Below are 57,671 nucleotides of genomic sequence, written 5' to 3'. Positions count from 1 at the left end.
TTGGCTACTTTCATTGTTAATACCAAACAGATTCACCCCATCAAGCGCACTCAAGCGCTGCAAGAAATGCGCACTTAATTGCTGCTCATGCTGATTATACAAAGCATAACTTTGCTCTAGACGCTGACGAAGTGATGCACCTTCATCACCAAATTGCGCTAGGTATTCGATAGCAGCAGTCACGCCAGCTAAACCTTCGAAGCTCTGCGTGCCCGTTTCAAAACGTCCTGGCCCAATATTGGTTGCAGGCTCAACTTTATAAGGCTTGATTGCGTGCAACCATTGATCGGCGATGTAAGCGATGCCGACATGGGGCCCAAAGAACTTATAAGCAGAACAAGCAAGGAAATCACATCCTAATGCTTGCACATCGACTAGATGGTGCGGCGCATAATGCACGGCATCCACATAAACTTGAGCGCCGATACTGTGTGCCATTTTGACCACTTGGTGCATATCAACAATCGAGCCGGTGGTGTTCGATGCGTAAGTCACCGCCACTAAACGCGTTTTCTCATTCAACAAGCTCTGAAGATGCGCAAGATCTAGCGTGCAATCTTCTTCATTAATTCTGACTTGGTGAACCACCACGCCTTTGTCTTCAGCCGCTTGCTGCCAACTCGACACGTTAGAGTAATGGTCGAGAGCTGAAACAATGATCTCATCGCTCTCTTTCCAATCTCGACTAATAGCGCGACTTAGCTGGAATGTCAGCGAGGTCATATTCGCGCCAAACACGATATTGCCAGAGGACGGTGCGTTTAGCAGAGCTTGTGCCGATTCGCGAGCCGATTGCATTACATCAACCGTCGCTTGGCTTGAGAAATAGTGCCCACCAAGGTTCGAATTGAATCGTCCAAGGTAGCTCATCATGCTGTCTAGTACCGACTGCGGCACTTGTGAACCACCGGGTCCATCAAAAAAGGTCACTGGGCGGTCATTGTGGTATTGCGCCAGTGCGGGAAATTGTTCTCGGATCTGATTAAGATTGAAGTTCATTTCGTTTGTCCGTCGCTGTCAGTACAAATACATCCATATGACCTTCTTGGTCATTAATCACTGAGCGAATTGGCACCGCGTTGTGCCACAGTTTGCTGTCTGCCAGCATTGCTACTTCCCCATTCTCCAGCACTTTACGGAAGAAAGGCGCTTGGTTGTGGCTGCTATAAAGCATAATGTCACCACCCATAATGTTGTGACGCCCTACACCAACTAATGCGATGTGATCAAAACCATCTTGGTGCACCCCTTCCGGAGCAACTTGTGTTTCATCGTAGATTGCAGTGATTCGAATTTGGTGGATTTCGATTTCCTGGCCGTTTGGTAAGTGGTTTGCGTTAACAAACAGCTCACACATTTCTCGGAAACCTTCACTGGAAAGAATTCCTTTTTCAATCGGCTCAAACTGACGAATGACATCACCTTGGAAACGGTTGATATCAGAAGATTGTACAAAGCTGTTTTTGTTTAAATCGACTACCTGACCATTTTCGAACCCCACCACCGAGTAACGGCGAAGACGATATTGGCCGTCAGCGTGTTCAGTACGAGGTAAACCTTCGAAGGAAGGAGAAAGTTGCTCAATCGCTGCCATGCTGAGCTGAGTTAAATGTAGGGTGTTCTCTCGTGAATGTAACATCATTGGCTCCTTTAATGAGGCACATTTAGCTTGTTTGAATTAACATTTAATTTACATCTTAGGATACGCAAATATTCTGCAATTACCAGAATTTGACGTTGATAGCTTCAACAAAAAAGAAAAAACGACACTTAGCACTACAATTAACATCAACAGCAGTTTAAACATTCAGAACGGAGCTTGCGCAGCATTTGAAACTAGAACTCTCTACTATAAACAGAATTTTATTCTAGTCTGAAACGCCTCTCCATAAACATCAGCAAGTTCTAACCTATAACCAATAATTCGATCCGCTCCTTTCGTTTATGCTTTTAAAGCACTAAGAATTTCCATACAATCGGGAGAAATGTTCAGCCCTCTATGGAGCCATAATGAGCGACGTAAAACACTGTAAATTATTAATTCTTGGTTCTGGTCCAGCAGGTTACACCGCAGCAGTATACGCAGCGCGTGCTAACTTAAACCCTGTGCTAGTAACGGGAATGCAGCAAGGTGGTCAGCTAACGACCACAACTGAAGTAGAAAACTGGCCTGGTGATGCAGAAGGTCTTACTGGCCCAGGTTTGATGGAACGCATGAAAGAGCACGCAGAACGATTCGAAACAGAAATCGTGTTCGATCACATCAACGAAGTGGATCTGTCTCAACGTCCATTCCGTCTGAAAGGTGACTCTGGTGAATACACTTGTGATGCGTTGATCATCTCTACTGGCGCATCAGCAAAATACCTAGGTCTTGAATCTGAAGAAGCATTTAAAGGTCGCGGCGTTTCAGCTTGTGCAACTTGTGATGGTTTCTTCTACCGCAACCAAAAAGTGGCGGTTGTGGGCGGTGGTAACACGGCAGTTGAAGAAGCGCTTTACCTATCAAACATTGCATCAGAAGTTCATCTGATCCACCGTCGTGATTCATTCCGCGCAGAGAAGATCCTTGTAAAACGTCTGATGGATAAGGTTGAAAGCGGCAATATCGTTCTTCACACAGACCGCACACTAGATGAAGTTCTAGGCGACGACATGGGCGTAACAGGTGTTCGCATCAAAGATGTTAACAGCGGTGCGACTGAGGATCTGGCAGTAATGGGGGCATTCATCGCGATCGGCCACCAGCCAAACACGCAAATCTTCGAAGGCCAAGTAGACATGAAAGATGGTTACATCATCGTTCAATCCGGCCTTGAAGGTAATGCAACACAAACTAGCATCGAAGGTGTGTTTGCTGCAGGTGACGTAATGGACCATAACTACCGCCAAGCGATTACTTCTGCTGGTACAGGTTGTATGGCAGCATTGGATGCAGAACGCTTCCTAGACGCGCTTACTGACAAATAACTTTTCACATTTGTGTCATATCCTTAAAGCCCAGCGGTATTCCCGCTGGGTTTTCTTTTGTATACTACCGCCTCATTAAAACAATTATCATTAAGCCTTCACAATGGATAAGAAAAAGCAAAGCAGCTTGAATAAGTGGCTTAAGCAACAGAGTAAGTTGGCCAAGCGCTGGCTGATGGTTGCGATAGGCCTAGGCGTACTATCAAGCGTGTTTTTATTGGCTCAAGCAGCCCTGCTCGCCTCCATTCTTCACCAATTAATTATCGAGCATGTCGACAAGAGTGAACTTGTTTGGCACTTCGTCGGGTTGGGTGTCACCGTTGTCGGTCGCGCGGCCTGTACTTGGGGGCGCGAAATTGCCGGTTACCGTTGCGGCGAACAGATCCGCGTTTACATTCGCCAACTGATTCTCGATAAAGTCCACCAACTTGGTCCCGCTTACATCAAAGGCAAGCCTGCCGGTAGTTGGGCAACGTTGATTTTGGAACAAGTAGAAGACATGCAAGATTTCTTCTCTCGCTACCTTCCACAAATGTCGTTGTCTGTATTGGTGCCTTTCATCATTCTGGTAGTGGTCTTCCCTATTAACTGGGCAGCGGGTTTAATTTTCCTAGTAACTGCGCCATTGGTCCCAATGTTTATGGCCTTGGTGGGTATGAAAGCCGCTGACGCAAACCGCAAGAACTTCAAAGCGCTACAACGTCTTTCTGGGCATTTCTACGACCGCTTACAAGCGATGACAACGATTCGTTTGTTCGATCGCACTAAGTCAGAAACCGAAACATTAAAAGGGGCATCAGAAGTCTTCCGTACACGTACGATGGATGTCTTGAAGATTGCCTTTCTATCTTCTGCCGTGCTTGAGTTCTTCACTTCGATTTCAATTGCGATTACTGCGGTATACTTCGGTTTCAGCTACATCGGTGAACTTAACTTCGGCTATTACGGCGCTGGCGTAACCCTCTTCGCCGGTTTGTTTATTCTGATCCTTGCGCCTGAGTTCTATCAGCCGTTGCGTGACCTTGGTACCTTCTACCATGCGAAGCAACAAGCAGTTGGCGCAGCAGAAAGCATTGTTGAATTTCTAGAGCTAGATGTAGACCAAGTAAAAGACGGCAACAAGGCTGTAGAACAAAACGCAGCGATTCATATCGAAGCTCAAGACCTTGTTATCTTCAGCTCTGAAGGTAAGCAACTTGCTGGTCCCCTATCCTTCTCGCTAGAAGCGAACCAAAGCACCGCATTAGTTGGTCCCAGTGGTGCAGGTAAAACCAGCTTAGTAAATACCATTCTTGGTTTTATGCCATACAAAGGCAGCTTAAAGATTAACGGCTGTGAACTTTCCGAGTTGGATTTGGCGACATGGCGCGAAACCATCAGTTGGATTGGTCAAAACCCAATGCTTTTGCACGGGAGCATTCGTGACAACGTCACTCTAGGTAAACAAGATATTCAAGACCAACAAGTCCATTCAGTACTCAACGACTCCCACGCCGCAGAGTTTGTTGAAATGCATGGCTTGGATTACCAAATTTCTGACCGCTCCGGTGGTTTATCTGTTGGTCAGGCACAACGTCTTGCACTTGCTCGTGCGATGCTACAAAACGGTCGTTTTTGGTTGCTTGATGAACCAACTGCCAGCTTGGATGCTCGAAGTGAGAAATTGGTTATGGAAGGCATCGGTAAATACACCGAGTCCACCACTAACTTGATGATCACTCACCAACTTGCGCCGCTGCAGAATGTTTCCCAGATTCTGGTTATGCAAGAGGGTCAAATCGTTCAACGTGGCGATTACGCAACGTTGGCTTCACAAGATGGTTTATTTAAAGAAATGTTGGCTGCCAACCTAGCTCAACGTGAATCAGACAAGGGGAACTTAGATGCGTGATTTACTCCCTTATCTAAAACTGTATAAAAAGCACTGGTTTGGTTTGTCACTCGGTATGCTTCTGGCGTTTCTAACGCTGGCCGCTTCTATTGGCCTACTCACCTTATCCGGTTGGTTTATCTCTGCGGCGGCTGTAGCGGGTTTGACCATTGCTCGTGAAACCTTTAACTACATGCTGCCTGGCGCAGGTGTTCGTGGTGCTGCGATGGCGCGTACTGCTGGCCGCTGGGGCGAACGTGTTGTTAGCCACAATGCAACCTTCAAGCTACTGACTGATCTACGCATCTTCTTCTTCAAGAAGCTTGCGCCGCTGATCCCTGGCCGCGTTTCTACCATGCGTGATGCGGATCTACTGAACCGCCTAGTGGCAGACGTAGATGCAATGGACCATGTGTACTTGCGTCTTATCAGTCCTGTGATTGTTGGCGTATTCGGTATCTTATCGCTAACCGCAGTACTTGCTTTCTTTGACTGGCATCTTGCCCTATTGCTTGGCGGTATCCTGACTGTGATGCTGTTGGTATGGCCGGTACTGTTCTACAAACTGGGCAAACATAACGGCGAACATCTAACACAAAATAAAGCGCAGCTGCGAGTGGCGACACTGGACTGGCTTCAAGGTTACAGCGAACTGAGCCTATTCGGTGCAGAAGAGCGTTACCGTAACGTAATTCTAGAGAAGCAAAAACAACTGTTATCCAACCAGTTCGTCAACGCTAACCTAACGGGTATGGCTTCTGGTCTGCTGATGCTAGCGAATGGTTTAACGCTCGTTGCTATGCTGTGGTTTGCTGCGGATGGCGTTGGTGGTCGTGCGCCAGATCCTTGGATTGCGCTGTTCGCATTTGCCACCATGGCGAGCTTTGAAATTCTGATGCCAATTGCTGGTGCTTTCCAATACCTAGGTCAAACACTGACTTCAGCACGTCGATTGAACGAAATCACCTTAGCGGAACCAGACGTTATCTTCCCAGAACCTTCTAAACGCGAAGATAAGCCGTTAGATATTGAGTTCAGCAAGGTAGATTTCACCTACCCTGATGGTCAGCAAAAAGTACTAAAAGATCTCACGCTATCACTGCCACTGGGCTCAAAAACGGCGATTGTTGGTCAAACTGGTTCAGGTAAATCAACGCTTATTCAATTGCTTTGTCGCTACTGGGATGTAAACCAAGGTCAAGTGAGCATCGGTGGTGCGCCTTTGCAAGATTGGAGCGAATCCGATCTCCGCGCTGCAATCACAGTAGTTAGCCAACGTGTGGATGTGCTTAATGGCACACTGCGTGACAACCTATTGCTTGCAGCTCCAGAAGCAACGGATGAACAGCTGGCTGATATTCTGACTAAAGTGGACTTGGCGAATCTGTTAGACGAACCAGGACTGGATGCTTGGCTAGGTGACGGCGGTCGTCAACTGTCTGGTGGTGAGAAGCGTCGTATTGGTATTGCTCGCGCTCTATTGCGTGACGCTCCTATCCTACTGCTTGATGAACCAACAGAAGGTCTAGACAAACGTACTGAGCAAACAGTGATGGAATTGTTCAAGCAACACTTCACCAATAGAACGGTCGTATTCATTACTCACCGTTTGATTGAGCTGGAAAGCATGGACAACATCTGTTTGATGGAACAAGGCGAGATCATCGAACAAGGTAGCCACCAAGCGCTGCTTGCAGAAAAAGGTCGTTACCACCAGCTATTACAATCTCTGTAATACTGGGATTCAAATAGACAAAGGGCTCATCAATTGATGAGCCCTTTTCTTTTGCTCTCGCTGTTCCCATAACAAGTGCAAAATTCGTTAACGACCTGACTTGGCCAGATAAGCCGACATTTCCTCTTCCGGTACCATGCCGCCACCGGTCGCCCAAACTAGGTGAATAGCGTTCTTCATCTTATCTTCACTAAATTGCATTCGAGCTTGGTAAGCTTGGTCTTGTGAAACGTGCACTGCCCCCATCATGCCCGCTAGTGCAGAAGGCTCTAAACGAATGTCTTCTTGTTCACTTAGCTCACCTAGATGATGATACATGCGCTCATCCGTCATGGTGTAGTAACCATCAAGAAGTCTTTCCATTGCTCGTCCTACAAAACCAGACGCACGCCCTACCGCTAGACCATCAGCGGCAGTAATGTTGTCGATACCAAGATCTTGCACTGCAATACCATCATGCAAGCCCGTATGCACACCAAGCAGCATACACGGAGAGTGTGTCGGCTCCGCAAAGATACAATGAACGTGGTCACCAAAAGCCATCTTCAAGCCAAACGCTACACCACCAGGACCTCCGCCTACCCCACATGGTAGGTAAACAAACAACGGGTGGTTCGAATCAACGACAATGCCCATCTCATCAAACTGCTGCTTTAAGCGTTCGCCAGCAACGGAATAACCCAAGAACAAGGTTTGAGAGTTTTCATCATCAATAAAGAAACAAGTTGGGTCTTTTTCCGCTTCTTTGCGCCCTTGTTCAACAGCAACACCGTAGTCTTGCTCATATTCCACTACATTCACGCCGTGAGAACGCAGTTTGTTCTTCTTCCACTCTCTTGCATCTGCCGACATATGAACCGACACAGAGAAACCGAGTTTTGCACTCATGATGCCGATAGACATGCCCAGATTCCCTGTCGAACCTACGGCAATACTGTATTGCTGAAAGAACTGATGAAACTCTTCACTCACCAATTTGCTGTAATCATCACTTTCACTTAGAAGCCCAGCTTCAATCGCCAACTTCTCTGCATGTGTCAACACTTCATAAATACCGCCACGCGCCTTTATTGAACCTGAGATAGGCAAATGGCTGTCTTTTTTAAGCATCAAACGCCCAAGAATTTGAGTATCGTATTGCGCCTCCAAGCATGCCCTCATTTTGTCGATGTCGACCACGCTCGATTCAATGATTCCGTTAGAAGCCGTCGTTTCCGGGAAGGCTTTCATTAAGTATGGAGCAAAGCGCTCTAGTCGTTCACTGGCGTCATTGATGTTGGCAGCACTTAAACCAACGAACGGCAAACCTTCTTCAAGTGTGGTGATATTTGGGTTGAACCAAACCACCTCTTCTAAATCGATCAGCCGTTTAACTAACGGGAACTCGGCTATGAGCGCACATATATTATGGGTTGTCATCTTTTCCTAGCTGCAAATTACTGTCTATGAGCACTATTAAAGCAAACAGATGCCTTAACTGACAAACGATCAAAACTCACCTTTAGATGAAGTGAACTTAAACAAAAGCACCCTTCCATCGAACTGAATATTCTTACTGGCAATGAGAACGTCAATTTCCAAGGCTATGGCATCGATGCTGCGATTTATTTCGATGAGCAAATGCCGGAAAAGTTATGGTCGAAAGAATTGATGAGTGAAGAGATCATCCCAGTCTGCACTCAAGCGTATGCAGAACAATTTAATCTATTTGAAAAGCCAGCGAATTTGGTAAACGCCACCCTACTTCACGACAACCAAGCATGGGATTACAACTCCCACCACGATGAATGGACGTTGTGGGCAAAGGAAAATGGCATAACAGACATTGATGCTATTCCAAGCATTTCATTCGACCGATCCGATTTAGCCGTCAGTGCTGCTATGCACAATGCGGGGGTTGCTATGGGGAGGTTATCACTAGTTACAACCCTTCTAAAGTCCGGAGCACTGATTGCTCCTCTCTCTGACTGCTCACCGGGCTGTAAACAGAAATATTACATTGCAACAGCAAAAGAAAAACACTCTCTAAAGCTTGAGCTTTTCATTGGTTGGTTATGCCAAGAAGCCAACAGCGATTAAAATGGTACAGCGCACATTAAGGGTAACGCTGCGCAGTCTACACAACGCTGAGTTGAGTTAGGACGAAGATCTGTCAATTTCGTTGGTCCATGTAAGAAATAGCCTTGCGCATAAGCAATCTGTTGATTTTTGATAAAAGTAAGATCATCGACAGTCTCTATACCTTCTGCCACCAGCTCAAACTGATAAATTTTTTTCCAGTTTCGTAAACTATTCCAAACATGTCCGTACTGCTCGGATTTTTTGCCTAACATACTACGATCAAGTTTCACTATGTCAGGACGAATAAATCGGATTATCGATTCTTCTCGATGATAGGCAACACCAAAGTCATCCAAAGCAATTTTCGCACCTAACTTCTTACAAACATTAACGTTAAATTTAGTCATCATTTGATCACATAATCTAGACGAATATGCAGTATTTTCCGTTAACTCCAACCATAATGTTATCCCTCGCTGCTGACACGCCTTTAAAAGCGGAGTAACATCAAATACAAACGAAACACTGCTTAAGTGAGACGGGGAAACATTAACCGATATAAAGGTAAACGACGTAGGGAAGCTATCTACATAATTTGTCAGCTTATTAAATAAAACTTTTGTAAACAGAGCATTCAAACCGTGCTCTTCGATCATACGAAAAGATTCTTCCACATGTCGCTCACGTTTCCAACGAGTTAATACTTCCAACCCTGAAGCTTCCTGAGACGTGAGACCATAGATGGGTTGAAACACAGGGTAGAAAGCCCCTTGACAAATATCCCTATACAATGAGTCAAATTCGCTACGTTGTACTATATTGTTCATGGCTTTACCCCAGTTCGTAATAACGTGAGGAAATAATAAACAACTAAGAAGCACTTGGGGTTAGCATCTCTAGAACTCAATTGAAGAGTCCTGCCTACTCATAGTGCGTCAGCTTTCAATCCATCGATTGGTATTAGCAAAAATAGTTCTGCTTACCTATTCTGTTAGAACTTATAAAAAAGTACACGGTGAACGATGTACTACAAATATTTCAAGAAAATTGTGTAATTAAAGATACTCAAAAGTACGGAGGAAAAAATGTTTGGAGCATATCTCAAGCAATTACGAATAGAAAAAGGACTCACGCAGAAAGAGCTCGCCACCAAACTAAACCTAGCAGATGAAGAGTTTACTGCTGTTGACTCTGTAACAGTTAGCCGTTGGGAGAGAGGGTCGACAACTCCTCATATAGCGAAAGCGATCAAGGTATTACAAACGCTTACTTTGGATCTGACTCCATACTTAAACGCTATACCACTAACAAAACAACACTCTTTGTTAGATGATATCTTGTTTGACAGCTTTCACTCTCATCAAACGAAAATCATTGCATCAAGCTATACAGATATTAAGAACAAGCCAAGTATTGAAGTTCAAGAAGAGGATTTGTTCCAAGACATAGATCAAAGTGATCTAGACGCACTCAAGACATTCTTCAAAAATACAGAAACAGATTACCCAGGTTTAATGAACATTAGATTTCATGACTATCATAAAGAAGACAAGATTGTTGCTAAAAAATATATCGATAAGAAGACCAAGGAGCTGCTGGGACATAACATCTGGTTTTTATTTGACATATCCGATCTTGAAGAGAACATTCAGACACCTTTTGACCAAGTGCCATTTGATAAAGCCAAACGTTATTCACCTAGTTCAGAGCTCGCTTTCTGTTCCGTCAGCCGTTTTTATGCAAACGAAGACGTTTACTGGGAGCTACAACCAAGTCAACTTTATTACCTTGCAGAACGCTCGAATATAAAATGGTTTTATTACTATGCATTACACGAAAAGTTTGCAAGATACCTTGAAGAGATAGGCTGCGAGAAAGTGACTTATGATACGCCGACTGAATTTGGTGCAGTAACAATAGGAAAACAGTCATTTAAGCACTGTTTATATAGAATAGAAGTCGCCAACCTCTTCTCTCGCCCAGAAGTTCTAGCTTTGATGAGAGGCATAAAGGAATAAAAAGAAATGACTCTACATGTATGCCGAGCAAAGAAAGCTACTTATCTAAAAAACGATTGAGTTCGGTTCACAAAATAGAAGGGGCAAACTTTGCATAGCTTAAAAAATTGCTCGCCTAGTCTTACTGTAACTAAGAAGCCCCTTTTAACTCCATTTTGAGTTCGTATTTTCCAATACGCCATCAAGTGCACATTAATCTAAATCTTCCTCTTCCATTACCGAAAAACATATAATACCTGCTCTTGATAATGCATAAAAACACATAGCTACCCTCCCCCCTAACCAGATTGATTAAAATTCAACCTTATCCTTTTCAAGTAGGTACTGTTTGTTCTCAATTCATAATTTAAATATCAATCTCATGTGGAATATATAATCACTTTTATATACTTAATTAGCGAAACACTTCACAAAATAAAGATAAAAATTCAGTATCGACTAACAAACCCTAAATACTATCCACTTCAGCCTCACCAGACATTTTCTCCGAAGATTGAGTAGTTTTAGGTAGCGTTCACTGCCTAATAAAACAACGACAAGAGTTATCATAGGCATTTAATATTTACAAAAACATAGAAATGCCTCCTTACATTTCCCTAATCATAATACGATTTCTATTACAATTTTTATGAGTGTTATATAGAACCTTATACCAAAAAACTACCAACACGCGAAAGCCATTAATAAAAAATACAGAAATTAAATCCTAGTTTCTACAAAGCGATTGGATAGTGAATTACTTAATTTAATAGTTATTGAAGTTAGCAAGACCACTACTAGTTTGTAGGCAGTCTCAGTAAAAAGGGGGATGTAAAGTGTTCGGGAACTATTTGAAATCGATAAGAACTGCATTGGGACTAACTCAGGAGCAAGCTGCTATTAAGCTCAACCTTATGGGCGGCGATTTAACAAATATTGACTGCGTTACTTTTAGTCGCTGGGAAAGAGGGATAACTCAGCCCAGCCTCAGCCGCCGAGTTCGTGTGCTTAGGGCTTTCGAGAACAACCTTTATCCCTACCTTTGCAGTTTAACCGATGGTCACCCGTTAAAAGATGAGATCGATAGGTTTGAGCTTACACTAAAGCAGAGGTACCAAGATACAACAACTATCGTATCTGGGATCGATTATTACAGTTTTCGCCCAACGGAATATAAAGAAATTATTGAAGAAGCTCTAAGCACTAGCAACGAACAAGATTTCATTACAAACCTTAACAACTTCCACAAACAAGTTACACGTGCTGACGTGACGCATAATCTCAGTATCATCGATTTGGTCGAGTACCACAAAGATAACAGAGCTTTTGTTTATAAATACTACTCAGACGGAGAACTTGTTGGTCACAATATCGGTGTATTTTTTACTGATACTGGGCTAGAGAGTGAAATTCAGCGCATTAAAGCCGCTAAACTGCCTGTTGATTCTATCGATCTCAGAAACACAAAGCCGTTAAAAGAAAAAGGTAATTTCGCGTACTATGCCATTAGTCAGCATTCTAAAAACGAACGAGCATTCCGCATGCAATTGCATACCGAATTTACTTTTCTAGCTCAGAATGCGAATTTCCATCACTACTATACGAGTGTTACCCTAAAAAGCTCTGTAGATATCATGTTAAAAATGGGCTTTACCGTTGTTGCATATGAAGAAGAAAGCCCTGTTGGTGCCATTAAAGTGGGTTCTCGACGTTACAACAGAGCAATCATGTATATCGAAACCAGTGAACTATTTTCTCAGCCGGAATTTCTTTATTTATTGACTCGCTGTGGGATATGCAGAACAAAGCAATGTGGAACCTGCAAAGACTACTCTAATTGCGTAAGCTAATTTGTTATAGCCGAATTAGGCAGGAGCCATATAACTATAGGAGTCTGCCTGAGCGTCCACTTTTTGGAAAGTTGATTTATCTCTTTACTTAGGTTGGGGTCAAGTACGCCATTGGCAGCACATGCTCAGACTCGAGACTTCCAGACCCCTATAGGCCCCTTGTCCTAGCAACTCGTACTCTGAGTAATACAATATCACCAAAGTCTTTGATGAAATATACGACGACTATACTAACAACCTTGGAATGAATTCTTAAACCCTTTCCCTCTATTCCCTGTAGTGGTCAACTAAAATTGGCCACGGTTTTAGAGTTTTCCCAATACAGTCGTTTAGACTCATTGGGTGTCAAACCACCATTATATTGATGTGGCCTGAGTTGGCTGTAGCAGCCCATGATGTATCGAGTTATATGTTCCCTTGCTTCGTTAAAACTCCGATAACCCGACACTGGTATCCATTCTGTCTTTAGGCTTCTGAAGAACCGTTCCATAGGACTGTTGTCCCAGCAATTACCTCGCCTAGATAAGCTTTGCTTGATTTGATAACACCACAACAGTTGCCGATAGAACGACTGTGTAATGACTTCCTTGGTCGCTGTGGAACATCACGCTTCTGGGCTTACCTCGTGATTCAAACGCCATAGAGAGTGCTTTCCCTGTCAACTTACTATCAGGCGAGACTGACACCGCCCAACCAATTGGCTTTCTCGCGAACAGGTCGATGACAACAGCAAGATACATCCAGCGTTGTCCCGTCCAGATATAAGACTTGGTTGGGAGCGGTAACGGCAAATTGTCGAGACAGATGGTTTGGGAGCTCTACGTGCTCTTGTGATGCCTTTCGATATCGGTGCTTCGGTGCTTGACAGCTTACCAGCCCTAATAATTTCATTATCTTAGAAGCTCGATAACGTGTCAGTTTTATACCTTGAGCTGTCACCATGTCGGCAATGCTTCTCGCACCCGCAGAGCCGTTGCTTGCCGTATGAACTTCTTTAATAAGACTTTTAGCTTCACCAACTCTGGAGAAACATGCTTAGGGCGACAACGCCAGTATTTGTAACTGCTGCGGTGGACACTGAACACATGACACAGTGTTGTTACGTTAAAGCTCTGCCTGAGTTTCTCGATTATCGAGAGTTGTTCAGTGAGTCCGACATCAAGAGAGCTGTAGCCTTTTTTAATATTTCATTGTGTTCTTCTAAGGCGTGCAAGTTTCTTCTTCAGCTCTCGTATCTCAATTTGCTCTGGTGTCATTGGTGAGGCTTGAGGTGCTACTCCCATTTTTTCTTGCTTGAGCTGCCTTACCCACTTATCCATTGTCGATTTACCCACACCCATGGCTTTTGTGGCTTCAACAACAGTGCAGTTTTGGTCGAGAACAAGTTGCGTTGCTTCGAGTTTGAATTCCGCACTGAGAGTGCGTCTGGTACGCTTGGTCATAGTTTCACCTGTCATGTTATGAGGTGTATCTTAAAACCTCTAATCAGGTGGCCAAATTCACCGTACCACTACAAAGCTAGCTCGCCATTAAGTTTACCCTATAGAGATCACCCAACGACAAATATGCTAACTAAGTATCCCTGCTTCGAACCGAGCGAAACTCATTGAAACCACCGCACCAAACTCCAGTTGATGGAGTACAGATTACGATTTGTTCATAAGCTAGCTTCGTACTCTACTTTTACGAGCTCACATCGTACGGTGTTACCATTTTCTATACACAAGTATAAGGTAGTCACCAGAGGCTCGAATTACTTTGAACTGATGATGAAACGAGTTTTCTCTATGCCATTGAGAGCAATGCAAGGATTTATAGACTCATTACTTAAATTGGCGGGAGTCCCGCTAGTTTACACACATGACACCTGTATAAGTCGTCGAGCCAAGAAAGTTGAGGTTTCATTTAAAACCAAAACTAGAGGAGCGGTATAGTATCTAACCATTGGTGCGTCGGGGCTCAAGGTTTAGGGCGAAGGTGAATGGCAGGTCGAGAAGCATGATACTGATAGGAAGCGTAGGGGTTGGAGAAAACTTCATTTAACAATCGACACTAGTATTCACGAAATTGTCTCGGCGGAACTAAGTTTATCCAATGTTTACCGATGCAGAAGCCCTTCCGAACTTACTGAAACAGAAACGCCGTAAAGTCATGTCCATTTCCGACAATAAGCAATAACAGAATACAAATTTTAGCTTACCAGTAAATTGCCATATCATTGATTGCAAATTTCACAGCAAATAGTATGTTGACACGTTGAGTTGAGTTGAGTTGAGTTGAGTTGAGTTATACATTACCTTCGAATTAGATAACAACAATCACTCCTTTGCCATTTAGCTTATTGTCGACAAACACACTAGAGTTCTTGTTTTTCAATAAACCATAAAAAGCCAATAGCAAAAACTACTGGCTTTTTTAGTCTCAGATCATATCTGTAAATAGGTTAGAAATCGAATGATTTAAAACAGCCTTGTAGCCATCCTGAACCATTTCTTTCCCACTCAACATCATATGAGGTATCTTTCCCTGAGCCCTTAGGGTGGAATTTAAATGTTAGATCACCTTGCTTATTAAACTTAAAGCTAGGAACCTTACCCGGATGTACCTCGGTGATTTGCAGGTCAGGAATGGACGAGCTTATCAATACGACATCTTCTATACCTTCGTCATGAGAATAATAGCTGTTAAAGAACACTTTGAAATAAAAGTCCTTCGCCTCCAGACTATCCCGGCCAACAAACTCTAGAGTCATTGCCTTTGGGAGCCCTTCAGTGTTAAGAGCGATAGGCAAACCTCTAAAGAATGGGTCCGAAGACCATGCATGGCCACATACGGTGCCTAAATCACCGCTTGGACCTTGAAGGCCAGTATCACCTTTAGGACCTTGAGCGCCGCGGGCACCTGTATCGCCTTTATCGCCTTTATCGCCTTTATCGCCCTTAGGGCCTTGAGCACCAGCAGGACCTGTATCACCTTTAGGGCCTTGAGCACCATCTGCACCAGCAGGACCTGTATCACCTTTAGGGCCCTCCAAGCCAGCAGTATTACCTACCCATTCACCATCCTGATTAATAACCTCTGAGCCGTTAATAAGAATAGATTGAGTATCAACTGAATCTGGGCTGATATTACCGGCAATATTCTGTGCATATTCAGCTACACGAGCATAAAGTACAGGCTGAACATCATGCGTGATCGTGTGATCGTCTAACAGCTGTGGTACTTTTATTAAAAATGAAGCATTCGCCAAGTCATTCAATGTGTAACCTGAATTAAGATCATCGTTGTTAATGGTAATGCCACAACTACCATTTAAAAATTCACATGTAGTGTAAACTTCCCCAATATTTGCACTAGATGATTTATCAAGAATCACTACCTCGACTTGGTAAATACCATCATATATAGGTTGACTTAATTCAGTATCAAAAACATTAACATTTAGTACATGTGGTTGTTCAGAAACGACCTCAGTAGCAGAGTTCACAGACGTAGAAACAAAAGAAGAAGCTACACTTAAACTTAACAATGATAGAGAAAATACACTTAGCTTATTATTAATCATGAGTTTATCCTTTAATTTAAAATACTTATAACGTAATTACTTTTGTAGTTTCTATCATATAGATCGATGGTTTCATTACCGGTGTGAATACTCACACCTTGATATCTTTCTTTTACTGCAGTTGAGTACAGTGGTGTACAAACAGTGTCTGAAACATCTCCGGATGTATATTTTACCGTTGCACACGCCTTAACTGAGGTACTCTCTTCTCCTAAAGGAGAAAAGGTATTAATGATTGCTTCCTGACTACGGGAAACTCTATAAGCAAGTCGGTCATCATCTTGATTGTGAATACCCAGCGTCATATTTGCAAAACCCAATTCAGAGCCTTCGGTTAGAAATTTTGCTGACGCTTTTAAATAAGTGCCCACATGAAGGGCTCCCTTGTTCTCAAAATCAATGGTAAGTTTGCCACCATTGGTGCCCGCGACATCAAGATACCCTGAACTCTTGGTCGAGTGCCAAGCTGAGCAACTGACTGAAGTAGTAGTTCCACCCTCAAGACAGAACCGAACTGCATGCGCATCTAGAGGGAGTTCGGTAATATCGATCCGAGCTTCATTTTCACCAAATTTTGATGCACCCTCTTGATTGGAAAGCAACTCCCAATAGAAGGCTTGATAATAACCTTCTTTTGAATAGTTAATTACTACCTCACCATCAATTTTTCCAACTAGCTGATTATGATCCACTGGATTAACCTCCAGGTTCATAGCAGCTATAGAAATAGGAAAAATAGAAGAGATACTTCCCAATGTAACCAGAGTAGTTTTACTCAAATTAAACATTGCATATATCCTTAATATTATTGGCTAACTTATTTTAATAGCTTTATCTAAGTCAATCAGATAAGGCAGACAAATAATATCAACACTAAAACAATCGATTATTAGCATATTGATTTTTCAAGCTATTAAAAATGCCTAAATAAAGCAATAAAAAAAAGCCATTGCACAACGCAATGGCTTTAAATTAAAGTTAACACTCTCTAATCAAAGTAAAAGTATATCTCTTGTTTAGGATAAATTAAATTAGGGTTAGATATTTTGTTATTCTCGATAACTTCTTGAAGATTTGCTTTATATCTTTTGTTTATTTTAATTAACCAATCTCCCTCGACCACAACATAAGGATTAGCTAATTTAGGCCCGTCCTGATCTGGCTTCTCTTGTTGGCTGCCTTTGGAAGCCTCGAAGTTATTCAAATCATCTTCGGTATCTGACGGCCTAACTTCAATAACTTCATCATTGAGGGCACTTTCAGTAGAGTGTTCACCAAAAGCATAGGACACCCCGAACAACACCTCTGTGTAATTATCAATATAATCTTCACTCAAAACCTGACTTAGACCAGCATTAATATTCACACTAGAAGCCAGCTTGTACTGAACCAAGTAATCTATCGTCGGCGATGTTTTTTCCAGCCCAAGCCCTATGTTTAAGCGCCAGCCTTCATCTTCATAAATCTTATAAAGCAGGGATAGATCAGAGATGTACTTTTCAGCACCTGTTTGACTTTCGACAAACCTCTTCGCACCCAAGTGGGCTTGAAAGCTTCCGTAACCTGCAATCCCATATAGACCAACAGCATCGTCGTAGTAATCACCCTGGATGTTATAGTGATAATTTGCACCAATCCCAAAGGTAAGATCTTCCCCCTCCTCAGCTTGAGAAGAAAAGGAAACCGCTAATACAGCGAATAACAAAGGGGACGATAAGTTTTCAAGTATCTTCACAAATTAACCTCATACATAACGGTAAATTGACCACTGTAGTCCGAGCTAATTACATCATCGCCTGAAACATCGTAGCTTATCTGATATTTTGCTCTCACAGAGTTGCCACCATCAGGTGTCGACTCTGAAATTACGTTGCCATTAGTAAATGAAGCCGTATTGAATACACCATCTTTAACAATTTCTTTGTCTGCATTAACACACCCTTGAATACAAGTTATAGAATATGGCACCTTTACGCTCGCCTCAGTACTGCTGACCATTTCATACGTTTGATTGTATTCAGTAAAATTCATGATAGCACCACTTGGAAGCGTACCAAGCATTTCAACTTCATATTCGGTCTGACCCGTAATACGTTGATCCGCTTTGTTATAAACGGGCTCCATAACACCATCACCAGAAACGAGGTTTACAGCTGTTAGCTCTGCTGGCGCATAATCAATCGTTATGATAATAGGCTCAACCATCTGAGTTTTTGTAAGCACACCACTTTGGGAGGTACGAAAATAAACAGGGTAAGTGGTTAATGATGCTGTATATCTACCTTCTGGTTGCCCCTGAATGTCATCCACTAAATTATTTAAGGTAATACTTGGGCGATAAAACTTAAAGGGCTCAACTCTCTCACCAGAACGCGTCTTAAAACCAGCAGAAGAAACGCAACCATTATCAGCAGTATGCTCAATTGATGCTGAAATATTTTCTTCCGAGTTACCACCGAAGCAATCAGGAAAATAACCAGGAGCAACACTCTCTTGGCTTCCTTCTCCTATACCATAAAAGTAAGATGAGCTACTTCCCAAACGGTAACCGATTCCCCACAACCCGAGTTCAGTTTTAAATTCATTACCCGCAAAATCACTGAACGTAATCTCATAGGACATATTGTTAGCAAAGGTACCAGGGTACCATTCTGATGTCGTTAACTCGTTAGCAAGTGACCAAGCTGTCGGGCTAATGCTTTCATAATAAAACCTTGGGTCCTTTGTGGCATTCGTCCATCGAACATCACCTTGTGTTCCTAACATCCCATGAAACTCGGCTGCAAAGCTAAAGGTTGGCAGCAACAATGCACTTAGAAATACGCCCTTAGTTACTTGCTTTAACATACTCAACCTCATTGTAAGAATAATCATGGCTGGCAATTCGGAGCTTCAGTGAATCCGCTTTTTTAACACCTGCCGGAACCTCGAAGTCCTTAATTCTTCCTGAAACAACAGTGTAACTTTCGCTACAGTTTTTAGTTAAGTTCTCTGTACAATTATCAATTTGCACATAAAGCATGGTATTACTTTTGTTGTTCACATGTAACTTCCCATTTTTAAATGAAAAGCTGTAATCAATCTCAGGGTTTGATGTTGGGATGATAAATACTGGAGCATATCCAAAGTTAATACCTACCGAGCTTTCCTCTTCTTCGTCTTTTGTAGTGGGCAATAAAACAACTTGATACATTCTATCCTTGCCAATTTCACAGTTTTTCTTGCACAAGTTTTTCATTGACAGTCGACGTCGTTCGCCTGGATTTAAAATAACCTTATTTGGAATTAAAGCTAAGTCCCATAAAGGTAAATTATCTTTGGTTAACTTTACTTTTTTAATTTCACCATCAACAATATCAATTTTATTGATAAAGCCTTTAATATACTCTGGCTCTTTTGAGTTACTTGTTATAGTTAAAACACCATTATTATCCTGATTCGCAACCAAGATCATGTTATCCACAGTAAACGCACTCGAAGTAAGTGGTAATAACATAGAACATACAGCTAGTAATTTTTTCATCATTATTCTCCTACAGAAGCATATGGTGTTGATTCATCTTTAATAGCATATGACATTAGTTCGGCTACATATTCTTTACGACGATCTACAAGAAGAGAAGTCGTTTTCAAGAATAAATAGGTATAATCGTCAGTCTTTTTGGTAATAACATCTATATTCGCATCTCCGAGCCTCTTAGAGTAATCATTGATTACCTCTTCCCCCAGGAATCGACCAATATAGTAGTAAACTTCACCCAAATCATTGTAAGCAATTTGGTGGCCATCTAATGTTTCTTCAAACGGAGGCATACAGAAGTTGTTGCCTAAATTCATATTTTCAGCACGAGCAAGAGATGGGATAACACACTGATCACTATACGAGATAATTCTGTAGTCCTGCTCTGTTTTCACTCGGAACTGATAAACACCTTCGGTTAATTCATCCGTAGATACACAGCCTAATCCTACACATTCAACGTTATTTACTGGCTTACCGTCAATATCACTAAATGTTGATATAAATGACTTAACTTCACCAAGTGCTGTTGTAAGTTTAATCACAGTCCCTGGATAACTTGACGCACTCGCGTGGCTCTCACCTGAATTATAAAAATCAGATGCACTTGTATCTAAATTAAACCCATATTCTTTGTAGTCTTTTAGAGGAAATGCCTTCTTAGTTTTAGAAATAGCATAAGCTTTACCATTTTGATCGTTGACGTTTGAGTCAACAACTGCCAAGAATGAGTTGTTTTCATCAAATTCCAGACCAGTTTGGTTGCTACTAATAAAGTAAGACTTGGCTTTCTCTCTCGTTAATATAATGTCATCGTTCGTAATAATGGTGTTACTACCAACATAACCAGATATCGATGCTGAGCCGTCAGAGTTAACATAAGCGTACGCATTAGAACTCATTACATCATTGTTATAGTTAGCTGCAAGCGATGCATCATACAAGTTCTCTTGGCTGTCTTCCTGCGTGTATTGTGCGCCTAAAGTTAGGTTAACATTGGCGTTTGCTTGCGATACTAAGTCAGTTGAAATACTGTCATTATGACGAATCGTACTTGAATCACCTAATAAGCCGCCACTGCTATGAGTATATGTTGTACGGCCTTCGTCACCGAGTGGAACAGAAAGGTTTAGGAAAATTTGTTGTTCGTCTTCTCTGTCATCGTTCATGATATAGTCATGTTGAATGTTCATTGTTGCTCGAAGAGGCAAGTTAGAAAAGTACAGCGCATTCTTAATCGTTGTATTGTCGAACTCATTACTCGGAAGCACTTCACTAGAAACACTCTTGTATTTGCTCTTTACGGCAGAGGCAATGTAAGAGATTGAATTTGTGAGATTGTAATTGAAGTTGGCACTCATCGTTTCTCTATCTGCACTTCCTAAACTCACAACATCAGATAAATGAACATCGTCACTATTGTTTCTCTCTTCTTTTTCATACTTTTCATAAGTAAATGAAAAACGATTCAGGTATGCATCTGCACTGAAAAGTATATCGTCATTGTCAAAGCGGCCAAGTGTAAGAGCCAAGTTCGATCGCGAACCTAAATCAACTTCTGCACCTGTATAAGCAAAATTATCTTTTGCCGTAACTAAACCCCCGCCACCGACTTTAATACTATCGCTCAGTGATAGAGTCGCACGACCGTTAACAAAAGCAGGTGAATCATATTTTTGATACTCATCCAAACTGCTTCTATCATCTTTTGTATTAATCAAGTCACGTGATAAATAGCCGCCAGTTAACATGTAATCTAAGCGCCCTTTGTAGGACTTGTTGTTATTTCGGACAAGGAAGTTTTGACGATACACATCTTCATTACCATCGTATACACGTACGGTAATTGTGTATGTACCTGTAGGTAAATCATTATAGCTAATGTAGCTCTGACCCATTTCCACGTTTTTACTGACTAAGAAACGGCCAATTTCATCTGTAACTTCTAAGCGCCCAGCTCTAGGTACGTTAAAGTAAATCCGACGATTGCTTTCTTGGTCTTTTTTCAGATCGTCAGAATTACCAAACTGAACCATATAGCCAGAGACTAAATTGTCATTTAAAAAGGACGTGTTATTCCAAGCACTATCATTATACTTATAACCTACAGATAGTTTCTTATCTTTATTGATATAATTATATGAGATATCTTTACCGCTAAAACCTAAGTCCGTATCAAATGCAATATCTGAGTATAGGTGGCCATACTCTTGCAAACCCAATACTGAGATATTTTGGTAGTTTGCTTTTGTTTTATATGAATTGCTACGCTCATAATCTTGAGCATTAGAAGATATGTTCAATGAATGTGCAGTGATCAACGCGGTCTCAGCATAGCTTTCACGAATAAATTCGCCATTAGTGCGAGATTCAACACTACTTAAATATTCTGAGTTCACATGCAAATAAAGTGTCTGTTGTTCAGGGTCATAAACAAAGTCATACGCTTCTGGGATCAAACCACACTCACTACGAAAGCCCTGACACTCATAACTTGAATCAACACCTTGAGTTAAGTTTTCTTCGATCTGTTCAGCGAGACTTGAATTGACACCAAACTTATCTACCAGCACTTCATTTAGTTCCTGCATCTTATCAGGAGCTACAGAAACGTTATCACCTGCAACCAAAGCACTAATCTTAAAGCGCTTAGTTTTATCCGCTGCAAGTACTAGCTCTAAAACTAACTCTTGCTGTTGATAAAATTCTTCGAAACCTTCGGGCACATCCTTACTTGCCACGGCTTGGCTAGTCAGCGCAAGCAACAGTACCGGCGGTATATATGTTGTATTCATACCAAACATAAACCTCAGAAAACTCATAAAAATAACTCAACTACATAATTTACATGACCATGACAGTAGACAGGCTTATCTTTTGGGATAGCTATTCCTGTCTTTAGCGTGAACTTGTCTGTTGCGTTTTTAAAACTATTTCCATCAAGCCCGGTTAGGGAAAACGGAGTATCCAGTTGTTCATTGCTCTCAAACTTTACGTCATTAATATAAAGTTCCATAAAGTTTTGGTAATAAACATCCGTATCACTTTCACACTGAGATACAAATTCATCTATGAAATAATTATATTTATACGTTTCAGCCTCGCTGTCAGGTATGTTGGTTTGGTTTGTTACATAAATATCTTCATCTAGAAACTTTTCATTGTCCGCATCATAAGTAAGTGGAACATAACTACGATTCAGAGAAGTAGTAATACTATAGTTTGAAAGCAATGCTTTGTTTATTGTGGTTGAAACCGGAAATATCAACGTCTCGGCAGCACTGCCCATGAAACTACACGGCATAGAAACAACCAAAGATAAAGTCAATATTATTTTATGTTTTGCCATCACTCTTCCTTTATCCTAAAAGGGGCGCGTTATCGCACCCCTTATACTATGCTAATCAACTAATTTATATTAGATTTCAGTAGCAACGATGTCCACACCAACTGAAACATTTGCGCCAGGAGTTAGGTTGCCACCAGTTAGTGCTGTTTCGTTAAGCACTTTTAGTTGAACTGTTTGTGCATTAGTAGCAAGTTCAGCATTTGCAATTGGAGCAGATGACGCATCTAGAACTGTGTTACCCAGCACGTCCTGAACCTTAATTGAGTTGCTGATCTCTGTAATTGCAGAAGCAGGGATATCACCAGCTACACGAACTTGTTGTACAACCCAGCTTGCATCTGTAAGTGCGCCAATAGCTTTAGTCGCTTGGTCGTATGCGTGAGATTCCAATATAATCGCTTTTTTAGCCGCAAATGTACCATCCTCAGCAACGTCTAGTTCTGCCATGAATGCTGTAGGGTCAATCGAACCCGCTGCACCTGTTACGATAAGTTCACCTACAGGAGTTACTGAACCAGTAACCCAACCGCTAAATGTAGCTGTTGCAGCTGCTTGGTCGCCAGAAGCTGCAAACGCTGTAGAAGATAGAGTTGTTGCCGCGATAAGAGTTGCTAGTGCTAACTTTTTCATAACTAAAATATCCTTTAAATTGAATCTAACTTTTTTATGGTTAAGACAAGTTGTTCTCGTCTACAGGGCACATATTAATAACTTCATTTCCTGTTCCGTAGGCAAATGAAAATTTGATCCCAATATGTATGCCTATGAGTAATGTCTATGCGTTAAGTCAAAACTTTTCCTTTATTTAAGTTCCAATTAAAAAACAAAAAAGCTTATTATCAGAAAGGTTCTGCTGATTGGTGTTGTTTAATTTATAACAACAGATTTCGGGCAGTTATATGGAATGTATTTTTTAGTTCCTGCATAACTTTTTATAATTAAATACTTCAAGCCCACTTACTTTATTCATTTTTATAGAAGCAAATCCTGCATTAAGAAAACGACACCTTAATATTAATTGGCATGAAAGAAGGAGCTAAATGAGTGGTAAAGATCTTAGTTTCGTCAATTGAGCTGAAAATTTTAAGATCTAATGGCGCAAATCAAAAGTTCCCCTAAAGCCATGTGAGCCAAAGGAAACTCCTACTTTAGGAGCTTGCTACTGAAGCCAATTCTTTTTAACGAAATAGCACCGTCAAACAACCTTGAGGGAGGATACTCACCCTCATATTTTCTTTAAACTTGAATAAATGAAAACACTCTGAATATGGGATAAAAGCCTTGATGTGTACCTTATCGATTGGGCAACACGTTCGACTCAATAACAACAACACTTTGTTGGGAGACAAACACCTGCTACATATTTAGCAAATCAGATGCTTTTTGTTTTATAAATGCTATCTCAAAAGTAGTTCAATTCAATACAATCATAAGTTAGTGGGTGATACGTAACTTTAACTAGGACTTTTATATGAAGAAAATTCGCTATCCATTTGTATTGTCAGGAACTATTGCCATTCGATATAGAGATAAAGTCAATCCTATTTTCTTAAATACCGATGAAGACAACAATTCTCTTCTAGATGTCGATGACTTTGTAGTTCGGGCATTTAGCTATGACTCTGAAGATAGATTACTTAGCATTTCACTACAAAAGGCTGTCAACTTAGCTCAGGTTGCCGACTGTGGTACGGTCTTGACAGGAGTTGAGTTAGAGCACAGCAATATAAAATTAGATATTGTCTACTGCCTTTACAATGCTGGAATTATTAGTTCAAACATTTCCTATCCACTGGATGACGCCTCTCCTATTAAGGCAATTTCTGTTTCAAAGCCATTAACCTTACATCTACGGTAAAGCCCATATAAGAAAGCCTTCCATTTCAGAGTACCTTGGAAGGCTTTTTTAGGTATCGGAATGCTTACATCAATCAAAACGGGAAGTACGATAAAAGTCCCGTTTTCTAATGTACATATTCTGATCTGCGACAGAGATAAGATCGCTTAATGGTTCAATATCACTAGATGCTCCCCCGACAGAGAACTTAACTGGGTGGCGATAGTTTTCAGAAAGATGAATCCATTTATCGACTTGCACTGTTTCTAACTCTGAGGTTAACTCCTCAAGCGTTATGTGATTTAAACCTTTTGCAATAACCGCAAACTCGTCACCACCAATTCGGTACAGAGAATGTTCTTCTTTTAATACTGACTTGATCAATTGCGTAGATTTTGAAATCAGCAGGTCACCGCGGTCATGACCATAATTATCATTCATGGCTTTTAAACCATTAATATCAATGATAATTACCGCTACAGACTGCCAACTACCATCAGCAACAGACTGACAAGCGAATTCATAATCTTCATCGAATGCTTTTCGATTCAAACAATTTGATAGCTTATCTCTACGAGCAAAGTCTTCTAACTCAAGCCATGAGTACAATTGCTTCTTAAACAGTTCGATAAGAATACGCTCTTCTTCATTCATCTCATATTGCCCGTAATCGAAGTAACCAACCACAACTCCAGTCGATGCACGCATAGTTTTGGTTTTCATCCCTATTGGTCGCACGAAGCTGAACCGCATATCTGAGCTTGGTATCAGACGATTCAACCCAGAGTTAATCACTCCTGGGATAGCATGATAACCAATACCAGCATGACTCGTGGTGAAATTAATCAAGGTCATCAATTTAGCTTGGTGCGCTTCTTCTCGGGTCAAGTTCGCACGTAACTCTGCCGTTTGTTCATCAACGCGATGCTCTAGCTCTTGGTTAAAGTTCGCTAACTGTGCGTTGGTTTCTTGGACTTGCAGGTTTGCCTTTCGCAGTGCTTGGTTTCTGATCTCCAATTCATCCATGTGGTTGGTCAATTGCAACCACAACGAGTCGAGCAATCTCATCAACTGCCTAAACTCTTTAAACTGGAACTGCTTAGGTTGAAGATCCGGACGCTTGCTGTTTTTAAAGCTACGTACCACCCGCTCCATTTTCCTGATAGGTTGAGTCAACCAACGGCTTGCAACGATTGCAAAGCACAGAGTCACGATGAGCGTCGCGATAATAATATTGAGTAGCTGTTGCTTCGAGCGCATAAGATCTTGGTTGCGAACGGCGTCAGAAACAGTGTGCACCATAGTAATTTCAAGCGGCTCTACAAAGCTACTGTTGTTCACCTCTATCTCACTCACATGGCGAGAGTTATCCGTCTTTAGCTTGTTGATGTCACCATAATGGAAGTTCACGCTCTCTTGCGCATAGAGAAAAGGTTGAGAGATACGAATCAAATCTTGGTATGAAACCAGCACCACCAAATAACCTTGCGGCTCATACTCTGAACCAGGCAACAGCGTATACGGCAAAAGCGGACTAACGAAGGCAATACCACTTTGTCCCCCCTCCAAGACTAGCTCTTCATCAAAGTAAGTGGTGTGGAACATTTTACCCTGCTTATAAACATCGCTAGCAGCGCGTATTTTGTTAAGCAGTTTGCTGGTTTCTAAGTGGTAAACGGAACCATTGCTTTCGTACATTGGCTGCCAGTTTTTGTCGATGATATAGGTGGTACTGACGTTAACGGTCAATTCTTCAAATGTTTCGATCATCTGCCAGATGATACTCGAATACAGCACGTTATCCATGCCTTGAACCAACAAGCGGTCTTTGGAGTACCAACGTGTTAAGTTCGCGACGAACGTCAGATCTTCCGTCACTGTTTTCTTGATACCTTGATTGGTATTAACAAGCTTGAGCTCTTTCTCCACCAGCAGATCTTCTTGGTGTTTTTCGATCATACTGGTACCGACCCAATAAGCAGGAAGCAAAGAGCCTAGCACCACAATCAAAGTTAGGATGTTACGTAAACTTATCATGATGACTTCCTACGTTTATGGATATGCTGAGAGTGCTTTTTGATGAATTCCACCACAAACTCAGCTGCGGATTCAGCAGGCATGCTTGCGCGAAAACGTTTGTAGCCACGAATCAACGCTTCCCATGTCACTGCCATTTCGACGGTACTCGGCATAACATAAGCAGGATTCAATTGAGTATAGAGATCGCTGTAGTAAGTGCTGTCTGCGTCGTACCATTTGCGATTGATTGAGCGGTTGGTCGAAATCAGGTTCTGGTTGATGATAACGTCTTCGATGAATTCAGGTTTCTGTACAATCGTCGCTAGGGTTCGCATGGCTTGGCGCTTGTCCGGGTTTGCCATTGCTTCAGCATTAAAAGCCAGCACTTTGCCACCACTTAACGAATGCATGTGATGGTTGTTGTAAGTCGGCAAGGCGCTGATTTTCAGCTCTTTTGAAAAGTGTTGTTTGAGCTCCCCTAGCGCCCAGTCACCATCAATTAAGTACGCCACTTCACCATCGATAAACTGCTGTCGTGCCTGATCTTGGCCGTATTCGCCTTTTAAAACGCCCACGACAGGAAGCTCACCATAGAACTTCAGCGCAGCAGCTAAAGCACCAACGTCAATGTCTGTAACCGGTTTAGAACGAAGGTCAGAAAACATTGGAACAAACGACATCAAAAAATACATATTCGGATATTGCATCGCAAGCGTCGTTCTTCCCTGCGCAGCTTCTTCGAGCAACTCTTCCCACGTCGGTTTGAGATCTTTGGTGAGCTTGGTGTTCACATACAACACAAGGTGATTGCCTAAACCAAGAGGCACGCCATAGATTGCACCATCAACCGTAACCAGTTCTAGTGCTTTAGGCTCAATACTCTCTTCATCAATCCAGCTCGAAGGGATTTTAGCCAAGTCAAAATAATCGTGTAGCCCCAGAAAATCTGAAGGCACCCAAATCACATCAGGTACCGTAATCCCTGTCTGTTTCGCTAATAACAGCTCTGAGCGAATGTTGTTTACGTCAAACTCACGAATAGCTAGCTTGTTGCCCGTCTCTGCCTCAAAACGCTCTTGGATCTCAGCAACGGTTGAGTACTCAATACCGCTCCACACTTGGATCTCTTGTGCATTTGCAAAGGAAGATAAGCAAAGCAGAAATGTCAGACAGAGGTTTCTCACTAGATTTCTCGAAAATTGATAATGTTACAAAGATAGCGAACAGCGGATGGTTGTTCAAAATCGCCATTTGGAAATGTGCGTGTGCTTCCATTAGAAAATAGCGATCCTGCAGAAAGTAAAAAGCGCCGCTAATGCGACGCTTTGAAGGATTGTATCACAGGTCGCGATTAAGCGTATTCTTGCTCGAACTCTCGCATAAAGTCGACAAGGGCTTGCACGCCTTCTAGTGGCATCGCATTGTAGATAGACGCACGCATACCGCCAACTGCGCGGTGACCTTTTAGCGCTTTCAGACCTTTCGCGTCTGCTAATTCTAAGAACGTTCCGTCTAGCTCAGGCTTAGCAAGTTGGAATGGTACGTTCATTAGAGAACGGTTCGCTGAATACACACCATTACGGTAGAAGTCTGATTGGTCAATGTAATCGTAAAGCAGCGCGGCTTTATCACGGTTTACTTGTTCAATCGCTTTTACGCCGCCTTGTTCTTTCAGCCACTTGAATACGAGGCCAGATAGGTACCAAGCAAACGTCGGTGGCGTGTTGAACATTGACTCTTTCTCTGCCAACACTTTGTAATCCAAAATGCTTGGGAGTACTTCTTTCGCTAGACCAAGCAGATCATCACGAACGATCGCAATAGCGATACCTGAAGGACCAATATTCTTCTGCGCGCCCGCGTAAATCACGCCGTATTTTGAGACGTCGATTTGACGAGAAAGAATGGTTGAAGACATATCAGCAACGATTGGTTTGTCCGTTACTGGCATATCGTTAATTTCGATACCGTCAATGGTTTCGTTCGGGCAGAAATGCACGTAAGCCGCGTCAGGAGAAATTTTCCATTCTGCCGCTGGCAATACAGCTGCTTTGCCGTCGATGACAGTCTTTGCATTGAAGACGTCTGGTTCACAGTACTTTTTCGCTTCTGCTACTGCGCTTTCCGCCCAGTAACCGCCATCAATATAAGTCGCAGTTTCCGCATCGCCTAAAAGGTTAAGTGGAACAGCGGCAAATTGAGCACGAGCACCACCTTGGCAAAACAGTACTTTGTAGTTGTCTGGGATGTTCAGAAGATCACGAAGGTCTTGCTCTGCTTCTTCCGCAACCTTGATGAACTCTTTACTTCGGTGACTGATTTCCATCACTGAAGTACCAAGACCTTGCCAGTTGATTAGCTCCTTTTGTGCTTGCTGCATGACTGCTTTTGGCAGACCTGCCGGCCCTGCACTGAAGTTAAATACGTTGTCCGTATTTTGTTCCATGATGCTCATTGCTCCTGCTAAGTAAAGATTACGAAATTAATATCACGTTTTTGCAGGGATAAAAACAACAAAAGAGGTCTTACGACCTCTTTTTAAACTGAAAAAGCTAAAAACTTACTTTGTAAACTTCTCTATTGCATCAAGGCTGGCAGAAGCAGTGCGATTAAAGGAAACTCTTGTCCGTTTTCGAACTTCAATTTCCCATCAGAAATTTGCGCTTTTAACTCATAACCTTTGTCTTTTTTCTGGATAAGCTCCATCACCATCAGCTCATCGACACTTTCTTGAATGAATGGGTAAAGATCCACGAGTTCATCCGAGAAGTAAGTGTTTAGAGAACCGTTTGTCGCCGTCATCAACTTCATTGGGTCTTGAGTGATGTGGTCAGTACCTTGAGGCACAGACAATTGCCATTCGTTACGGAACTTGCCTTCACCAAATGCCAAAGACAACTCATTCACAGATAGGTTGAAGCCTTTGCTAAACAACGTATCAATGTGTGGCAATAGTTTTTGAACTTCTTGCTCATCCAGCATTGGCGAGCTTTGGTAAATTGACATGATTTCATCGAAAGATTTGCTGTCAACACCGCCAATAGCAAAATCCAACTTAAAGTTATCAACGTCTGTGCCATCTGTTAAACGCATTTGCTTCGCATCTAGCACCAGTTTCGTGCTGAGCTTATCACCCGCTTCGTTGAGAGAAGTATTGCCGCTGTAGCTTGCGTTCTCAATCAGTAACATAGGAGCAAGTTGCGCATCTACGATATCTAGCTTTTGTAGTGAGAAAGACTGCTCACCTAGCCAGTAACCTTTTGCTTGCTTACCTTTGCCTTCACCTTTTAGCTCTGTTAGGTGAATCTCTTCGCCATTTTCAAAATCAATTTGTACCGAAGGAATCGACACTTGGTAGTTCAAATCACCCAGTACCGTTACATTACCTTTCACTTGAGCTGGGCTTGAAGAAAGGTGCATACCTTGAGCATCATTCTGGTAATTCCAGCTTGCAAGATCCAACGTAAAATCGGTGTTGCCGTTCAACTGGGTTTTGCTGTGCATCGTCAGCGGTAAGAAGTCCGCATCCACCAATTTAGAGTCAGCACTTAGGCTTGTTAAACCATGAGTCACGTCACTGGTTACATCAAATGCAGTCGGCAGACCATCGCGCTCAAGCTGCGCTTTGATTTCTGGGTCGACAACGGTGTAACGCGTCAGAACGACTGAAGACAGGTAACCGCGGTCATATTCCACGATTTCACCTTTGACCATTTCATCGTTCATGTTGGCGATACCATCTTCAATGATAGTTTGACCAATCTGACCAACCGCTAGCGGCCAACATAGCGCAAGAGAAATAGCGCCACCAATGGCACCGATTTTTTTTAGATTTTCCATAACGTCACTTATTGAGTATTTGTGCTCAGTCTAACCCAAACCCAAAGCGGATAAAACATTGAGATATATCAGACTATTGATGGTTATTTTAGTTCATTAATCGAGAATAATACCCAGCTCCCACCCATTCTTACATTTAATTGATATGTTGTTAGTGCCAAGTTTTAACCGGAGCTCAAACCGCTGTGAACCGTTACGCTGTATTGTGCCTCGACAACAATCCAATCAGTGCCGAGCAGTTTCGATTGGAGTTGTCAGCCTTCTCAAGTAAGTTTGATATTCTCTCTGTGGAATCGATAGAAGAAGCACAGAGCGCTCTCGAATATCTCGAAGAAAGAGAGCAAAAAGTGGCACTCGTCATTGCCAGTCATCACGCACATTTTAACGGCGTCGATTTCCTCATTGGCTTGGATCGCAAACCTCATACTGAACAAGCGCGCAAAATACTGATCAGCTGCTCTTCGGATATTGAAGCCATTTTAACCGCCGTTAACGAAGGTAGACTCGACCATTGCTTAACTAAGCCTCTTCCGGATAAGGTCCTGTACAATACAGCGCAAAAAGAGCTGACCCAGTTCATTCTCCGTCATGATAGAGAAGACTTGCTCAACTACAGCCAGATCCTCGACCAGCATAAATTGCTGCGCGCTCACATCGAAAATCAGATGAGCAACTATCAAGCAGGATTCTTGAACGACTACCATGCCCTCTCTGATGGGGAACTCGCAGAACAAGTCATCACGGCGTTGCAACACTTCTTTGAACAAAATGACGATACCAAGGCTTGCCGTACCTACTCACCAGAACACTTGCTCACGGTAGAAGGCGAACCAAATAGCTTCTTGTGGTTTATTACCAGTGGTGAAGTAGCACTCTACAAGCGCGATGAGCTTGGTATGCAGCGCGAAGTGGTTCGACATTCGAAAGGTAACATTGTCGGCGGCATGTCGTTTGTTACTGGAGAAAGTTCCTTCTCGACAGCCTTAACGCTCACCAAAACCGAAGTGATCAAGCTGGATAGAAAAGTTTTCCGCAAAGTAATGCAGAGCGATTCAAATTTGCTGCCTTTATTTACCAACTTGTTGTTACGCCATTTCAACCGACGTTTGCAGCGCAGCATTAATACCAAGCTAAAACTGCAAAAAACCTTAGAGTCATTAGAATCCGCCCACCAGCAATTAATTGAACGTGAAAAGATGGCAATGCTTGGCCAGCTTGTCGCTGGGGTTGCTCATGAGCTGAACAACCCTATTGCGGCAATTTTGCGGGGTGTAGAAAACCTGACACTGACGTTAGAGAATCTGCTTAAAGAACTTCCTAGCCATGACATTCAAGAAAAAGGCGTTGCCTTACTGACCAAAGCCCAACGCGTCAAACCCGCTTCTACGGCCGAGCTACGGGAACGAGTGAAACAATTGAGCACCGACCTACCCGACAGAGCGCTCGCGAAGAAAGTCGTTAATCTCGGACTTGAATCTGACCAAACCTTGATAGCGCAACTCAACCGTCAAAAAACCGAATCCTTGCACACCTTGGGAACCCTAGAGCAGTATCACCAAGTTGGTGCCTCTCTGCGTTCGATAAATGTGTGCGCCGCCCGGATTGCTGACATGGTGAAAAGCTTAAAGGGCTACGCCCGCTCTGATGATGAGAGTTTGCATTTTGCAGACCTGCATGAGGGCATTGAAGATACGTTGGTGATCTTTGAAAACAAACTCAAAATGCACAAGGTCACAACCGATTATGCTGAGCTACCAAACACTCTTTGCCAGCCGATTGCGCTGCAACAAGTGTGGACCAATCTTATTTCTAACGCGATTGATGCTTTCCCAGACAAAGGGGAATTGGTGATTCAGTCGAGATTGGTCGAGAAAGACAGTCAAACTTATGCCGTCATCTCATTCAAAGACAACGGATGCGGCATTCCAGAATCACAACAAAAAGCCATTTTTGAACTCAACTTTACAACGAAGAAAGAAGGTAATTTCGGTTTAGGAATCGGACTTTCTATCTGCCAACAAATCATGGCGGGCCATAAAGGCTGGATAGAAGTGGAATCTAAGCTCAACCATTTCACTTGCATGACCGTCTGGTTACCTATCACTCAAGAAGGAGATGAAGCATGACTAAATATCTGATTTTATGTGTGGATGATGAAAGAGAAGTCTTGGATAGTGTCCTTCAGGATTTGATCCCATTTGAAGATAACTTTGTGGTCGAGGGCGCGGAATCCGTTACGGAGGCCAAACAAGTGATTGAAGAAATGGCGGAAGATGGCATTCAGCTCGCCTTAATTCTGTGCGACCACATCATGCCAGAACAGACAGGCATCAGCTTCTTAATCGAGCTCAGTCAAAATGGTGACACTAAATCCGCTCGAAAAGTACTCCTTACCGGACAAGCAGGGCTTGAAGACACTGTAGAAGCAGTTAACCACGCAAGTCTTGATTACTATATTGCCAAACCTTGGAAAGGTGAAGAATTAAGAGAAGCGATTGTCTCGCAACTGACTGACTTTATGATAGAAAACGATGATAACCTTCTTTCCTGGACTTCTATTTTAGACGCAGAAGCGATTCTTAACGCCATGGCAAATAGACGAGCAAGCTTCGGCGAATAATCCTTTGAACACAAAAACGCGCCGCGTCACCCCAACATGGCGCGTTTTTTGCTGTTAACTTGGCACAATTGACTCATTTGACAAAACATCGACACTTTTTTGTTGGTCGTCGCCCTTGGTTTTTATTATGATGTCGAACAAATCAGATTACGGTTCAAGTGGTTACTTGGATCCATGGAACTATAAGACAAGGTTTATCGTTAGTTATGCGTAAAACACTATTAGCCGCTGCCCTTTTGCTGGCATCTAGCCAAGCTCTAGCTGCGAACGACTACAACGCTCCAGCAACAATGAGCAACTTTAGCTACGACTACATGGAAGCTCGCATTGGTGCAAGCCCAGTAACATTCGGTGCTGGTTTCAGCAAATCAATCCACCCAAATGCACACGTAATTGCACGCATCGATTCTGAATTCGATGGCGATTTCGATTCAGCAGCGGGTTTTGGCTTCCACTCTCCACTAAACAACTGGGCTGACCTAACAGGTGCAATGCTAATGCGTGTTGTACAACCATCAAACTCAAGCAGCACAGACGTTGGTATGGAACTGAACCTTGGTGTACGCCAATGGCTTGGTCCACAACTAGAAGTGGGTGGCAAAGCAGGCTACGTATCTATCGACAACGATGACGATTGGATTGGTTCTGTTTACGCTCGTTTCCACTCTACAGAGCTATTCTCTCTAGGTGCAGAAGCGCGCATTAACGACTTCTACGGTGACCAAGTGATGTTCACTACTCGCTTCAAGTTCTAATCAATCGCTTGATTGAACTGCTCTAGAAGCACAAACAAAAACCGAGGCATCTGCCTCGGTTTTTTGTTTATTGATAACTGATTTGTAGCAATGACTAACTCGAATGAAGTGGCTAAAAGCATCAACTTCCTTTTGTCGCTTTCAACACTCACCTTTTATGACTCGCTAACTTCATCCTAAACGAGTCAATCATCGTGAAACTAAAGCGCCTTACTCGCACATCGCTAGCAATTGCTTTTTGCGTGGCTCTTGGATCAATTTCCAGTGGATACCATCGATCGCACCAGCAAATTTCCATAGAAGTTTCACGTCAACGTCACTGCCGTAAGCAACTCTGACTTTGTTGAACACCTCTACTGGTCCAAGTTCTAAAAATGTGTCGACATCATCAATGCCGGCTTTCTTTACCATGCGTTCGAGCGTTAACTGCATATTTGGCAGATCGCGCAAACGTCTACTGGCAGAAGACTTTTGGTATTTGCGTTCCTTAATAGAACATTCAATTGATTTTTGTAACAGTTCGTCTAGCCCATCAAAGCTTGAATCAAACAGATCTGTTACGTCGTAATAGTTTACGGTTGCCGTCGTTTGTTTTTTGACGTGCTTATATTTTTCACAGTTTAGTTGAGTAAACTCATCATCTAACCCATTTCCGCCGCGTAAATAACAACAGTCATTACTTACCAACGCGAACATTGCGTCGTTACTGAATAAACCAATACCACCAAACATTGAACGTTTTTGGTACTCACTAAAATTGCTTACATAGTTAAAAAAAGCTTGGTCTGTCATGTCCATTGACCTCTTTAATTGGAATAAATTACCCCGATTAGCGATGTCACCAGATTGAACAGCAGCTTATAGCGATTAAAAATTGTCGATATGTTGGCGATATTTTTGTGAATTGCGCTCACCAACTGTCTTAATCATACTTAACGTTGAAAAATAAGTTAGGATCTATGTCACAGATGCCAAACTACAAATTCAACATACGTGATTAGTTTCACAGTTACTTATCTTAATCCGATGTTTTTTTGACGCAGCAAGTGCCAAAAAATAAGCATCATGGTGATTAATACGGCAATTGCGAGAGCGAATTAGGTATTTAATTGATAACTAACATACTGTGAGGGTACACTGTACGAAAGCTCTCAAGCACAGCGTCATAATGGAACATTTATCATTTTTTTGGCTACCTAATAATAAAGATAAGCTCATAAAGGCACTCGAATCTGAGTTCGCTCAACTGGTAGAACAATCGATTTCTACTGGTAAAATTTCCCTTCCTCCCATCCCAGATGTCGTTCTCAAGATCCAACAACTTTGCACTGAAGAACACACGACCATTGCAGATGTAGCAAATGCCTTACTGGAAGATCCAGGTTTGGCTGCAGTTGTTGTTCGCGTGGCAAACTCTGTCATCTTTAATCGTCGCAACATTACATGCAATGACCTAACGACGGCAGTTTCACGCCTTGGGATTCTGCGAGTGAGGGATATCGTCACCGCACAAGCGATTGAACAGTTGAAGCACTCTGTAAACCTGACCAAAGAGTGTAATAGCATCTTGGTGAAAAGTGCGACGGTTTCACGTGAGCTTGGCGCAACCATGGTGTTAGTGGTTCAAGAATTTCGTAAGCATGAGCCGGCGACCTACGGACATCTGGAGCAAGAAAAGGCGCTGCTGGTTGGCTTGTTAGCCGACATTGGCTTATTCTGCCTAATCAATGAATACCACCTCTATCTTGATCGCGGCAACTACCTTGATGCCGATATCGCACTACAAATATTCCAAACCCGCTGTTCTGCAACGAGTAAATTAGTGCTAGAAAAATGGGGGTTTGATAATGATTTTCGCGAAGTATCCTCAAATGAGAAGTTCGAGTCTGCTCGCCCTGAAGTAAGCTATTTAGATATTGCTCGTATCGCAAACCATCTATTAATGTTCCGTAACCAAGACGAACGCATTGAAGATCACGAAGTAGAATTTAATCTAACAGGTGCAGAAGTCTTGTACGATCTCAGTAATATGAGTGATACTGACTTCCAAAGTGAAATTAAAGAAGTACTCAGCGCAAGCGGTCTTTAATCTTACCAGCTTCAAATTAAGCCACGATAAGCATCAGATAGTATTCTGATGCTTATCGTGGCTCTGTTGTTCTTTATCCAGAAAGGAATCATTTGGCTTTATGTTCTCAGGGATGCTATTTATCTTCGCCCCACTCGTGGTGGGTTATTTAATTCCAGTTTCTCGCGCGTCAGTATTGGAGAAGATCAATAAATCGACGTCATACCTTATTTACGTCATTCTTTCCCTGATGGGCTTGAGTTTGGCTGCGCTGGATAATTTAGGTAGCAACCTACAAACCATCCTTCTATACGCGGGCACCTTCTTTGTGTGCTTGGGAGCCTGCAACCTACTCGCTTTACCTTTGGTCGATAAACTGCTTCCTTTGCAAACCGATCAGAATCAAAAGAAGTTACCTCTTTCGTCAATGGCCTTAGAGTCAATCAAGCTTGTCGCTGTTGTCGGTGGCGGCCTAGTCGCTGGCTTGATTCTTCCTATTGGTTTGTCTTGGGTAGATACAGCGAGCGAGTGGATTTTATTCCTTTTGCTTTTCTTTATCGGCATTCAACTGCGCAATAGTGGTTTGACGCTTAGACAAATACTACTCAACAAGCAAGGCATGGCTATTGCGACAGTGATCATTGCAACGTGTATGCTTGGCGGCGTAATTGCTGCAATGATTTTGGATCTTCCTCTTTATCAAGCTTTGGCAATGTCTTCCGGTTTTGGTTGGTATTCACTGGCTGGCATTTTGATGGGTGACGCCTTTGGCCCTGTCTTTGGCGGCGCTTCTTTCTTAATTGAGCTGATGCGTGAATTAGTCGCTTTGATTGCCATTCCACTGCTTATTCGCAGTTATCCATCAACAGCAATTGGCTATGCTGGTGCGACGGCGATGGACTTTACCCTGCCCGTCATTCAAACCACGGGCGGTGTTCGATGTGTGCCTGTTGCCATTGTTAGTGGCTTTATCTTGAGCTTACTAGTGCCAGTTATGATGCTTTTCTTTGTGTCTCTTGCTAGCTAGATCTCAGGAATATTCATTAACATCCATTACAATACGGCAAAAATTCAAATACCCAAGTAACCTAAAAATGCTCAATTCGACGAGAATTTTCTGGTTCACCGCTTTGTTATCGAGCCCTTTAATTTTTAACTCTTGGATCGGTAATCAGTGACAGGCAAGGCATATGTCTATTGGGGTTACAAAGGGAATACAACCAAAAGGAATAATAATGAAACGCTTTGTCGTTGCGGCGCTCCTCGCTACAAGCTCAACTTTTACTTTTGCTGCTGATCAGCAATGTCTTGCAACTAAATACGATGGCTACATTGATGCTTCCCTACAGTGGTATCAAGACCTCGTAGACCTAACTGTGACTCAATACCCTGACTTAAACGAAGTTAGCCAATGGTTCTTGGAAGGCCGTAAACACCACTTCGAACTCAACCGTGAAGCAGTACATTATTTTCTAGAAAACGATCCAAGCCGAGTAGCAACAGAGCAACCGGTTGAGGCATGGTTGAAGCTAGAACAACATGATGTGAAGCAACTGGCGACACGCAGTGATGCCTTAGGGGAAGCGGCGAAGAAAACCTTCAGCGATCGTCAATCTGCGAACCATCCAAAGAACTACAACCTACGCTCTGCATTTGCTGGCTTATTGAGCCACCCAAAACAGATAGATTCTGCGCTTAACAAGTATAATCAATCAATTGCTAAGATTGAGAAGCAGAAATGTGAATAAATCCCACCCTAGAATTTCATTTCATCAATATGGGTTTCAATAATTAAAACGGGACTTTGCGCCCGTTTTGGTTTAGATTGTGCCGCTCGCATTACCAAAATAACTACAAAGATTCTTTGCTATGGTTAAGGAACAAAAAACCGCTGACGTTAGCTTCGAGAGCTTGTTAAAGATCTTCACTATCCCTGAAGGTCCAGATTCAACGTTGACTAAAATTGATGAAAGTCTTTCGCAGAACTTGAATCAATTTCTTCGTGAACACATCGTGGCAGAAGAAAAGCCTTTACGTGAAATTGAGAAAGACTTTTCTTCTGCTCAGATTCCTGAGCAACCTGAGTTCGTGTCAGACCATACCGAGCACCTGCTAGATACCTTGGTATCTCACTCGGTTCATACCTCTGCACCAAGCTTTATTGGTCACATGACTTCCGCCCTGCCGTATTTCTTAATGCCGCTGTCGAAGATCATGATTGCCTTGAACCAAAACTTGGTGAAAATCGAAACATCAAAAGCTTTCACACCGCTTGAGCGTCAAGTTCTTGGTATGTTGCATCGCCTTATCTATGGTCAGGACGATAAGTTCTACCGTAAATGGATGCACAGTGCGAAACACTCTCTTGGTGCATTTTGCTCTGGCGGAACCATCGCTAACATCACTGCGCTTTGGGTTGCTCGCAATAAAGCACTGAAGGCCGATGGCGCATTCAAAGGTGTAGAGAAAGAAGGCCTGTTCAAAGCCATGAAACATTATGGCTACGAAGGCTTAGCAATTTTGGTTTCTGAACGAGGTCACTACTCACTGAAGAAAGCAGCCGACGTTCTTGGCCTTGGTCAAGAGGGCCTAGTTGCTGTCAAAACAGACGCGAACAACCGCATCATTGTTGACGACCTAAAAGCAAAAATCGCGGAGCTCGAATCACAAAACATCAAGCCTATTGCTGTGGTTGGTGTTGCAGGTACAACAGAGACTGGCAGCGTTGACCCACTACCTCAAATTGCAGAAGTATGTGCTGAGCACAACTGCCACTTCCACGTGGATGCAGCTTGGGGCGGCGCGACATTGATGTCGAACAACCATCGTCACCTACTTGGTGGCGTTGAACTTGCCGACTCTATCACGATCGATGCTCACAAACAGCTTTACATTCCGATGGGCGCTGGCATGGTTCTGTTTAAAGATCCAGATGCGATGAAGTCTATCGAGCATCATGCACAGTACATCTTGCGTAAAGGTTCTAAAGACTTAGGCAGTCATACGCTTGAGGGTTCTCGATCTGGTATGGCAATGTTGGTTTACGCAGCAATGCACATCATCAGTCGCCCAGGTTACGAGCTTCTGATCGACCAAAGTATTGAGAAAGCACGTTACTTCGCCGACCTGATTAACCAGCAAGAAGACTTCGAATTGGTGTCTGAGCCTGAGCTTTGTTTGTTAACCTACCGCTATCTGCCAACCAATATGCGCGCGGCATTAGATAAAGCACAAGGCGTTCAGAAAGAAAAACTTAATGAGCTAATCAACCAGCTCACTCAGTTTATTCAGAAACGTCAGCGTGAAACTGGTAAGTCGTTTGTTTCTCGTACTCGACTGAATCCAGACCAATGGCAACGCATGAACACCATTGTATTCCGCGTCGTTCTTGCTAACCCATTAACCACCAATGATATCTTGAACGCGGTTTTGAGTGAGCAAAGAGAAATTGCTCAGCAAGCACCGAGCTTGATGGCTAAGATTGAAGAAACTGTCGACGACATTCTCAATTCTTAGGCGCCAATATGAGTTACACCAAAGTGAAAATTTCTTTCTTTTTGGTGTAATTCAAACATCATTATTGTGCCACTAGAGCAACAAACCAACGATCCCGCCTTCAATTCTGTAGTTTTTACAACATTTTGTTTGAGGCCTGTCAAATTCTCACGAAATAGTAACGGTATTTGTTTTAGCCAGATAAAGGATCGGGTTTATACTGAATTTATGGCGCTGGTGGTTTTCGTTAACGCCCCTCTAGACCGAGAAGCCCCTTGGGTTTCTATACGTTAACAGAGCCAGCGAGTTGTTCTCTATACCCTCGTGAACACTATGAATACATTAGAAAAAATTCAAAAAAACCTGGAGAATTTCAGTAAGTCAGAGCGCAAAGTTGCGGAAGTAATTATGGCGTCTCCACAAACTGCAATTCATTCAAGCATTGCAACGTTAGCGAAAATGGCTGACGTGAGTGAGCCTACTGTTAACCGTTTCTGTCGTCGTCTGGATACTAAAGGTTTCCCAGACTTTAAACTTCACCTTGCGCAAAGCCTTGCCAATGGTACGCCTTACGTAAACCGTAATGTCGAAGAAGACGATGGTCCGGATGCATACACGCACAAGATTTTCGAATCAACAATGGCGTGTTTGGACGTAGCGAAAAACAGTCTTGATTCGATGCAAGTTAACCGTGCGGTTGATCTTCTGACTCAAGCTAAGCGCATCTCATTCTTCGGTCTAGGTGCTTCTTCTGCTGTCGCACGTGACGCTCAAAACAAGTTTATTCGCTTCAATATTCCAATTACTTGTTTCGAAGATATCGTGATGCAACGTATGAGCTGCATCAACTGTAGTGACAATGACGTTATCGTTCTAATTTCTCATACTGGTCGCACTAAGAGCCAAGTTGAGATTGCAAACCTTGCTCGTGAAAACGGCGCGACGGTTATTGCCATCACAGCTAAAGACTCACCGCTAGAGAAAGCAAGCTCACTGGCTATCACGCTAGATGTACCTGAAGACACAGACGTATACATGCCAATGGCAAGTCGAGTGGTTCAAATGACGGTCATCGATGTGCTAGCAACGGGCTTTACGCTACGCCGTGGTACTGGTTTCCGTGAGAACTTGAAGCGAGTAAAAGATGCGCTGAAAGACAGCCGCTACGACAAGCTAAGTCAATACTAATGAGTCAACTTAGTCAGTAATAAAAAATAGAAAGGGGAGCTAAATCGCTCCCCTTTTCGTATCTGGTCAATCGTATTTCTATTGATTCACATCCGAAAGATCTGAGCGTAACTCCAACACCTCTACTGAGCTGACATGTTGGCTACCTTCACTCTCACCCATGCAGGCGTCACTGCAATCACAAACTTGGCGAAGAATGTACACCAAGCGATCTTGCGTAAGCGGCAATGGATTACCTTTGATGGCAACTGATTTTAGTGCATCATCGGCGACTTGCTCAAACGACGTCTGGCACACACCAAATTTACCCAGCTGAGGCAACTCAAGCTTATCCAGCACCATTCTCACCCAAAGTACGCCGTCATGCTCGTTGGCATTGGTTCTTTCCGTGACAAGTTGTGCCAATCGCTTGTAACGGCTTATCACATCACTGCGCCCTGCTCTTTTTGCGGCATTGATGTTTTCTTGCATAACATGAGGAGCCAAACGCGCGGTAATCACACTATGTGGGGCATCGAGCTTTCCACCTAGTGCAGAGGCTAATCCGTGCGCCGCACCAAGTTTAGCGTTGGTGATGGCCATTCCACCTAAAAGTGCCGCAAAAGAAAGGTCTGCCCTGGCCTTATGATTGTCCTGTTTACAGCCCGCAATGACTGAGCGACTTAATCGACGTAGTCCTTCTTCACACACCATATCGGTGAGAGGGTTTGGGTCACCACATACGTATGCTTCCATCAAATGCGTGAAAGCATCCATTGCTCCGCGACCAGAGGTATATTGGTCAGTGCCATAGGTTAAGGTTGGATCGACTATCGCCACATCAGCGAGCATTTCCGGGCTTCTTAAGCTGACCTTCACTTGGTCTTGCCCGGACTTGAGTACGGCGTTTCTCGTTACCTCAGAGCCGGTGCTTGCCGTGGTGGGAATCGCAATAAAATGAATCGGTTTGGTTTTTAAAGGTACGTTTCGTCCAACCACTTCGACGTAATCATAGACATCACCTTGGTTGGGAATGATCGCGGCAAGTGCTTTGCCCATATCAATGACACTGCCCCCGCCAATCGCAATGACCATGTCTGGTTGAAACTTGCGCCCAAGCACGGCAGTTTCTTCCACCATGGTGATATTGGGTTCACCATTGATGGCGACGTGTTGATAACGCATGTTCTGCGCTTTTAGATAATTAATGATAGGTGTGGCTCGTTGCGTGTCTTTACCAGTGACCAGTAAAACGCTATAGCCAAATTGATTGATTACAGACAACGAAGATTGGAGCGCTCCCTCGCCGAAGATAATCCGTGTCGCAGTCATAAACTGAAACATACACTTCCTCCCCAAACAACAACTCACACTAGAGTGCTATGCTTTCAGCAAAAAAAAGTTGACCGAGTGCACCTTGCCGTCATTAACCCTTCAAAAAGTGTGTTTTTATGCGTGACTTCACAACTTAACTGCAGCGATTTTGCGGTTAAGAATCATCCCCAAAAATGACTTTTCTTGGCTTTGAGCTTAGTGCGTGTTTAGTTTTTATACGATAGATTTCACCTATCGAGCCAAGAGGTAAATGCTGCTTTATTTCCGTATCTGGATCGGGCATAGTTATCCCAACAAACGAAAGCATGTACCGACATGATGTCTAGTTGTGTTTTCAACAAGAATAGATTTTAGGAGAAATAAGATTATGTTCGTAGTTATCTTTGGTCGCCCAGCTTGCCCATTCTGTGTTCGCGCAAAAGAGCACGCAGAGACACTTAAAGCAAAACGTGATGACTTCAACTACCGTTACGTAGACATCCACGCTGAAGGTATTTCTAAAGCTGACCTAGAGAAAACAGTTGGTAAGCCAGTAGAAACTGTTCCTCAAATCTTCATCGACCAAACACACATCGGTGGTTGTGATGACTTTGAAGCTTACGCAAAAGAGCACCTAGGTCTATTCGACGAGTAATTCGAATAACTGAATTTTTAAAAAGCCGCTATTAGCGGCTTTTTTATTATGTATTCAAATTGTTACTCCCCTACGTCAAGTAATAGTAAAACCTAAAAAATTTCACTTATCTTTTTGCTATATTTAGTTACAATTCGAAATTCTTAATTTTTATTTGGCACACACCTTACCGAGCCACGCTGTGAACATAGACGTCGTACACCTTCTTGAACAAAACCCCATTCTTCTAATCTTCGTCGTATTAGCAATTGGTCTTGCCATTGGTAAAATTCGCTTTGGAAAGCTGCAGTTAGGTAATTCCATTGGCGTTCTCATTACGTCTCTCGTAATGGGCCATCTTGGCTTTTCTTTTAATGCAGAAGCACTGACCATCGGCTTTATGCTGTTTATCTACTGTGTAGGTATTGAAGCGGGCCCCAACTTCTTCGGCATATTTTTCCGAGACGGTAAGCATTACTTTATTTTGAGTATGACCGTACTCGTTTCTGCGGTAGGTCTTACCTATTTCTGCAGCCACTATATGGGACTCGATTTTGGTTTGTCTGCCGGTATGATGGCAGGCGCTCTTACCGCGACGCCTGTTCTGGTAGGTGCACAAGATGCGCTGAACTCTGGTCTTGCAACCATTCCACGCAACATGGATTTTTCTTTGGTATTAGAAAATCTATCGGTTGGCTATGCGATGGCTTATCTGGTGGGTTTGATCAGTATGATTATGTTCGCCAAACTACTGCCAAAACTGCAAAAACAGAACCTATCGGATTCAGCTCAGCAAATTGCGCAAGAACGTGGCCTAGGTAACTCTAGTCAACGTAAGGTTTACTTGCCGATCATCCGTGCATACCGCGTTGGTCCTGAGCTGATTGATTGGACAGATGGTAAGAACCTTCGAGAATTGGGCATTTACCGCCAGACAGGTTGTTACATCGAACGTATTCGTCGTAACGGCATTTTGGCCCATCCAGATGGCGACGCAATCCTACAAGAAGGTGACGAAATCGCACTAGTCGGCTTCCCAGACAGTCACGCACGTCTTGACCCAAGTTTCCGTAACGGTAAAGAAGTATTCGACCGCAACCTACTTGATCTTCGAATTGTCGAAGAAGAGATCGTGGTTAAAAGTGACGCGATTGCAGGTAAGCGTTTGTCTGATTTGAACCTATCGGAGTTCGGCTGTTTCTTGAACCGCGTAGTGCGTGCTCAAATTGAAATGCCAATGGATTTAGACATCGTTCTGGCCAAAGGCGACGTGCTCCAAGTAAGTGGCGAGAAAAGCCGTGTTCATGGTCTTGCTGAAAAAATCGGTTTCATCTCGATCCACAGCCAAATGGCAGACTTACTTGCGTTCTGTAGCTTCTTTATTCTAGGTATTATGTTTGGTTTGGTGACAATGACGTTTGGTCAGGTGTCATTCAGCCTAGGCAACGCCGTTGGCCTATTGCTTTCAGGCATCACGTTGGGCTTCCTACGAGCGAACCACCCTACTTTCGGTTATGTACCGCAAGGGGCATTGAACATGGTCAAGGACTTAGGTTTGATGTTCTTTATGGTTGGCATCGGCTTAAGCGCCGGTGGCAAGATGTTCGAACACTTAACTCAAGTGGGCCCGCAAATCATCGGTTTGGCGTTTATCGTCAGCGTTGTGCCTGTCGTTCTTGCGTACCTAGTTGGCGCTTACGTGCTTAAGATGAACCGTGCACTACTATTTGGTGCCATCATCGGTGCTCGTACATGTGCACCAGCAATGGACGTAGTGAACGAATACGCGAAGTCGACGATTCCAGCGCTTGGCTACGCAGGTACATACGCGATTGCCAATATCTTAATGACTTTAGCCGGTACGATTCTGATTATTCTAAGCTAGTCTTAGCTATAGTATTTACAACTATTCATACCAAGCCAACAGCATTGCCTGTTGGCTTTTTTCGTTTCATCGAAAAGACCCTTTTGTTCTGTTCATAAAGATAGCCACCATGCCACCCAACGGTGAGTGTCAATTCCAAAATTTCGACGTAAGCAGTTTGCACGTTATAGCGAACCTGAAGTCGGGATAATAATTGAAGTGAAATAAAAGCTGGTCCCGCGCTCAAACCTTTCGACCAAGAGAGAACAATCGCAAAGGAACCAGCATGTATAAGTTAGTAGACTTATTTTGCCATGTCGATGACTTTTATATGGCTTTTCAACCTCAATAGCAGAAGCTGCAACTTTCAAGCGATGAGCGTAAACGAAGCCGTAAGGGGCGCATGTCTGAAAGTGAAATAATGACCATCATTATTACTTCCCATATGTCACATCAACGTGATTTTAAGAATTTCTATCCCAATATTATACCGATACCACAAAAATGGGTTTCCAGCGCTACTAGGCTATACACGCTTTCTTGAAGCGATGTCGTCAGTGATAGTTCCTTTAAGTTCTTTAGCATTAAAGTCCGCCATAACCTACGCATCCCAAGACATGAGGTGTTTAAGGGGGGACTGCAAGAGGGAAAGGTACGACGGGCTGGTTTTATGGCTTTAAGCTTCACATCATCACAAATAACCTTGGTGATATTGTTTGCTGCTAAGCTCACACTAGCAAATACTGATGATAGGAAACCTGTTCGCGAACAATCCAAGGGGCTGTTAGATAAGCTTTATACTGACAAAGGCTATATCAGTAAAGTGTAAACTGAAGGCCTAAAAGAAGATGGGATTACGCTGATAACGCACCGAAAGAACATGAAGGCAATAGCTTTAGCCACTTGGGATCGTGCAATGTTATCGAAACGGTTCATTATAGATGACGATAAGTGATCAGCTGAAGAACATATCTCAGATAGAGCATTCTCGTCATTGTAGCTTACATGGGTTCATGTTGAAGTTGCTAGTTGGCTTAATCGCTTATTGTTTAAAACCCAAAAAGCCATCACTCAACATCACCAGTACTGGAAAGTCGGGGGCTAATGTTGATAGCTCAAACCTATCTCAGGTTAACTAATAAATACCCTAGGCATAGAGAGCTATACCAAGTACAAACTATGCCATCATATCTAAAGGGAGTTGTCGCTTATGGATCGTTTCCATCCCTGCCAGCTCTTTGCATTGGTTGATAAATTCCGCCGGAAGGATATCGCTCAACTTTCCTAGTGATTAGAGCCTGGAACGAAATCATTGGCGAGTGATAGGGCTTTAGTCAGCTGCATAGTAAATTACCACCTTCTAAAGAAGGTGGCTTTGTGTGAGTCCCCTAAAAGGAGGCCTAGGCCTGAATCTAGATTTAGCACAACAGTCTCACTTGGCTTATTCGCTACTGAGTTTATGACGTCGCTAAAAAGCAGAAGTTAAACAAAGCCATTGAGTTTGTTGAAGAACTATAATTTTTGTACTTCAGTTAGCTTCTGATAAGTACGGAACAAACGTAAACAGCAGTGATATTAAGGCAAAGCCGAAGTGAATGATAACCACCTACTGAAGTAGGTGGTTTAGGGCTAACAATAAATCCGATAGACATGATCTATCGGATTTTTACACGTTGGTGGGATCGTTCGATTAAACGGTCTGTTAATTTCTTAACTGATCGACATTACCTGCTTTGCAAGTGGTTTTTAAATTTGAGATTTTTCTACCTGCGTTGGAATCAAAAGGCCAGTCAGCAACCTGACAGGCCTCTTGATTTCTAACTGTATAGCTTCAAACAGTATTAGTTGGCATCTCTAACACATACAGCCAGCATGTGTTGGTCAGCATTACCTTTATAGTCGATACCCGCACCAGAACTCTTCGCAGCCCCCATGTGTCTAACGTTTGGAGCATTTCCCATAAAGATAGAGCCAAAATATGAACCGTTTATCCCAGACGCAAATGAAGCCAAAGGAAAACCTGTGGTACTAGCTTCAAATTTGATGTTTAACGCGTTAAGCAAGACATTTGCATCATCTCCCTCCACACCATGAATGTTAATCATCTCCACCAATAAATCAAAGTAACCTTCAGCTTGAGCATCCAGAGTCCATGCGCTCCATCCCCCACCATCGAAAGTTAGTGAGTCACAATATCCAACGACATCGTTCACATTTAATTCAAGCCACTCTTTTCCCAATATGCTGGTGTCTTTATGACCATACGTATAGTTAGTTGGATCCTCAAAGGCTGCCCCTACCCCTCCAAGCGCTTCTTTCTCTTCTATGGTTAGTAAGGGTGAGTACTCATAGTTTGCATTCGATAAGATCCTATTCCAAGGAAGTAAAATGGTAACGTCTTTTTCGTAGCAATCAGATTCAATACAACCGTGGATGGTAAAAGAAACACCTTCATCTTTAGGCAAAATCTTACTTGTTTTTACCGTAACAATCCCCGTGCTCATATCGAAATTTGCATAATGCGGAAGTACGCCATTTAACGTCCAAGTAACCTTTGAATCATCAACAATTTTAACGCTACTAGCGATTGTTTCTTCAATCTGATAGTGATAAACCTCATCTGGCAATGGCGTCTCCGCAGGTACAGTCGCTGGGTTGGGTTTGAGAAGCGGCTCCCCTAATAGCTTGCGAGATATACTATACTGAGCTACGCAAGTTACGTAATAACTTTGCGCTGTACTTTCATCATCTAGTACGGTTCCTGTAGCAAACTGAAACGCTTGTTTGTTTCCGCTTGTCGTCCCTTCAGTGCTACCCCAATAGGCTTTATTCTGAGGCCATTCGTAGCCTGCGAACAATCCACCTTCGCTGTCAACGAACGTATTTAAGGCTTCTAACTCTTCAATTGTAGGTAATTTTCCGCCAGTGGCTTCACAATAGCCATTTGCAGAATCCCAATCTAGTGTAGCTATAGGCAACCCCAAAATGCTTGATGTTCCATCTCCGATCTCTGGAGTATGCTTAATATTTGCATTAACGGCTGCTTTTTCTGTCAAAGGGGCAAGGTATTGTATCTTGGGCGTTGATGTATCGAGGATTATGTTAGAAAAGGCCTCACCAACCAAAAGCTGTACGACTCCTGTCGCATACCCCCCCTTCCCATCAGATACAACATATGTAACGTTAGTCAGGCCTGACTCACTTTTTTCAAACTCGAACACTGTATCATTAAAGTTATTACCATCTTTATTCGCATCTTCAGGTATCTTTAACGTTGCATCGTAAGTAAATACATCGATTAATTGTAAAGTATCACCATCCACATCGTTAATAAGGTCAGAAACATCTATCGAAGTTGTCAATCCATAAGGAATTTTTGATACCGTCTCACCACTCACTGGATGTATATAATTGGTAACAAATGCCGAACTTGCGGTTGGAGCATTATTAGCCTCTGTCGATACAGCGATATCTACTGTGCCAGCCAAAATATCTGTACCATTACTATAACTATACAGAACGCGTTCAACACCACTTACAATTCCTGCCCCTGGCGTATACTCGATTGAGTTACCAACAACATCAGCAATCGCTGTTGAACCAGTCTTACTTTCATTTGGTAACACAACGCTGGTAGAGAGTGTGTATTTATCTGTATCCAAAATGTAAGAATGCTGGCCTAGTAAATTTACAATGTCAATCGTAACGGAAGTATTTGACGATGTGTTAGCAGCAATAGGCATAATAGATTCTGTCGTCGCCCCAACGACGGCTCGAACTGTTGCTTCAGCATAATTATTCCCTTGTACACTATTAGACTGGCTGATAATCGATTTACCAACACGGTATCGATAGTCACATACCTTTACATTAGTGGCATTAATAGTGAAACCTCGGCTGTCCTGTGACAGGACATCACAAGAGTCATCATTGACCAAGGGTGTAACAGAAGTCAAAGACACTAAAGTACCATCAGATGACTCCATATTACTTGAGATGTCAACATAAAACTGCTCTGTTGGAGTGCTTTGGCGAACTGAATCTTGAGCATAGTAAAATGTTTCTGATCCGGGAGCCGGTGGTGTTGGTGTTGGCTTGTTATCTGAAGAAGATCCGTCACCACCACAACCAGAAAGACCAGATGCAATAGCAATAACTAAAAGTGTCTTACGTTGTATGAGCATTTTGTAAACCTTAATGATTTTAGTATTTACTAACCACGAAATATATTAACCCCTGAGTATATTTGCAAAGTACTCTGTTTCTGGCTATTCGAGGTTATAATCCAAATTAAAGTAAAAATAGCACGTAGAGAGAATAAACCCTTAGCATAGTAAAACTGGAAAAAGATAAGAATGCCTAACTTATAATAAAAGCGTTTACTTCTGTTATAAGTCTTCTTTGGGGCTTTGCTGCCTAATCCGAGCTCAGTTAAAATGAGTAGGTAGCTTAGGTTTAGCTACAAGCAACCGAAAGACGTTCACATAAGTTTGATTAGGCAATAGACCAGTTTTTGCAGTGTCTCTTCCAAGGATCGAAGACCCTGTAAATAATTCTGTGTAACTGTCGGGGTTACATATATTCATGTGAGTCGGTCTTCAAACATAATCATGAAACGGTTTAGCGCTTGTCGCCAGTTTCTAATCGACATCGTCCATTTCTTGGAAGCCTTTTGGATAGCCAGGTAGATCACCTTTCGAGCTGACTCAAGCGTTGGGAATAACTTACGCTACTTAATCACTTTTCTAATAACGCTGTTGGGGGGTCACAATGGCGTTAGTCGTATAAATCGCTCGTCTAATATCCTCTGGGTAGTTAAACAGGGTGTTGAGGTTGCCCCAACGCACCGAAAGAACATGCCCCCAAAGTCCAAGTCGCTTAGGATCGTGCAATGTAATCGAAGCGATTCATTATTAAATAAATAAGCAACCAGTTTTGCATAAAGCATTCTCGTCATCGTAGCTTGCCTGGGTTCATGTTGAATTTGCTTGGAGGTTTAATCGCTTACTGCTTAAAGCCAGAAAAGTCATCACTCAACATGACCAATACAGAAAAGTCTGGTTTGATGGCGAGGGCTTAAAACGCTCTCAGGTTGACTAAGCCGAACGACTTAAATGAAGCTAAGAAAATGGTTGCCGAATCTGTGAAACTCTATAATAAACAGAGACCACATACAGCTCTAAAATACAAAACGCCCGATGAAGCTCATCGAGCGTTTTAACTCAAAGTGTCAACCCATATCAGGACGGGGCATGATAATTTTCAGCCTCTCAAACCTGTATCTTCAAGTTGATTCGGTATAAGTATCATTTAACCAAACGATAGCACACAGCATGGCTAACATGAGTATTCGCATAGTTATAATAACTGCTATATGGATAGGTAGTACTAAGGGTATATTCTTGGGTAATATTTGGAGCCGTTCCAACAAAAATCGTATAGTATCCGCTCGAACCGCCCAGGTTATCATTGAAATCAAAACGGCTTAATTCGCCACTGCTTGTCTGTAGATTAAAAGCAGCAACCATCTCACTCGCTTTGGATCCCTCTACACCTATTACATTCATCTTTTCAGCCAATACGTCAACATAGGAGCTAGCAACATCTGTTGTATCAATCGCTTTCCATTCACCACCTTCATAGCCAACAGCCGCGAGAAGATCACAATACTGATCACCTTGGGTAGGTGGTATTTCTTGCCACTCTTTTTTAAGTAAGGTTGAATCTTTAATTTTATAGCTGTGATTAGAAGTGTCTTCTTGGCCAAGGGCTACGTACAATGCTCCCGCTTCTGCCGCAGTCATTAATGGACTAAACTCATAAACACCATCGGTCAGTATGCCATTCCAAGGAAATACAACTGAAACCTGTAGATCATCACATTGGGATTCGTAACACCCCATTATTGAAAAAGAAGTATCTCGATCCGTTGATATAACTTTACTTTGTGCAACGGTTAGCACTCCATCATTAGATAGAGAAGCATAATGAGGTAAGTTACCATCCGCTGTCCAAGTCACTAAACTATCATCGATCGTTTCTGTCCCTTCCGTCGACGTTGCTTCCAACTGGTAGTTATATTGTTTATCAGGAGCTGTGGGGTCGGGTTGTTCAGGAGAAACATCCGACATAACCTTAGATTCGCCAATAACCTCTACAGAGATTGAACCTTGAGAGATACAAGTGACGTAATATGATGTTTCTTGCGTTTCATCCTCTAATACAGTTCCCGAATCTAGGTTAAGAGCCTGCTTGTTCCCTACTGTAATAGCACCTTCTGTAGACGACCAATAGGGTTTATTTTGAGGCCAATCATAACCGTTGAATAGCCCTCCTTTGCTACTAACAAACGAATGTAATCGATTCAATTGTTCAATTGTGGGTAAACGCCCTCCGGCAGCCTCACAATACCCACTTGCTGTGACCCAATCATGAGTTGCATTTTCCACATCCAAAAGGCTCAGTACGCCATCGCCAATAACAGGTGAGTGTTTTATTCTCGCTTCTTCCGCTGCTTGTGCTGTAAGCGGCGGCTTGAACAATAACTCAGGCGTCGAGTCATTTACAAGAATATCAGAATATACTCCAGCAACAATTACTTGAACGACACCTGTAGCATATCCCCCCTTGCCGTCAGAAACGACATACGTAACTGGAATAATTCCCGCTCTTGCGCCTGTAAACTCAAACATCGTATCATTAAACTTGTTGCCATCTTTATTTGCATCCTCTGGTATCGTCAACCTTGCATCATAAGAAAACACATTAATTAAGTGCGGAACATCACCATCAGGGTCGCCTATCAACCCCTTAACATCAATTGATACTGCTAATCCAAAAGGCGCTTTTGAGACAGCTTCTCCGCTCTCTGGGTGAATATATTCCTTTAAGTAAGTTGATTGAGCTGTTGGTGCGGTGTTGGTGTCCGTCGATATCGCCACATCGATGGTTCCACTTAATACATTAGAGCCATCACTATAACTATATAAAATACGCTCAACACCCGTTGGAATCCCTGAGCCTGGCGTATACTCGACCGTATTATCAACCGAGTTGGCTATTGCTGTTGAGTTCGTTGAGGTTACGTTGGGCAAAGTAACTGTAGAAGATAAAGTATATTGATTTTCATCAAGCGTATAACCTTTACGTCCGAGCTCTCTAAGAATATCGATCACTACTGAGGTATTTGAAGAGGTTATTGATGAAATAGGGCTAAGAACTTCAGTATTAACACCAACGGCAGCACGAACTGTGGCTTCTGCATAACCGTCACCTGACACTGCCCCGGTTCTGGATGCGGTTAGAGAACCAACTCGGAATCTGTAGTCACAAACTTTTGCTCCTTCAGCGCTGATAGTGAAACCTTTGTTATCTTGAGATAGAACATCACAGCTATCATCGGCGATCAAAGGTGAAATGCTGGTTAAAGAGACCTCTGTGCCATCTGATGTCTCCATGCTCTTTGATAGATCAACATAAAAGCTGTCAGTAGGAGCACTCTGTCGAACTGTATCCTGAGCATAGTACAACGTCGTTGTAATTGGTGGTGTTGGTGTCTCTTCACCCTTAAAACCAGCATCATCGCCCCCACACCCAAAAAGGGTTAAAGAAATAGCAATTGCTCCAAACACCCTATATGAAAACTCTCGACTCTTACTCATAGATTCCCCAATAATTATAGCTGCTAGGACTATAGTGACATTTTACACCAATATAGGCAGATAATAACGACTACAAACATTTAAATTAGAGCATCTTAACAATCCATTCACAACAGAATGCCTACAACACAAGAAGTATCAGAAAATACACATATAGATGCACATCAATCCTTACTATGTATATTAGAGTTTTGTTGAAAAGATCGAGCTTATTAAAAATATGGTTAGGTCAACTCTCTTAACTTAACATAAACTCGTTTCAACTCGCGAGTGAAGTTCTTTAATATTCATTTTGCGCCAGCAAGGAACGCTTCGAAATAAACGCACATAATATTGAAAATATAGGATTAAAAAAGATTCTTTATCAGGTTAAAATCTGTTTCTTTTGCCTTCATAGCTCTATATTATTCAAAAAAAAGCGCCCATCAGGACGCTTCGAGATCAAGTTAGTATCAATTCTAGATTTGAGTGAAATCTGTTTCTACTGCTGGGTTCACGTCTGCTTCGTAATCCACACCGTCAACACCGAAGCCAAATAGCTTCAAGAACTCTTCTTTGTACTCAACGTAGTCAGTCAGCTCTTTTAGGTTTTCAGAGGTGATTTGTGGCCATAGGTCACGGCAGTGTTGTTGGATATCTTCACGTAGTTCCCAGTCATCCAGACGTAGACGGTTCACTTCATCTACTTCTGCTGCGCTGCCGTCTTCTTTGTATAGACGCTGACTGAACATACGGAAGATCTGCTCCATACAACCTTCGTGTACGCCTTCTTCACGCATTTTCTTGAATACCATAGCGATGTATAGAGGCATTACAGGAATTGCAGAACTTGCTTGAGTCACAACAGACTTAAGTACCGCTACGTTTGCACTACCGCCAGTTGTAGACAGTTTCTCGTTAAGTGCTGCTGCTGCGCGGTCTAGGTCCATTTTCGCTTTACCTAAAGCACCATCCCAGTAGATCGGCCAAGTTAGCTCTGTACCGATGTAGCTGTACGCCACAGTTTTGCAGCCATCTGCTAGAACGCCAGCTTCTGATAGTGCATTAATCCATAGTTCCCAGTCTTCACCGCCCATTACGGTTACTGTGTCTTGGATTTCTTGCTCAGTAGCAGGCTCTACGCTTGCTTCGATGATTACGTCTTTGTTGGTATCAACAGCAGTCGACGTGTAAGTTTCACCGATAGGCTTAAGTGCTGAACGGATCAGTTCACCCGTTTCTGGCATTTTACGTACTGGAGAAGCCAGTGAGTAAACCACCATATCCACCTGACCAAGGTCTTCTTTGATCAGATCGATTGTTTTCTGTTTTGCTTCATTTGAGAACGCGTCACCGTTTAGGCTTTTCGCATATAGACCCTCTTCACGAGCTAGCTTTTCAAATGCAACAGAGTTGTAAAAACCTGCTGTACCTGGCTTCTTCTCTGTGCCTTCTTTTTCAAAGAAAACACCGATAGTTGAAGCGCCGCCACCAAATGCCGCAGCGATACGAGAAGATAGGCCGTAGCCACTTGATGCACCCACAACAAGAACGCGTTTTGGTGCGTTTTTAATTGGGCCTTGTGCTTTAGTGTAAGCAATTTGTTCTTTTACGTTAGCTTCACAACCCACTGGGTGCGTAGTAGTACAGATAAATCCACGAATTCTAGGTTTGATGATCATATTCAACTTCCTTTAAAAAACGTTGCTAGGATAAAAGGTTCAGCCCTACTTCGCACCTAATTTCTGTAAAAATGCTGCGAAAATGCAAGTGGTTGGAGCACTCAGCGGAAAAGTAAAAGCCTTAAACACAAAAAAGCACCTCAATTGAGGTGCTTCTCTTATTTTATACTCAAGCGCTTCATGCTGCTGAGTTCAGATGCGATTTTTTGGTTGTCACATTGGTACGAACTTCTGAGAAATCGTGGCTAAAGTGGTCGACTTGAATCGCTTTGTAGCGCAACTTATCTGCCGCCATGATTTGGTCGATTTCTTGCTCTGTCAGTACCTCTGCTTCAAACGCTTGCTGTAGACGGTCATGCAGTAGGCCTTTACGCGCTACTTTGCCATCTTTCGCCGCTTTCATCAGTTTACGCTCTAGAGGCTTCACATCGTACATAGCTAAGAACGCACGCTCCATCAGACCAACACTGTCGTCCTCTGCTTTACCGATGTAACACAAGATCGTCATGCGGTCACGTTGTGCTCCTGGTGTCATCATTGCTTCTGCTAGGCTCACACACAGCTCGTCGCTTGGCGCTTTGAAGTGATTACCTAATGGGAACAACAAGCCTTTTAGAACGCCACCCACATATTTCACAGGGAAGTTTGAATACGCTTCATTTAGCGACTTCGAAGCGTTGTACAAACAATGCTTAACCGCATAGTGTACAAAGTTCAAATCACCTTGTTGACGGCCTTCATCTTCGTATTTCTTAAGCGCCGCTGACGCCATGTATAGATAGCTCAAGCCATCACCAAGACGTGCAGAGATCATCTCTTTACGTTTCAGGTCACCACCCAACGTTAGCATTGCAAAGTCTGCACTCACTGCGAGTGCACGACTTAGGCGAGTGATGTCTTTGTAATATTGCTGTGTAGGACCACTCATGTGCGCTTTCACGAAGCGAGAACCGGTCAGTGCCGCACCCAACGCACCAAAGGTATTACCCATTGCGTGTTTGATGTGTTTGAACAGCAGATCATCAAACTCTTTTGCGCCTTCTTTCGAATCTGGGTTTGCAGCAGCTTCCATCTCTTTCAAAACGTATGGATGACAACGTGTCGCACCTTGACCGAAGATCATTAGGTTACGAGTTAGGATGTTTGCCCCTTCAACCGTAATCGCGACTGGAATACCTAGATAGTGTTTCGCTAGATAGTTCATTGGACCGTCTTGAATCGCTCGACCCGCGTGAATATCGAAAGAATCGTTCAGGATAGTACGAGCCATTTCTGTCATGTGGTATTTCGCAATCGCGGTCACGATGCCCGGTTTCTCTTTCATATCCAGAGAAGTCGTCGTCAGCGTACGTGTTGCCTCAAGCAGGTAAGTCAAACCGCCAATACGGCCCATTGCTTCTGCCACACCTTCAAACTTACCAATCGACATACCAAACTGCTTACGAACGTATGCATAAGCGCCGGTAGTACGCGTAGTAAGGTGACCAATCGCGGTACCTAATGCAGGAAGGGAAATACCGCGACCGGCCGATAGACACTCAACCAGCATACGCCAGCCTTTACCTCCGTATTCTGAACCACCAATCAGCCATTCCATAGGAATGAACACGTCGTTACCGCGAGTAGGACCGTTCATAAACGCAGAACCTAGCGGGTCGTGACGCTCACCAATCTCGACACCTTCATGGTCAGCAGGAATCAATGCACAGGTGATACCAACGTCTTTCTTGTCGCCAAGCAAACCGTCTGGGTCTTGAAGCTTGAACGCCAAGCCAAGTACCGTTGCTACAGGAGCTAGAGTAATGTAACGCTTGTTCCAGCTAACACGGATACCAAGCACTTCTTCACCCTCGTGCATGCCGTAACACACCACGCCTTGGTCAGGAATGCCGCCCGCATCTGAGCCAGCTTCAGGACCAGTCAATGCGAAACAAGGAATATCAGTACCGTCTGCTAGACGTGGTAGCCAGTAATCTTTCTGCTCTTGAGTTCCGTAGTGAGAAAGCAGCTCACCCGGGCCAAGAGAGTTTGGTACCATCACAGACACTGCCGCACTGATGCTCCGCGTTGCAATGCGAGATACGATGGTTGAGTTAGCCAGAGCAGAGAACTCGCGGCCACCATACTCTTTTGAAATGATCAGTGAGAAGAAACGCTCTTTGCGTAAGAAATCCCAAACCTCTGGCGGAAGATCTCGATCATCTTTCACAATTTGTTGGTCATTAAGCATTTCAAGCAGTGTTTCGAGTTCATTATCCATGAAAGCTTGCTCTTCAGAAGACAATGCAGGCTTTGGATAATGATGTAACGTTGTAAAGTTAGGCTTGCCAGAGAACAACTCTGCATCCCACCAAACGCTACCCGCTTCCATTGCTTCTTTTTCAGTGCTCGACAATGGAGGCAATACTTTCTTAAACATTTTGAATGCTGGGTCACTAATCCATTTTCTTCGTAGAGAGCTCATAGTTCAGATCCTTTTGTTCACGTCACCGCTCGCGGCTTTCACTTATCTTTTTTATTGATTTAATGTTTTTACTTAGCGGACATACCGGCCGACAAGTAAGGAATCAGTAGGTCAACGACAGACTTCACGTCCACCTCTTTTTCAAATTTACTTTCTGCAATCTCGGTTAACGCTTGGCTAGATGCCATAGTGAAAACACAAGTGCCAAGTGTGAAATGCAATCTCCAGAAAAGTTGTTCTTCAGTCATTTCAGGGTTTGCCTTCATGATGGAGAACATAAACAAGTTCAACACTTCTTCATATCTTGTACTGATAAACCAGCGTAAATGGCCTTGTACATCGGTGTATCCTCGACCAATTAGCAACATAAACAATGCTGTGCCATTCGGTCTCACGTCATTCAATGCACGCAGAGGTAAACGTAGCGATTCAAACACTTCATCCATGTTGTAATCGTCGCGTGTGTTTAACTCGATCAAAGACGTTTTGATGCTCGGCATTAGCGCCTCTAAGTATCGGTCCAGTACTGCCCTTACAAGCGTTTTCTTGTCGCCAAAGTGGTAGTTGACCGAAGCTAGGTTCACGTTCGCCTTGCCAGTAATGGTTCTCAGTGATGTGTCATTGAAGCCGTATTCTGCAAATAGTCCTTCTGCTACATCGAGTATTTTTTCTTTTGTTGTACTTCTCGGGGCCATTTCAATCACTCGTATTAAACAACTGTTTGAAAATATACTCTCGAAACTTGAGATTAACAAATGATTAACATCACATTTTCACTCATTGGTCTGACCAGATGAAGAAAGTGTGCAGTTAACGAGATGAATTTAAAGCGGTTCTTGTTTTGTGAAAAAAACTTCTAAAAAAAATGGAACTGTTTGGAATTGTTCCGGTCTGAATTACTGTAACAACTAGGGCATTTAAAGTTTTACTGGCCGTCAAACTTGTTTCTATCTAGTTGCTACATTGCTGCTTTTTCTTATTAACTCCTATGTTTGTATCCGCCCAGACACTTTTTCGTCTGGGCTTTTTTTCGTCTGTCGCTTGAGGCTTTGTCAAACAACTCTAGAGAGGTTAAGTGTCATCTATGCCTTTGTTGCAACTCGTTTATTGGCGTTGCGCTTCATTAAAGAAGTTGATGATCTATCAACAGAAAGTTGTGAAAAGGTTTTAGGTACGAAAGCTTGGAAGCTACTGTGGTTGAAACTAGAAAGTAAGACGTTGCCTAAAGAAACGCCGGATATGGGCTGGGCGTACAAAAATCTTGCCAAATTAGGTGGTTGGAAAGATACCAAGAGGACGGGCAGAGCTTCAATAAAGGCACTTTGGGAAGGATGGTTTAAACTGCAAACCATCCT

Annotated in this window: 39 protein-coding genes and 9 pseudogenes (1 of these 48 running past the window's edge); 22 read left to right on the top strand and 26 right to left on the bottom strand. The window is 42.9% G+C overall.

The window, feature by feature from the left end:
- Positions 1 to 999 carry the 5' portion of a cysteine desulfurase-like protein gene (locus QTO06_RS14950; protein WP_331408726.1) on the bottom strand. It extends 237 nt beyond the left edge of the window, so 999 of the gene's 1,236 nt are visible here — the first part of the coding sequence; the start codon lies at positions 997 to 999; its stop codon lies off the left edge, out of view.
- Positions 983 to 1,642: a 2OG-Fe dioxygenase family protein gene (locus QTO06_RS14945; RefSeq protein WP_010448603.1), complete on the bottom strand. Its 660-nt coding sequence runs from the start codon at positions 1,640 to 1,642 to the stop codon at positions 983 to 985. The genes QTO06_RS14950 and QTO06_RS14945 overlap by 17 nt, the downstream gene beginning before the upstream one ends.
- 368 nt (positions 1,643 to 2,010) lie before the next feature.
- Between QTO06_RS14945 and trxB the strand changes: the two genes are divergently transcribed.
- The 3 genes from trxB (at position 2,011) to cydC (ending at position 6,575) form a co-directional block, all read left to right on the top strand.
- A complete protein-coding gene (gene trxB, locus QTO06_RS14940; RefSeq protein ID WP_005428526.1) occupies positions 2,011 to 2,970 on the top strand; it encodes a thioredoxin-disulfide reductase in 960 nt (319 codons plus the stop codon).
- Positions 2,971 to 3,073: 103 nt separating this feature from the next.
- Complete coding sequence (gene cydD / locus QTO06_RS14935) at positions 3,074 to 4,861, top strand: heme ABC transporter permease/ATP-binding protein CydD (RefSeq protein WP_331408724.1); 1,788 nt, start codon at positions 3,074 to 3,076, stop codon at positions 4,859 to 4,861.
- Positions 4,854 to 6,575, top strand: a complete 1,722-nt coding sequence (gene cydC / locus QTO06_RS14930) for a heme ABC transporter ATP-binding protein/permease CydC (protein ID WP_331408722.1) — start codon at positions 4,854 to 4,856, stop codon at positions 6,573 to 6,575. Before cydD ends, cydC begins: the two co-directional genes overlap by 8 nt.
- 87 nt (positions 6,576 to 6,662) lie before the next feature.
- On the opposite strand, the gene QTO06_RS14925 is transcribed toward cydC, so the two are convergent.
- Positions 6,663 to 7,994, bottom strand: coding sequence for a D-serine ammonia-lyase (locus tag QTO06_RS14925; protein WP_331408720.1), 1,332 nt, complete (start codon positions 7,992 to 7,994; stop codon positions 6,663 to 6,665).
- Between the two features lie 99 nt (positions 7,995 to 8,093).
- Between QTO06_RS14925 and QTO06_RS14920 the strand changes: the two are divergent.
- Positions 8,094 to 8,654: pseudogene (locus QTO06_RS14920) on the top strand (LysR substrate-binding domain-containing protein); the annotation flags it as partial.
- Here the strand turns inward: QTO06_RS14920 and QTO06_RS14915 are convergent.
- Complete coding sequence (locus tag QTO06_RS14915) at positions 8,651 to 9,463, bottom strand: EAL domain-containing protein (protein ID WP_331408719.1); 813 nt, start codon at positions 9,461 to 9,463, stop codon at positions 8,651 to 8,653. The pseudogene QTO06_RS14920 and the gene QTO06_RS14915 overlap by 4 nt on opposite strands.
- 258 nt (positions 9,464 to 9,721) lie before the next feature.
- Between QTO06_RS14915 and QTO06_RS14910 the strand changes: the two genes are divergently transcribed.
- Positions 9,722 to 10,654: a helix-turn-helix domain-containing protein gene (locus QTO06_RS14910; RefSeq protein WP_331408717.1), complete on the top strand. Its 933-nt coding sequence runs from the start codon at positions 9,722 to 9,724 to the stop codon at positions 10,652 to 10,654.
- 815 nt (positions 10,655 to 11,469) lie between these two features.
- A complete protein-coding gene (locus QTO06_RS14905) occupies positions 11,470 to 12,483 on the top strand; it encodes a helix-turn-helix domain-containing protein (RefSeq protein WP_331408716.1) in 1,014 nt (337 codons plus the stop codon).
- Positions 12,484 to 12,766: 283 nt separating this feature from the next.
- Here QTO06_RS14905 and QTO06_RS14900 read toward each other — a convergent pair.
- A pseudogene (locus QTO06_RS14900) lies at positions 12,767 to 13,925 on the bottom strand (IS3 family transposase).
- A gap of 321 nt (positions 13,926 to 14,246) precedes the next feature.
- Between QTO06_RS14900 and QTO06_RS14895 the strand changes: the two are divergent.
- Positions 14,247 to 14,646, top strand: a pseudogene (locus QTO06_RS14895) (transposase); the annotation flags it as partial.
- 280 nt (positions 14,647 to 14,926) lie between these two features.
- Here QTO06_RS14895 and QTO06_RS14890 read toward each other — a convergent pair.
- The 8 genes from QTO06_RS14890 to QTO06_RS14855 form a co-directional block, all read right to left on the bottom strand.
- Positions 14,927 to 16,048: a collagen-like protein gene (locus QTO06_RS14890; protein WP_331408715.1), complete on the bottom strand. Its 1,122-nt coding sequence runs from the start codon at positions 16,046 to 16,048 to the stop codon at positions 14,927 to 14,929.
- A gap of 11 nt (positions 16,049 to 16,059) precedes the next feature.
- The gene (locus tag QTO06_RS14885) at positions 16,060 to 16,836 is read right to left on the bottom strand and encodes a hypothetical protein (protein ID WP_331408713.1); all 777 of its coding nucleotides are present in this window, start codon (positions 16,834 to 16,836) and stop codon (positions 16,060 to 16,062) included.
- A 200-nt stretch (positions 16,837 to 17,036) separates the two neighbouring features.
- On the bottom strand, positions 17,037 to 17,783 hold the full coding sequence (locus tag QTO06_RS14880) for a LysM peptidoglycan-binding domain-containing protein (protein ID WP_331408712.1): 747 nt from the start codon (positions 17,781 to 17,783) through the stop codon (positions 17,037 to 17,039).
- A complete protein-coding gene (locus QTO06_RS14875) occupies positions 17,780 to 18,895 on the bottom strand; it encodes a hypothetical protein (protein WP_331408711.1) in 1,116 nt (371 codons plus the stop codon). The genes QTO06_RS14880 and QTO06_RS14875 overlap by 4 nt, the downstream gene beginning before the upstream one ends.
- The gene (locus tag QTO06_RS14870; RefSeq protein ID WP_331408710.1) at positions 18,876 to 19,574 is read right to left on the bottom strand and encodes a hypothetical protein; all 699 of its coding nucleotides are present in this window, start codon (positions 19,572 to 19,574) and stop codon (positions 18,876 to 18,878) included. Before QTO06_RS14870 ends, QTO06_RS14875 begins: the two co-directional genes overlap by 20 nt.
- Entirely contained in the window at positions 19,574 to 22,363 is a 2,790-nt protein-coding gene (locus QTO06_RS14865; RefSeq protein ID WP_331408709.1) for a CS1-pili formation C-terminal domain-containing protein, read from the bottom strand. Before QTO06_RS14865 ends, QTO06_RS14870 begins: the two co-directional genes overlap by 1 nt.
- A gap of 23 nt (positions 22,364 to 22,386) precedes the next feature.
- On the bottom strand, positions 22,387 to 22,917 hold the full coding sequence (locus QTO06_RS14860; protein WP_331408708.1) for a hypothetical protein: 531 nt from the start codon (positions 22,915 to 22,917) through the stop codon (positions 22,387 to 22,389).
- Positions 22,918 to 22,986: 69 nt separating this feature from the next.
- Positions 22,987 to 23,547, bottom strand: coding sequence for a hypothetical protein (locus QTO06_RS14855; RefSeq protein WP_331408707.1), 561 nt, complete (start codon positions 23,545 to 23,547; stop codon positions 22,987 to 22,989).
- A gap of 841 nt (positions 23,548 to 24,388) precedes the next feature.
- On the opposite strand from QTO06_RS14855, the gene QTO06_RS14850 reads away from it, so the two are divergent.
- Positions 24,389 to 24,775, top strand: a complete 387-nt coding sequence (locus QTO06_RS14850; RefSeq protein ID WP_331408706.1) for a hypothetical protein — start codon at positions 24,389 to 24,391, stop codon at positions 24,773 to 24,775.
- Positions 24,776 to 24,844: 69 nt separating this feature from the next.
- On the opposite strand, the gene QTO06_RS14845 is transcribed toward QTO06_RS14850, so the two are convergent.
- The 4 genes from QTO06_RS14845 to QTO06_RS14830 form a co-directional block, all read right to left on the bottom strand.
- Positions 24,845 to 26,791: a diguanylate cyclase domain-containing protein gene (locus QTO06_RS14845; RefSeq protein ID WP_331408705.1), complete on the bottom strand. Its 1,947-nt coding sequence runs from the start codon at positions 26,789 to 26,791 to the stop codon at positions 24,845 to 24,847.
- On the bottom strand, positions 26,788 to 27,891 hold the full coding sequence (locus QTO06_RS14840) for a sugar ABC transporter substrate-binding protein (RefSeq protein WP_331408704.1): 1,104 nt from the start codon (positions 27,889 to 27,891) through the stop codon (positions 26,788 to 26,790). Before QTO06_RS14840 ends, QTO06_RS14845 begins: the two co-directional genes overlap by 4 nt.
- Positions 27,892 to 28,124: 233 nt before the next feature.
- On the bottom strand, positions 28,125 to 29,219 hold the full coding sequence (gene serC / locus QTO06_RS14835; RefSeq protein ID WP_331408702.1) for a 3-phosphoserine/phosphohydroxythreonine transaminase: 1,095 nt from the start codon (positions 29,217 to 29,219) through the stop codon (positions 28,125 to 28,127).
- A gap of 131 nt (positions 29,220 to 29,350) precedes the next feature.
- Positions 29,351 to 30,613, bottom strand: coding sequence for a DUF945 family protein (locus tag QTO06_RS14830; protein WP_331408701.1), 1,263 nt, complete (start codon positions 30,611 to 30,613; stop codon positions 29,351 to 29,353).
- Between the two features lie 185 nt (positions 30,614 to 30,798).
- Here QTO06_RS14830 and QTO06_RS14825 point away from each other — a divergent pair, with 185 nt between their 5' ends.
- The 3 genes from QTO06_RS14825 to QTO06_RS14815 all read left to right on the top strand — a co-directional run bounded on the left by QTO06_RS14825 (position 30,799) and on the right by QTO06_RS14815 (position 33,988).
- Complete coding sequence (locus QTO06_RS14825; protein WP_331408698.1) at positions 30,799 to 32,739, top strand: ATP-binding protein; 1,941 nt, start codon at positions 30,799 to 30,801, stop codon at positions 32,737 to 32,739.
- Positions 32,736 to 33,233: a response regulator gene (locus tag QTO06_RS14820; protein ID WP_331408697.1), complete on the top strand. Its 498-nt coding sequence runs from the start codon at positions 32,736 to 32,738 to the stop codon at positions 33,231 to 33,233. The genes QTO06_RS14825 and QTO06_RS14820 overlap by 4 nt, the downstream gene beginning before the upstream one ends.
- A gap of 206 nt (positions 33,234 to 33,439) precedes the next feature.
- Positions 33,440 to 33,988 (top strand): hypothetical protein, encoded by a 549-nt coding sequence (locus QTO06_RS14815; RefSeq protein ID WP_005442235.1) that lies wholly within the window; start codon positions 33,440 to 33,442, stop codon positions 33,986 to 33,988.
- A gap of 210 nt (positions 33,989 to 34,198) precedes the next feature.
- On the opposite strand, the gene QTO06_RS14810 is transcribed toward QTO06_RS14815, so the two are convergent.
- A complete protein-coding gene (locus QTO06_RS14810; RefSeq protein WP_009705834.1) occupies positions 34,199 to 34,786 on the bottom strand; it encodes a TfoX/Sxy family DNA transformation protein in 588 nt (195 codons plus the stop codon).
- Between the two features lie 370 nt (positions 34,787 to 35,156).
- Here QTO06_RS14810 and QTO06_RS14805 point away from each other — a divergent pair, with 370 nt between their 5' ends.
- The 5 genes from QTO06_RS14805 to QTO06_RS14785 all read left to right on the top strand — a co-directional run bounded on the left by QTO06_RS14805 (position 35,157) and on the right by QTO06_RS14785 (position 40,739).
- Positions 35,157 to 36,077, top strand: coding sequence for an HDOD domain-containing protein (locus tag QTO06_RS14805; RefSeq protein WP_331408695.1), 921 nt, complete (start codon positions 35,157 to 35,159; stop codon positions 36,075 to 36,077).
- A gap of 100 nt (positions 36,078 to 36,177) precedes the next feature.
- Positions 36,178 to 37,083: a lysine exporter LysO family protein gene (locus QTO06_RS14800; RefSeq protein ID WP_331408694.1), complete on the top strand. Its 906-nt coding sequence runs from the start codon at positions 36,178 to 36,180 to the stop codon at positions 37,081 to 37,083.
- A 208-nt stretch (positions 37,084 to 37,291) separates the two neighbouring features.
- Complete coding sequence (locus QTO06_RS14795; protein WP_331408693.1) at positions 37,292 to 37,804, top strand: hypothetical protein; 513 nt, start codon at positions 37,292 to 37,294, stop codon at positions 37,802 to 37,804.
- A gap of 121 nt (positions 37,805 to 37,925) precedes the next feature.
- Positions 37,926 to 39,572 carry a pyridoxal-dependent aspartate 1-decarboxylase PanP gene (gene panP / locus QTO06_RS14790; protein ID WP_331408692.1) on the top strand — a complete coding sequence of 549 codons (1,647 nt, stop codon included), beginning with the start codon at positions 37,926 to 37,928 and terminating at the stop codon, positions 39,570 to 39,572.
- A gap of 312 nt (positions 39,573 to 39,884) precedes the next feature.
- On the top strand, positions 39,885 to 40,739 hold the full coding sequence (locus tag QTO06_RS14785; RefSeq protein WP_005442248.1) for a MurR/RpiR family transcriptional regulator: 855 nt from the start codon (positions 39,885 to 39,887) through the stop codon (positions 40,737 to 40,739).
- Positions 40,740 to 40,817: 78 nt separating this feature from the next.
- Here the strand turns inward: QTO06_RS14785 and QTO06_RS14780 are convergent, their stop codons facing one another.
- Complete coding sequence (locus QTO06_RS14780; protein ID WP_331408691.1) at positions 40,818 to 42,062, bottom strand: iron-containing alcohol dehydrogenase; 1,245 nt, start codon at positions 42,060 to 42,062, stop codon at positions 40,818 to 40,820.
- Positions 42,063 to 42,420: 358 nt separating this feature from the next.
- Between QTO06_RS14780 and QTO06_RS14775 the strand changes: the two genes are divergently transcribed.
- The 3 genes and pseudogenes from QTO06_RS14775 to QTO06_RS14765 all read left to right on the top strand — a co-directional run bounded on the left by QTO06_RS14775 (position 42,421) and on the right by QTO06_RS14765 (position 45,669).
- Complete coding sequence (locus QTO06_RS14775) at positions 42,421 to 42,687, top strand: GrxA family glutaredoxin (RefSeq protein WP_005428550.1); 267 nt, start codon at positions 42,421 to 42,423, stop codon at positions 42,685 to 42,687.
- A gap of 181 nt (positions 42,688 to 42,868) precedes the next feature.
- A complete protein-coding gene (locus QTO06_RS14770) occupies positions 42,869 to 44,551 on the top strand; it encodes an aspartate:alanine antiporter (RefSeq protein WP_005442250.1) in 1,683 nt (560 codons plus the stop codon).
- A 337-nt stretch (positions 44,552 to 44,888) separates the two neighbouring features.
- Positions 44,889 to 45,669 (top strand): annotated as a pseudogene (locus QTO06_RS14765) (IS982 family transposase).
- 47 nt (positions 45,670 to 45,716) lie between these two features.
- On the opposite strand, the pseudogene QTO06_RS25555 reads toward QTO06_RS14765, so the two are convergent.
- From QTO06_RS25555 to QTO06_RS14755, 3 genes and pseudogenes are all read right to left on the bottom strand, one after another.
- A pseudogene (locus QTO06_RS25555) lies at positions 45,717 to 45,874 on the bottom strand (IS4 family transposase); the annotation flags it as partial.
- 497 nt (positions 45,875 to 46,371) lie between these two features.
- Positions 46,372 to 48,714, bottom strand: a complete 2,343-nt coding sequence (locus tag QTO06_RS14760; protein WP_331408690.1) for a hypothetical protein — start codon at positions 48,712 to 48,714, stop codon at positions 46,372 to 46,374.
- Positions 48,715 to 49,112: 398 nt separating this feature from the next.
- Positions 49,113 to 49,371 (bottom strand): annotated as a pseudogene (locus QTO06_RS14755) (transposase); the annotation flags it as partial.
- Positions 49,372 to 49,469: 98 nt separating this feature from the next.
- Between QTO06_RS14755 and QTO06_RS14750 the strand changes: the two are divergent.
- Positions 49,470 to 49,610 (top strand): annotated as a pseudogene (locus tag QTO06_RS14750) (IS982 family transposase); the annotation flags it as partial.
- Positions 49,611 to 49,622: 12 nt separating this feature from the next.
- Positions 49,623 to 49,751: pseudogene (locus QTO06_RS14745) on the top strand (integrase core domain-containing protein); the annotation flags it as partial.
- Between the two features lie 85 nt (positions 49,752 to 49,836).
- On the opposite strand, the gene QTO06_RS14740 reads toward QTO06_RS14745, so the two are convergent.
- The 4 genes from QTO06_RS14740 to QTO06_RS14725 all read right to left on the bottom strand — a co-directional run bounded on the left by QTO06_RS14740 (position 49,837) and on the right by QTO06_RS14725 (position 57,011).
- The gene (locus QTO06_RS14740) at positions 49,837 to 52,191 is read right to left on the bottom strand and encodes a hypothetical protein (RefSeq protein WP_331408689.1); all 2,355 of its coding nucleotides are present in this window, start codon (positions 52,189 to 52,191) and stop codon (positions 49,837 to 49,839) included.
- A gap of 458 nt (positions 52,192 to 52,649) precedes the next feature.
- Positions 52,650 to 53,852 (bottom strand): enoyl-ACP reductase FabV, encoded by a 1,203-nt coding sequence (gene fabV, locus QTO06_RS14735; protein ID WP_009705827.1) that lies wholly within the window; start codon positions 53,850 to 53,852, stop codon positions 52,650 to 52,652.
- A 178-nt stretch (positions 53,853 to 54,030) separates the two neighbouring features.
- Positions 54,031 to 56,316: an acyl-CoA dehydrogenase gene (locus tag QTO06_RS14730; RefSeq protein ID WP_331408688.1), complete on the bottom strand. Its 2,286-nt coding sequence runs from the start codon at positions 56,314 to 56,316 to the stop codon at positions 54,031 to 54,033.
- Positions 56,317 to 56,384: 68 nt separating this feature from the next.
- A complete protein-coding gene (locus tag QTO06_RS14725; protein ID WP_020194896.1) occupies positions 56,385 to 57,011 on the bottom strand; it encodes a TetR/AcrR family transcriptional regulator in 627 nt (208 codons plus the stop codon).
- Positions 57,012 to 57,378: 367 nt separating this feature from the next.
- Between QTO06_RS14725 and QTO06_RS14720 the strand changes: the two are divergent.
- Positions 57,379 to 57,671 (top strand): annotated as a pseudogene (locus QTO06_RS14720) (IS4 family transposase); the annotation flags it as partial.

Source organism: Vibrio sp. M260121 (assembly GCF_036533715.1).
Taxonomy (GTDB): domain Bacteria; phylum Pseudomonadota; class Gammaproteobacteria; order Enterobacterales; family Vibrionaceae; genus Vibrio.
Note: the sequence above shows the minus strand (reverse complement) of the source record. Positions and strands in the feature narration are given on the sequence as shown.

Bases quoted from the DNA above. Each gene is read 5' to 3' on its own strand.
- cydD (WP_331408724.1), top strand. From the start codon at position 3,074: ATGGATAAGAAAAAGCAAAGCAGCTTGAATAAGTGGCTTAAGCAACAG.
- QTO06_RS14815 (WP_005442235.1), top strand. From the start codon at position 33,440: ATGCGTAAAACACTATTAGCCGCTGCCCTTTTGCTGGCATCTAGCCAA.
- QTO06_RS14760 (WP_331408690.1), bottom strand. From the start codon at position 48,714: ATGCTCATACAACGTAAGACACTTTTAGTTATTGCTATTGCATCTGGT.
- QTO06_RS14875 (WP_331408711.1), bottom strand. From the start codon at position 18,895: ATGTTAAAGCAAGTAACTAAGGGCGTATTTCTAAGTGCATTGTTGCTG.
- QTO06_RS14795 (WP_331408693.1), top strand. From the start codon at position 37,292: ATGAAACGCTTTGTCGTTGCGGCGCTCCTCGCTACAAGCTCAACTTTT.
- QTO06_RS14910 (WP_331408717.1), top strand. From the start codon at position 9,722: ATGTTTGGAGCATATCTCAAGCAATTACGAATAGAAAAAGGACTCACG.
- QTO06_RS14925 (WP_331408720.1), bottom strand. From the start codon at position 7,994: ATGACAACCCATAATATATGTGCGCTCATAGCCGAGTTCCCGTTAGTT.
- QTO06_RS14870 (WP_331408710.1), bottom strand. From the start codon at position 19,574: ATGATGAAAAAATTACTAGCTGTATGTTCTATGTTATTACCACTTACT.
- QTO06_RS14820 (WP_331408697.1), top strand. From the start codon at position 32,736: ATGACTAAATATCTGATTTTATGTGTGGATGATGAAAGAGAAGTCTTG.
- QTO06_RS14855 (WP_331408707.1), bottom strand. From the start codon at position 23,547: ATGAAAAAGTTAGCACTAGCAACTCTTATCGCGGCAACAACTCTATCT.
- QTO06_RS14830 (WP_331408701.1), bottom strand. From the start codon at position 30,613: ATGGAAAATCTAAAAAAAATCGGTGCCATTGGTGGCGCTATTTCTCTT.
- cydC (WP_331408722.1), top strand. From the start codon at position 4,854: ATGCGTGATTTACTCCCTTATCTAAAACTGTATAAAAAGCACTGGTTT.
- QTO06_RS14860 (WP_331408708.1), bottom strand. From the start codon at position 22,917: ATGGCAAAACATAAAATAATATTGACTTTATCTTTGGTTGTTTCTATG.
- QTO06_RS14785 (WP_005442248.1), top strand. From the start codon at position 39,885: ATGAATACATTAGAAAAAATTCAAAAAAACCTGGAGAATTTCAGTAAG.
- QTO06_RS14865 (WP_331408709.1), bottom strand. From the start codon at position 22,363: ATGAATACAACATATATACCGCCGGTACTGTTGCTTGCGCTGACTAGC.
- QTO06_RS14740 (WP_331408689.1), bottom strand. From the start codon at position 52,191: ATGAGTAAGAGTCGAGAGTTTTCATATAGGGTGTTTGGAGCAATTGCT.
- QTO06_RS14805 (WP_331408695.1), top strand. From the start codon at position 35,157: ATGGAACATTTATCATTTTTTTGGCTACCTAATAATAAAGATAAGCTC.
- trxB (WP_005428526.1), top strand. From the start codon at position 2,011: ATGAGCGACGTAAAACACTGTAAATTATTAATTCTTGGTTCTGGTCCA.
- QTO06_RS14945 (WP_010448603.1), bottom strand. From the start codon at position 1,642: ATGATGTTACATTCACGAGAGAACACCCTACATTTAACTCAGCTCAGC.
- serC (WP_331408702.1), bottom strand. From the start codon at position 29,219: ATGGAACAAAATACGGACAACGTATTTAACTTCAGTGCAGGGCCGGCA.
- QTO06_RS14730 (WP_331408688.1), bottom strand. From the start codon at position 56,316: ATGAGCTCTCTACGAAGAAAATGGATTAGTGACCCAGCATTCAAAATG.
- QTO06_RS14780 (WP_331408691.1), bottom strand. From the start codon at position 42,062: ATGTTTCAGTTTATGACTGCGACACGGATTATCTTCGGCGAGGGAGCG.
- QTO06_RS14810 (WP_009705834.1), bottom strand. From the start codon at position 34,786: ATGGACATGACAGACCAAGCTTTTTTTAACTATGTAAGCAATTTTAGT.
- QTO06_RS14850 (WP_331408706.1), top strand. From the start codon at position 24,389: ATGAAGAAAATTCGCTATCCATTTGTATTGTCAGGAACTATTGCCATT.
- QTO06_RS14845 (WP_331408705.1), bottom strand. From the start codon at position 26,791: ATGATAAGTTTACGTAACATCCTAACTTTGATTGTGGTGCTAGGCTCT.
- QTO06_RS14890 (WP_331408715.1), bottom strand. From the start codon at position 16,048: ATGATTAATAATAAGCTAAGTGTATTTTCTCTATCATTGTTAAGTTTA.
- panP (WP_331408692.1), top strand. From the start codon at position 37,926: ATGGTTAAGGAACAAAAAACCGCTGACGTTAGCTTCGAGAGCTTGTTA.
- fabV (WP_009705827.1), bottom strand. From the start codon at position 53,852: ATGATCATCAAACCTAGAATTCGTGGATTTATCTGTACTACTACGCAC.
- QTO06_RS14885 (WP_331408713.1), bottom strand. From the start codon at position 16,836: ATGTTTAATTTGAGTAAAACTACTCTGGTTACATTGGGAAGTATCTCT.
- QTO06_RS14725 (WP_020194896.1), bottom strand. From the start codon at position 57,011: ATGGCCCCGAGAAGTACAACAAAAGAAAAAATACTCGATGTAGCAGAA.
- QTO06_RS14775 (WP_005428550.1), top strand. From the start codon at position 42,421: ATGTTCGTAGTTATCTTTGGTCGCCCAGCTTGCCCATTCTGTGTTCGC.
- QTO06_RS14915 (WP_331408719.1), bottom strand. From the start codon at position 9,463: ATGAACAATATAGTACAACGTAGCGAATTTGACTCATTGTATAGGGAT.
- QTO06_RS14800 (WP_331408694.1), top strand. From the start codon at position 36,178: ATGTTCTCAGGGATGCTATTTATCTTCGCCCCACTCGTGGTGGGTTAT.